The organism is Novosphingobium sp. IK01 (assembly GCF_033242265.1).
In the GTDB taxonomy this organism is placed as follows: domain Bacteria; phylum Pseudomonadota; class Alphaproteobacteria; order Sphingomonadales; family Sphingomonadaceae; genus Novosphingobium; species Novosphingobium pituita.
On record NZ_BTFW01000002.1, the window covers coordinates 1 to 55,993 of the forward strand.

General features: G+C 60.0%; 53 protein-coding genes and 3 pseudogenes (1 of these 56 cut by a window edge). 19 read left to right on the top strand and 37 right to left on the bottom strand.

Annotation, left to right across the window (positions count from 1 at the left end):
• Positions 1–397 precede the first annotated feature (397 nt).
• From SBI20_RS16305 to SBI20_RS16325, 5 genes are read left to right on the top strand one after another with little or no spacing between them, the layout of a single operon-like run.
• A complete protein-coding gene (locus SBI20_RS16305; RefSeq protein ID WP_317976169.1) occupies positions 398–1,075 on the top strand; it encodes a VirB8 family type IV secretion system protein in 678 nt (225 codons plus the stop codon).
• A 1-nt stretch (position 1,076) separates the two neighbouring features.
• Positions 1,077–2,096 (top strand): TrbG/VirB9 family P-type conjugative transfer protein, encoded by a 1,020-nt coding sequence (locus SBI20_RS16310; protein WP_317976170.1) that lies wholly within the window; start codon positions 1,077–1,079, stop codon positions 2,094–2,096.
• Between the two features lies 1 nt (position 2,097).
• Positions 2,098–3,372, top strand: coding sequence for a type IV secretion system protein VirB10 (virB10, locus tag SBI20_RS16315; protein ID WP_317976171.1), 1,275 nt, complete (start codon positions 2,098–2,100; stop codon positions 3,370–3,372).
• Positions 3,373–3,375: 3 nt separating this feature from the next.
• The gene (gene virB11, locus SBI20_RS16320; RefSeq protein ID WP_317976172.1) at positions 3,376–4,395 is read left to right on the top strand and encodes a P-type DNA transfer ATPase VirB11; all 1,020 of its coding nucleotides are present in this window, start codon (positions 3,376–3,378) and stop codon (positions 4,393–4,395) included.
• A 16-nt stretch (positions 4,396–4,411) separates the two neighbouring features.
• Positions 4,412–6,307, top strand: a complete 1,896-nt coding sequence (locus SBI20_RS16325) for a type IV secretory system conjugative DNA transfer family protein (RefSeq protein ID WP_317976173.1) — start codon at positions 4,412–4,414, stop codon at positions 6,305–6,307.
• A gap of 20 nt (positions 6,308–6,327) precedes the next feature.
• Here SBI20_RS16325 and SBI20_RS16330 read toward each other — a convergent pair.
• Positions 6,328–6,477 (bottom strand): annotated as a pseudogene (locus SBI20_RS16330) (transposase); the annotation flags it as partial.
• A gap of 156 nt (positions 6,478–6,633) precedes the next feature.
• Between SBI20_RS16330 and SBI20_RS16335 the strand changes: the two are divergent.
• Genes SBI20_RS16335 through SBI20_RS16355 form a run of 5 tightly spaced genes read left to right on the top strand, consistent with a single transcriptional unit; the run spans position 6,634 to position 16,801 of the window.
• The gene (locus tag SBI20_RS16335) at positions 6,634–7,854 is read left to right on the top strand and encodes an ATP-binding protein (RefSeq protein ID WP_317976174.1); all 1,221 of its coding nucleotides are present in this window, start codon (positions 6,634–6,636) and stop codon (positions 7,852–7,854) included.
• A complete protein-coding gene (locus SBI20_RS16340) occupies positions 7,808–11,128 on the top strand; it encodes a helicase-related protein (RefSeq protein WP_317976175.1) in 3,321 nt (1,106 codons plus the stop codon). Before SBI20_RS16335 ends, SBI20_RS16340 begins: the two co-directional genes overlap by 47 nt.
• Positions 11,125–11,832, top strand: a complete 708-nt coding sequence (locus SBI20_RS16345) for a DUF4391 domain-containing protein (protein WP_317976176.1) — start codon at positions 11,125–11,127, stop codon at positions 11,830–11,832. Before SBI20_RS16340 ends, SBI20_RS16345 begins: the two co-directional genes overlap by 4 nt.
• 12 nt (positions 11,833–11,844) lie before the next feature.
• A complete protein-coding gene (locus SBI20_RS16350) occupies positions 11,845–13,710 on the top strand; it encodes a site-specific DNA-methyltransferase (protein ID WP_317976177.1) in 1,866 nt (621 codons plus the stop codon).
• A 10-nt stretch (positions 13,711–13,720) separates the two neighbouring features.
• Positions 13,721–16,801, top strand: coding sequence for a type III restriction-modification system endonuclease (locus tag SBI20_RS16355; protein WP_317976178.1), 3,081 nt, complete (start codon positions 13,721–13,723; stop codon positions 16,799–16,801).
• Positions 16,802–16,974: 173 nt separating this feature from the next.
• Here the strand turns inward: SBI20_RS16355 and SBI20_RS16360 are convergent, their stop codons facing one another.
• The 4 genes from SBI20_RS16360 to SBI20_RS16375 form a co-directional block, all read right to left on the bottom strand.
• Positions 16,975–18,063 (bottom strand): phospholipase D-like domain-containing protein, encoded by a 1,089-nt coding sequence (locus SBI20_RS16360; RefSeq protein WP_317976179.1) that lies wholly within the window; start codon positions 18,061–18,063, stop codon positions 16,975–16,977.
• Between the two features lie 514 nt (positions 18,064–18,577).
• Positions 18,578–19,444, bottom strand: coding sequence for a hypothetical protein (locus tag SBI20_RS16365; RefSeq protein ID WP_317976180.1), 867 nt, complete (start codon positions 19,442–19,444; stop codon positions 18,578–18,580).
• Positions 19,441–20,721, bottom strand: a complete 1,281-nt coding sequence (locus SBI20_RS16370) for a relaxase/mobilization nuclease domain-containing protein (RefSeq protein ID WP_317976181.1) — start codon at positions 20,719–20,721, stop codon at positions 19,441–19,443. Before SBI20_RS16370 ends, SBI20_RS16365 begins: the two co-directional genes overlap by 4 nt.
• Positions 20,722–20,861: 140 nt before the next feature.
• A complete protein-coding gene (locus SBI20_RS16375) occupies positions 20,862–21,515 on the bottom strand; it encodes a ribbon-helix-helix domain-containing protein (protein WP_317976182.1) in 654 nt (217 codons plus the stop codon).
• Positions 21,516–21,740: 225 nt separating this feature from the next.
• Between SBI20_RS16375 and SBI20_RS16380 the strand changes: the two genes are divergently transcribed.
• Both SBI20_RS16380 and SBI20_RS16385 read left to right on the top strand, forming a co-directional pair.
• Complete coding sequence (locus SBI20_RS16380) at positions 21,741–22,049, top strand: hypothetical protein (protein ID WP_317976183.1); 309 nt, start codon at positions 21,741–21,743, stop codon at positions 22,047–22,049.
• A 216-nt stretch (positions 22,050–22,265) separates the two neighbouring features.
• Positions 22,266–22,970 carry a hypothetical protein gene (locus SBI20_RS16385; RefSeq protein WP_317976184.1) on the top strand — a complete coding sequence of 235 codons (705 nt, stop codon included), beginning with the start codon at positions 22,266–22,268 and terminating at the stop codon, positions 22,968–22,970.
• 71 nt (positions 22,971–23,041) lie between these two features.
• On the opposite strand, the gene SBI20_RS16390 is transcribed toward SBI20_RS16385, so the two are convergent.
• The 6 genes from SBI20_RS16390 to SBI20_RS16415 form a co-directional block, all read right to left on the bottom strand.
• Positions 23,042–23,380, bottom strand: coding sequence for a hypothetical protein (locus tag SBI20_RS16390; protein WP_317976185.1), 339 nt, complete (start codon positions 23,378–23,380; stop codon positions 23,042–23,044).
• Positions 23,377–24,060 (bottom strand): ParA family protein, encoded by a 684-nt coding sequence (locus SBI20_RS16395; RefSeq protein WP_317976186.1) that lies wholly within the window; start codon positions 24,058–24,060, stop codon positions 23,377–23,379. The genes SBI20_RS16390 and SBI20_RS16395 overlap by 4 nt, the downstream gene beginning before the upstream one ends.
• A gap of 247 nt (positions 24,061–24,307) precedes the next feature.
• On the bottom strand, positions 24,308–24,643 hold the full coding sequence (locus SBI20_RS16400; protein ID WP_317976187.1) for a single-stranded DNA-binding protein: 336 nt from the start codon (positions 24,641–24,643) through the stop codon (positions 24,308–24,310).
• Between the two features lie 280 nt (positions 24,644–24,923).
• A complete protein-coding gene (locus SBI20_RS16405) occupies positions 24,924–25,535 on the bottom strand; it encodes a recombinase family protein (RefSeq protein ID WP_317976188.1) in 612 nt (203 codons plus the stop codon).
• Positions 25,532–25,954 (bottom strand): type II toxin-antitoxin system VapC family toxin, encoded by a 423-nt coding sequence (locus SBI20_RS16410; RefSeq protein ID WP_317976244.1) that lies wholly within the window; start codon positions 25,952–25,954, stop codon positions 25,532–25,534. The genes SBI20_RS16405 and SBI20_RS16410 overlap by 4 nt, the downstream gene beginning before the upstream one ends.
• Entirely contained in the window at positions 25,954–26,208 is a 255-nt protein-coding gene (locus tag SBI20_RS16415) for a FitA-like ribbon-helix-helix domain-containing protein (protein ID WP_317976189.1), read from the bottom strand. The genes SBI20_RS16410 and SBI20_RS16415 overlap by 1 nt, the downstream gene beginning before the upstream one ends.
• A 318-nt stretch (positions 26,209–26,526) precedes the next feature.
• Here SBI20_RS16415 and SBI20_RS16420 point away from each other — a divergent pair, with 318 nt between their 5' ends.
• On the top strand, positions 26,527–27,054 hold the full coding sequence (locus SBI20_RS16420) for a hypothetical protein (protein WP_317976190.1): 528 nt from the start codon (positions 26,527–26,529) through the stop codon (positions 27,052–27,054).
• Between the two features lie 449 nt (positions 27,055–27,503).
• On the opposite strand, the gene SBI20_RS16425 is transcribed toward SBI20_RS16420, so the two are convergent.
• The 3 genes from SBI20_RS16425 to SBI20_RS16435 form a co-directional block, all read right to left on the bottom strand.
• Positions 27,504–27,644 carry a hypothetical protein gene (locus SBI20_RS16425; RefSeq protein ID WP_317976191.1) on the bottom strand — a complete coding sequence of 47 codons (141 nt, stop codon included), beginning with the start codon at positions 27,642–27,644 and terminating at the stop codon, positions 27,504–27,506.
• Between the two features lie 353 nt (positions 27,645–27,997).
• Complete coding sequence (locus tag SBI20_RS16430; protein ID WP_317976192.1) at positions 27,998–28,513, bottom strand: hypothetical protein; 516 nt, start codon at positions 28,511–28,513, stop codon at positions 27,998–28,000.
• Between the two features lie 25 nt (positions 28,514–28,538).
• Positions 28,539–28,937 carry a hypothetical protein gene (locus SBI20_RS16435; protein WP_317976193.1) on the bottom strand — a complete coding sequence of 133 codons (399 nt, stop codon included), beginning with the start codon at positions 28,935–28,937 and terminating at the stop codon, positions 28,539–28,541.
• Between the two features lie 74 nt (positions 28,938–29,011).
• Here SBI20_RS16435 and SBI20_RS16440 point away from each other — a divergent pair, with 74 nt between their 5' ends.
• Together SBI20_RS16440 and SBI20_RS16445 are read left to right on the top strand one after the other, a co-directional pair.
• Positions 29,012–29,449, top strand: coding sequence for a LexA family protein (locus SBI20_RS16440; protein ID WP_317976245.1), 438 nt, complete (start codon positions 29,012–29,014; stop codon positions 29,447–29,449).
• 7 nt (positions 29,450–29,456) lie between these two features.
• A complete protein-coding gene (locus SBI20_RS16445) occupies positions 29,457–30,719 on the top strand; it encodes a Y-family DNA polymerase (RefSeq protein WP_317976194.1) in 1,263 nt (420 codons plus the stop codon).
• Positions 30,720–30,779: 60 nt separating this feature from the next.
• Here the strand turns inward: SBI20_RS16445 and SBI20_RS16450 are convergent, their stop codons facing one another.
• Complete coding sequence (locus SBI20_RS16450; RefSeq protein ID WP_317976195.1) at positions 30,780–32,576, bottom strand: ParB/RepB/Spo0J family partition protein; 1,797 nt, start codon at positions 32,574–32,576, stop codon at positions 30,780–30,782.
• Positions 32,577–32,890: 314 nt separating this feature from the next.
• Entirely contained in the window at positions 32,891–34,366 is a 1,476-nt protein-coding gene (locus SBI20_RS16455; RefSeq protein ID WP_317976196.1) for a DUF4942 domain-containing protein, read from the bottom strand.
• A 395-nt stretch (positions 34,367–34,761) separates the two neighbouring features.
• Between SBI20_RS16455 and SBI20_RS16460 the strand changes: the two genes are divergently transcribed.
• From SBI20_RS16460 to SBI20_RS16470, 3 genes are all read left to right on the top strand, one after another.
• The gene (locus SBI20_RS16460) at positions 34,762–34,920 is read left to right on the top strand and encodes a hypothetical protein (RefSeq protein WP_317976197.1); all 159 of its coding nucleotides are present in this window, start codon (positions 34,762–34,764) and stop codon (positions 34,918–34,920) included.
• Between the two features lie 118 nt (positions 34,921–35,038).
• Positions 35,039–36,250 (top strand): IS256 family transposase, encoded by a 1,212-nt coding sequence (locus tag SBI20_RS16465; protein WP_317976198.1) that lies wholly within the window; start codon positions 35,039–35,041, stop codon positions 36,248–36,250.
• Positions 36,251–36,320: 70 nt separating this feature from the next.
• Positions 36,321–36,992, top strand: coding sequence for a hypothetical protein (locus SBI20_RS16470; RefSeq protein WP_317976199.1), 672 nt, complete (start codon positions 36,321–36,323; stop codon positions 36,990–36,992).
• Positions 36,993–37,094: 102 nt separating this feature from the next.
• On the opposite strand, the gene SBI20_RS16475 is transcribed toward SBI20_RS16470, so the two are convergent.
• The 11 genes and pseudogenes from SBI20_RS16475 to SBI20_RS16525 form a co-directional block, all read right to left on the bottom strand.
• Positions 37,095–37,757 carry a hypothetical protein gene (locus SBI20_RS16475; protein WP_317976200.1) on the bottom strand — a complete coding sequence of 221 codons (663 nt, stop codon included), beginning with the start codon at positions 37,755–37,757 and terminating at the stop codon, positions 37,095–37,097.
• 304 nt (positions 37,758–38,061) lie between these two features.
• Positions 38,062–38,298, bottom strand: coding sequence for a hypothetical protein (locus SBI20_RS16480; protein ID WP_317976201.1), 237 nt, complete (start codon positions 38,296–38,298; stop codon positions 38,062–38,064).
• Between the two features lie 13 nt (positions 38,299–38,311).
• The gene (locus tag SBI20_RS16485; RefSeq protein ID WP_317976202.1) at positions 38,312–39,100 is read right to left on the bottom strand and encodes a hypothetical protein; all 789 of its coding nucleotides are present in this window, start codon (positions 39,098–39,100) and stop codon (positions 38,312–38,314) included.
• A complete protein-coding gene (locus SBI20_RS16490) occupies positions 39,097–39,360 on the bottom strand; it encodes a hypothetical protein (protein WP_317976203.1) in 264 nt (87 codons plus the stop codon). Before SBI20_RS16490 ends, SBI20_RS16485 begins: the two co-directional genes overlap by 4 nt.
• Positions 39,357–39,605 carry a hypothetical protein gene (locus SBI20_RS16495; RefSeq protein WP_317976204.1) on the bottom strand — a complete coding sequence of 83 codons (249 nt, stop codon included), beginning with the start codon at positions 39,603–39,605 and terminating at the stop codon, positions 39,357–39,359. Before SBI20_RS16495 ends, SBI20_RS16490 begins: the two co-directional genes overlap by 4 nt.
• Before the next feature lie 453 nt (positions 39,606–40,058).
• Positions 40,059–40,997: an ArdC family protein gene (locus tag SBI20_RS16500; protein WP_317976205.1), complete on the bottom strand. Its 939-nt coding sequence runs from the start codon at positions 40,995–40,997 to the stop codon at positions 40,059–40,061.
• 383 nt (positions 40,998–41,380) lie between these two features.
• Positions 41,381–41,701, bottom strand: a complete 321-nt coding sequence (locus SBI20_RS16505) for a single-stranded DNA-binding protein (protein ID WP_317976206.1) — start codon at positions 41,699–41,701, stop codon at positions 41,381–41,383.
• An 84-nt stretch (positions 41,702–41,785) separates the two neighbouring features.
• Positions 41,786–44,296 (bottom strand): annotated as a pseudogene (locus SBI20_RS16510) (Tn3 family transposase); the annotation flags it as partial.
• A gap of 164 nt (positions 44,297–44,460) precedes the next feature.
• The gene (gene istB, locus SBI20_RS16515) at positions 44,461–45,261 is read right to left on the bottom strand and encodes an IS21-like element helper ATPase IstB (RefSeq protein WP_126066410.1); all 801 of its coding nucleotides are present in this window, start codon (positions 45,259–45,261) and stop codon (positions 44,461–44,463) included.
• A gap of 11 nt (positions 45,262–45,272) precedes the next feature.
• Positions 45,273–46,793: an IS21 family transposase gene (istA, locus tag SBI20_RS16520; RefSeq protein WP_126066408.1), complete on the bottom strand. Its 1,521-nt coding sequence runs from the start codon at positions 46,791–46,793 to the stop codon at positions 45,273–45,275.
• Between the two features lie 166 nt (positions 46,794–46,959).
• A complete protein-coding gene (locus SBI20_RS16525) occupies positions 46,960–47,322 on the bottom strand; it encodes an AbrB/MazE/SpoVT family DNA-binding domain-containing protein (RefSeq protein WP_317976207.1) in 363 nt (120 codons plus the stop codon).
• Between the two features lie 125 nt (positions 47,323–47,447).
• On the opposite strand from SBI20_RS16525, the gene SBI20_RS16530 reads away from it, so the two are divergent.
• Entirely contained in the window at positions 47,448–48,164 is a 717-nt protein-coding gene (locus SBI20_RS16530) for a recombinase family protein (RefSeq protein ID WP_317976208.1), read from the top strand.
• 36 nt (positions 48,165–48,200) lie between these two features.
• Here SBI20_RS16530 and SBI20_RS16535 read toward each other — a convergent pair whose 3' ends face one another.
• From SBI20_RS16535 to SBI20_RS16580, 10 genes and pseudogenes are all read right to left on the bottom strand, one after another.
• Complete coding sequence (locus SBI20_RS16535; protein ID WP_198355612.1) at positions 48,201–50,273, bottom strand: catalase; 2,073 nt, start codon at positions 50,271–50,273, stop codon at positions 48,201–48,203.
• A 299-nt stretch (positions 50,274–50,572) separates the two neighbouring features.
• A complete protein-coding gene (locus SBI20_RS16540; RefSeq protein ID WP_198355611.1) occupies positions 50,573–51,589 on the bottom strand; it encodes a malate dehydrogenase in 1,017 nt (338 codons plus the stop codon).
• Positions 51,590–51,726: 137 nt separating this feature from the next.
• On the bottom strand, positions 51,727–52,407 hold the full coding sequence (locus SBI20_RS16545; protein ID WP_198355610.1) for an HvfX family Cu-binding RiPP maturation protein: 681 nt from the start codon (positions 52,405–52,407) through the stop codon (positions 51,727–51,729).
• On the bottom strand, positions 52,404–53,114 hold the full coding sequence (locus SBI20_RS16550) for an HvfC/BufC family peptide modification chaperone (protein WP_173575247.1): 711 nt from the start codon (positions 53,112–53,114) through the stop codon (positions 52,404–52,406). The genes SBI20_RS16545 and SBI20_RS16550 overlap by 4 nt, the downstream gene beginning before the upstream one ends.
• Positions 53,101–53,940, bottom strand: coding sequence for an MbnB/TglH/ChrH family RiPP precursor modification enzyme (locus SBI20_RS16555; protein ID WP_173575248.1), 840 nt, complete (start codon positions 53,938–53,940; stop codon positions 53,101–53,103). The genes SBI20_RS16550 and SBI20_RS16555 overlap by 14 nt, the downstream gene beginning before the upstream one ends.
• Positions 53,928–54,224, bottom strand: a complete 297-nt coding sequence (locus tag SBI20_RS16560; protein ID WP_317976209.1) for a hypothetical protein — start codon at positions 54,222–54,224, stop codon at positions 53,928–53,930. The genes SBI20_RS16555 and SBI20_RS16560 overlap by 13 nt, the downstream gene beginning before the upstream one ends.
• An 18-nt stretch (positions 54,225–54,242) precedes the next feature.
• A complete protein-coding gene (locus tag SBI20_RS16565; RefSeq protein WP_198355608.1) occupies positions 54,243–55,178 on the bottom strand; it encodes an MBL fold metallo-hydrolase in 936 nt (311 codons plus the stop codon).
• 203 nt (positions 55,179–55,381) lie between these two features.
• Complete coding sequence (locus SBI20_RS16570) at positions 55,382–55,498, bottom strand: DUF2474 family protein (RefSeq protein ID WP_173575250.1); 117 nt, start codon at positions 55,496–55,498, stop codon at positions 55,382–55,384.
• Positions 55,498–55,665, bottom strand: a pseudogene (locus tag SBI20_RS16575) (cytochrome d ubiquinol oxidase subunit II); the annotation flags it as partial. The gene SBI20_RS16570 and the pseudogene SBI20_RS16575, both read right to left, overlap by 1 nt.
• A 29-nt stretch (positions 55,666–55,694) precedes the next feature.
• Positions 55,695–55,993 carry the final stretch of a Tn3 family transposase gene (locus SBI20_RS16580; RefSeq protein WP_012077404.1) on the bottom strand. It continues 2,731 nt past the right edge of the window, so the window shows 299 of its 3,030 coding nt (coding positions 2,732–3,030); its start codon lies beyond the right edge, outside the window; the stop codon is at positions 55,695–55,697.

A 55,993-nucleotide genomic window follows, 5' to 3' on the forward strand; every position in this document is an offset into this window, starting at 1 on the left:
CCCACGGCTTCCAAAGATCTCCGCAGACGCGGACAGTTAGGGACAGAACCGATGAAACGGCTGATTTTCGTGGCGTTGAGCGCATCTGTGCTCAGCGGATGCACCGGGACTCACATAAAGCCGCCGCCCGTCTGCGACGGCAAGCATCGTCGCCCGGCCAATGTTTACGGCTCGATCCTGCCAAGCCTGCCATTGCCTGTTCCGCCATCCCAGAGCGGGGGCCAATCGCTGGTCGCGCCACCTGTCGGCGATCCGCCTGCTGACGCCCCCGCGACAGCCCCGACCGTAAAGGGCGGACATAAGCACGGCGCGATGAACACCCCGCGCCCAACGCCCCGTACCTCCACGCGGGACATTGCGTTGTCCTACTCCCAATGTTGACGAAGGGATTTGAGCCATGAACGTGGTGAAGGCCGAGGACAAGGAACGCTATCTCGAAAGCGCCCGTAGCTGGGAATATGACCGGATGCGCGCGGCGGTCCAGTCGCGGCGCGTCGCCTGGATGGTTGCGGGCGGCGCCTGCCTGCTGGCGGTTGTATCTGTCGGCGCGGTCGCCCTGCTGGCGCCGCTCAAGACCGTGGTGCCCTATGTCATCCGGGTTGATCGAAGCACAGGCGAAACCGAGATCGTCACGGCGCTCAAAGGCCCTCAGCCCCGCTCTTATGACGATGCGGTCAACCGCTACTTCATCGCCCAATATGTCCGCCTGCGCGAAGGCTGGCTCAACAATGCCGCCCGCGAGAACGCCTATACTGTCATGCTCATGAGCGAACAGGCTGAAGCGGGGCGCTATCTGGCCTCGGTGGAATCCGGCAACAAGAACGCGCCATCCAACGTCTATGGCGATGGCGGCTTTGTCTCGATCACAATCCGCTCGATCAGCTATCTGAGCCCGACCGTGGCCCAAGTGCGCTTCAGCAAGATCATCACGATGGGCCAGAACGCAGCCGTAGCGCAGAACTGGAACGCCATCCTCACCTTCAAATACACCACCGCGCCCGAGCACGAGAAGGATCGTGTCATCAATCCGCTCGGCTTTCAGGTGGTGAACTACCGCAGCGATCCGGAGGCCTGACATGAGCAAGCTCCCCGAAACGGCCCCACCTGGCGATCAACCACAAGACACCAAGGTCATCCCTTTCCTCCCCGTCCTGCGCCGAAAACCGGAGCAGCGCCTCTCGCCCCCTGGCACCGCGCTGGCCGTGACCGAAGCCGGGGCCAAGAGCCGCCTGTGGCGTGGGCTGGGCGCGATCTGGCACAGGCTCGTCACCCTTTCTCTGGTCGGGACCATCGCAGTCACCCTGGCGCCGCCCCCTGTCTTTGCGGCACAGACACCCTCCCCCGGCGCCAAGGATGCGCGGGTCCGCAATGTGGATTACGACCCCGATCAGGTCGTGTCGGTCGTCGGCCAGTTTCGCCACGCCATCGAAATTCAGTTCGGGCCGGGAGAAACCGTGACGCAGGCCGCGCTCGGCGACACGATCTCGTGGCAGATCGCCCCTGTCGGCAACATCGTATTTCTGAAGCCGCGCGAGAAGGCGGGAGGCACAAACCTCATCGTCGTCACCAACGCCAACGGAAGCCCGCGCACCTACCATTTCAACCTGGTGCTGGGCGGCGGTGCGGCCATGTATGGCATCCGCTTCCATTACCCCAAGGAAGAGCGGGCAGCCGCCGCGCTTCAGGCCCAAATGGCCACCGCGCAGGCCGCCAAGTCCGTTGAGAGCGGCATTGTCACTGCGGCTCTTGACCATGCCGTCATCGAGGGCGCCCGCAACATGAATTACACGGTGCAGGGCAATGCAGCGCTTCAGCCCACCGAGATTTCGGACAATGGCGAGTTCACGGTCCTGCGCTATCCCGGCCATGCCGACATTCCATCGATCTTTGCCGTGGACGTGGACGGGACAGAGACGATCGTGCCCTATGATGTGCGCGAGGATTTCGTCGTCGTCCATGCCGTCTATCGCCAGCTCCGTCTGCGGCGCGGCAACATGGTCCTTTGCGTCTACAACGAAGGCGCTCCGCGCAACGATCGCGGCGACAGGACCGGCACCGTCTCCAATGTCGTCGAACGCAAAGTAAAGGGGCAATAACATGGCCGAACCTATCCTCGACCGAGGTGGCAATGTCGGCGCCAGTCATGCCGACGGCGATGCGATCCGCTCGGCGCCTCTCGGCAGCGCCAGCGCCAAGGGTGGCGGATGGGGCAACATCGCCCTGCTGGGTGCCGGGGTCGCGCTTGTTGGCGCGATCGGCGGCATCACCATCGGCTACGCGACCTTCCACCACCCGGCCAGCTCGAAAGCGGCCGAGCAACCTGCGAAGGCCAGCGACCGGGCCGTGGCTGATGTCATGGCCTCTCCCAACGCGCAGCGCGCGGCGCTGGCCGGTCAGCTCGGACAACGCGGAGCCCCGGCGACCGACATCTTCGGCAGGCCCGTCGCCGCGACACCCGGCCAGCAGCCAACCGATGTGAATGGCAATCCGATCCCGACGAGCGGCCAGCAGACGCCAGCGCAAACGCGCGCGCAGCAGGCGCGCGCCATGGCGGATGCGGCACGCCGCTCGCCGATCATGGCTTTCGGCGGCAGCGGGATTGCCTCTGGCGCAGCCCCGGTCGGAGCCGGACAGCCAGGAACGCAGCCGCAGGGCCAATCAGCGGTCGCCCCGCAGAATTTTGGCGCCAGCGGCTTCGGGCCGCCAAGCACCGATGCGGACGGCAAGCTGGCAGCAGGCAAAGGCCCCAGCGATTTCAGCGACCAGCTCGGCCACGCCACGATCCAGACTGTCCGCGCCAGCCTCATCCCTGATCGCAGTTTTCTGCTAAGCGCTGGCACAGTGATCCCCTGCACGCTTCAAACCGCGATTAACTCGACCCAGGCCGGTTATGTCTCCTGCGTCGTGAACCATGACGTGTTTTCGGAAAATGGCCGAGTGGTCCTGCTCGACAAGGGGACCAAGGTGCTGGGCCAATATTCGGGCGGCATCACACAGGGCCAAGCGCGCATGTTCGTGCTGTGGACGCGGGCGCTGACGCCGCGCGGGGTAGCCATCGATCTCGGCTCACCCGCCGCCGACAGCCTCGGCCGCGCAGGCGTCACCGGCGGCATCGACACGCAGTTCTGGGCGCGTTTTGGCGCTGCCCTCATGATGTCGGTGCTCGAAGACGCCTCAAACATCGCGGGCCGGGCGGTCGCGGGCCAGGGCACCTATACCACGCAGGTCCCCTCGACCATGGGCCAGACCATCCTTCAGAGCACCATGAGCATTCGCCCGATCCTCAAGAAAAATCAGGGCGACACCGCCGCGATCTTCGTCGCCAAGGACTTCGATTTCCGGTCGGTCTATGATGTGCAGCTCAGGCGGTAGGCCATGTCTAACGCAGGCACGACGATCTATCAGCACAACGCCGCGCCGCTCGCGCCTTTCCTCGCCCGCGACGACGTAACCGAGCTGGTCATCAACGAGCCAGGCTGGATCGGGGTTGAAACGCGCAAGGGTTGGGAATGGCATGAGGCCCCCTCCCTCGATCACGCCTCCTTGATGACGCTTGCCAAACTGATCGCTGGCCTCACCAAACAGGACATCACGACAGAGTACCCCATCTGCTCCTCCGTCCTGCCCGGCGGCGAGCGCGCCCAGATCGTCATCCCGCCCGCCGTCGAGCGTGGTTTCGTGTCGATCACGATCCGCAAGGCTTCCGGTGTCACCATGGATATTGACGATTTTGACCGGGCGGGCCTGTTCAGCGAGGTGCGCGCCTATGGCGCCAGCGAGGAGGTCGATGCTGCGCTTCTGCGCCACCGCGATGCCGGCGACTGGAAAGCCTTCTTCCGCATCGCCGTTGAGGCCCGGAAAAACATTCTGATTTCCGGGGCTACGGGGTCGGGCAAGACGAGCCTTTCCAAGGGGCTCATCAAGCTGATCCCCGACTATGAGCGTATCCTGACGATTGAAGATACCCGCGAACTGGTCGTGCCCCAGCGCAACCACGTCCACATGATGTATGCCAAGGACGGAAAGAGCTTGCAGAAGGCCGGGGCTAAGGAGCTGCTGGAATCCGCTCTGCGTATGCGCCCCGATCGCATTCTGTTGCAGGAACTGCGCGACGGCACGGCCTTCTTCTACCTTCGCAACGTCAACAGCGGTCATCCCGGCTCGATCACCACGGTCCACGCAAACAGCGCCGAGGGCGCGCTCGAACAGCTCACCCTCCTCGTCAAGGAATCCGAGGGCGGCAACGATCTCGACCGTCATGACATCCGCGCCCTGCTGCGCTCGCTGGTCGATATTGTCGTCCAGATGCACCGCCTTCCCCCCGGCGACGGGAAACCCGCCCGCTATCGCATGACCGAAGTGTGGTTCGATCCGGTCGGCAAGCCCCACGATTGACGGAGAAGTTCTCGACATGACCGGCAAGATGGTGCGCAATCCGGCAGCCTCGCAACCAGCAGCACTGGCCTTCCTCCTCCTCGTCGGCCTGATCGTCAGCATGGGCGTCGGCGCCCTTGCGGTGCTGTGGCAAGCGCATCTGCTCTCCGCCCACACGCCATGGGCGCGCGTGCCCGGCGCGCTATGGGCGTTGCGCACGGCGCCGATCGTGTGGAAACCGTTTCTTGGCGGCTTCGCCCTCTCCTTCATGGTCAGCCTGGTCGGCATCACGTCCTCGATGTTCCGACAGCAAAAGCTCCACGGCGAGGCGCGATGGGCGCAGATCGGCGAGGTGCGCAAGGCCAAGCTGATGGAGGATGCCGGCATTCTGCTGGGCCGTATCTCGGGCCAGTTCCTCCGCTTTGGCGGAACCGAGCATGTCCTGCTCGAAGCCCCGACCCGTGCTGGCAAGGGCGTGGGCGTCGTCATCCCGAACCTGCTGCAATGGCCTGATTCAGTGGTCGTGCTCGACGTTAAGCAGGAAAACTGGGACGCCACCGCTGGCTTTCGGCTCAAAAATCTGCGGCAAACCACCCTGCTCTTCAACCCGCTCGACGCCGCCGGGCGCACCTGCCGTTACAACCCGTTCAGCCATATCGACCGCCGGGATGAGGTCGATGTCATCAACGAGCTTCAGAAGATCGGCGCCATGCTGTTTCCCCCGCCCCAGACCGGGGACAGCTTCTGGGCCGAAAGCGCGCGGACAGCATTTCTGGGTGTTGCGGCCTATGTCGCGGCAACCGCTGATGACGGGGATGATGCTCTCCCCTTCACTATGGGCGAGGTCTATCGCCAGTTTGCCGCCGGCGATGCCAAGCGACGATTTCCCCGCATCATCCGTCAGCGTGAGGCAGCGGGAAAACCACTTTCGGGGGCGTGTGTTTCAGCGCTGCGCGACTGGTTCACGGCCTCGGACAACACGTTCACCTCGATCCGACAGTCCGTCACGGCCAAGATCAATCTCTGGCTCAACCCCTATGTCGATGCGGCGACGGCCGAGAGCGACTTTGATCTGCGCTCCTTCCGCGAAGAGCGGATCTCGCTCTATCTGGGCGTCTCCCCGGACGATCTTGATCGCGTCGCCCCGATCTACAACCTCCTGTTCCAACAGCTCATCGACCTCAACGTGCGCGAGCTTCCCTCTGGCGATCGGCACCAGGTCCGCTTGCTGCTCCTGCTCGACGAATTTCCGCGTCTTGGCCGCGCCTCGGTCATTGCCAACGGCTTCAGCTATGTGGCGGGCTACGGCATCCGGCTCCTCCCCGTCATCCAGAACGGTGCGCAGCTCGAAAACGTCTATGGCCCTAAAGTCGCCACCGAAATCGAGGCCAACTGCGGTGTCCAGATGGTGATGCGGCCCGCCACCACTGCCGATGCACGCGAGATTTCCGAAAGGCTCGGCACCTATACCTTTCGCGCAAGATCGCGCTCAATGGGAACTTGGGGGCGCGGCGGCGGATCTGTTTCAGATTCCGACCAGCGGCGCCCTCTCCTGCTGCCGCAGGAACTGATGCAACTGCCGGAAAAGGACATGATCGTCCTGCGCCTCGGGATTCCGCCGGTCTATGGGCGCAAGATCCGCTTCTACGAGGAAAAGGACATGGTGGCGCTGACCCAAATCGCCGCCCCCACCATGCCGACCATCCGTCCCGATCCGACAGCCGCCACGAACAGCCTGCGCGTCATCGCAGCGGCCGAGGGAGAAGATAGTGTCGATAGCGCCCCCGGATCACCGACGACCTCAACAAGCACGACCATCAAACACAGGCTGAACAGGGCGGCGATCGACGCCGCCCTGGCACTGCCCGCCGAACAGAGGGCGGCAACCTTGTTCGGTTACACGGTCGACGCGCATCCGTCGGACGGGAAATAAATCCTATCCGCCTTCCAGCCTACCTCCAGGCCGCCATGCTTGGCCTTCCAGTTATAGATCATCGCTTCCGATACACCGTGGCGCCGAGCCAGGTCGACGGTCTTCGCTCCCGCCTCCTGTTCTTTCAGCACACCGATGATCTGCTCTTCCGTGAAGCTTGCTTGCTTCATTCGTCGGCCCTTCCATTGGGCGGACTCCAATCAAGCTTGGTGGAAAATCAGAGGGCCACGTCACCACCCTTCTATTTGTCTGAGGCAAGAATCCTAATTTTCCGCATATTGACTTCTAATTATCACCCGAGATAGACCTGTGGGATAGGAGCAGGTATGTACGCGCGTTTTGTGGAAAATCGGGTCAAAGAAGCCTTGTCGGATACCCCTGTGGTTTTAGTCACTGGACCTCGACGTGCCGGGAAAACAACTCTCGTCAGAAAAATGGGCGAGGCTGAGCGCACCTACATCACCCTCGATGATCAGACGGCCCTGGAAGCTGCCCGCATCGATCCCAGTGGCTTCATTCGCGGGCTTGATAAAGCGATTATCGATGAGGTCCAGCGCGCACCTGACCTTCTCCTTGCCATCAAAAAATCTATCGACGATGACTACCGTCCCGGCCGCTTCCTGCTCACTGGTTCAGCTAACGTTCTGACCCTTCCGCGAGTCGCCGACAGTTTGGCCGGTCGCATGGAAACTCTGCACATGCTTCCGCTTTCCAGAGCGGAGATCGAACGTACCCAATCGACCTTCCTTGAGCGTTTGTTTGAAGGCAAACTGCAAAGCGATCGACACGCCATTGTGGGCAACGATCTTGTACATCTCGCGCTGCTCGGCGGGTATCCCGAGGCGATTGCGCGCGAGAGCGAACGCCGCCGTCAAGATTGGTCTCGTTCCTATCTGACATCGGTTCTGACCCGGGATTTACGGGACATCGCCGAGATCGAAAAAATCGCGGAGTTGCCGAAATTTGTCCGACTGCTGGCTGAGCATTCAGGGCAGTTGATCAACTTTTCGCAACTCGGTTCCAGCATCAACGTCAGCTACAAAACTGGTCAGCGATATGTCGCCCTGCTCGAGCAGGTGTTCCTCGTTGCGACACTGCAACCTTGGTACACCAATGCCTTGAAGCGCATCGTCAAAACGCCGAAACTGCATTTCCTTGACCCAGGCCTACTGGCAACAGCACGAGGGTTGAATTTTGATCGAGTCAAGGCAAGCCGCGAGGTCTTTGGCTCGCTGCTAGAGAGCTTCGTGTTCGCCGAAGTCATGAAATTGATGACGGTATCGGATCTGAGACTGACACCATACCACTTCCGCGACCAGCAAATGCGGGAGGTGGATATAGTCCTCGAACGCGATGACGGCATGATCGTGGGGATCGAGATCAAAGCCTCGGCCACGGTCAAGGCGACTGATTTTGGTGGCCTGCGGACACTGGCAGAAGCGTGCAAGGATCGTTTTGCCTATGGAGTCGTGCTTTATGATAGCACCGACGTAGTACCGTTTGGCGACCGACTTGCCGCTGCACCGCTTTCTTGTTTGTGGGGCTGAGATGAAAATTATAGACAATACATCGCAGCTGCTCGGTGACGATCTCAAGGCAACGCTTGGGAAAGGTGCACGGCTCAAGATCGCCGCGTCCTGCTTTTCGATTTACGCATTTGAGGCCTTGCGATCAGAGCTCTCCAAGGTAGACAGCATCCAGTTCATTTTCACCTCGCCGACGTTTGTGCCAACAGAGGTCACCGACCGGTTGCGCAAGGAGCGCCGAGAGTTTTTCATCCCGAAGGCGACCGGTGAGGCCAGCCTGTACGGGACGGAATTCGAGATTCAGCTCCGCAACAAGCTGACCCAGCGCGCCATAGCGCGGGAATGTGCGGATTGGATCAGGAAGAAGGCACGATTCAAGTCGAATTCGACCAGCGCCGCCATGCAGCAGTTCGTGCATGCTAGCGTCGACGGCGGTGGGGTCGCCTACATGCCAATCAGTGGCTTCACGGCCGTCGACCTCGGCTATCAAAAGGGCAGCGCGGTTTCCAACCTGGTTACCCGAGTTGACGATCCCAGTCACACGGATGTCTATCTCCAGCTCTTCAACCAAATCTGGAATGACGCGGAAAAGGTGAAGGACGTCACGTCCGCAATCTGCGACCATATCGAGTCCGTCTATCAGGAAAACTCGCCTGAGCGCTTGTATTTTCAGATACTGTATAACATTTTCAATGACTTCCTTGAGGATTTAGATCAGGATGCGCTGCCGAATGATCTGACTGGCTACAAGGACAGCCAAGTCTGGAATAAGCTATTCAACTACCAGCGCGATGCCGTGACTGGCATCATCAACAAGCTGGAAACGCACAATGGCTGCATTCTCGCCGACAGCGTCGGATTGGGCAAAACCTTCACCGCTCTTGCAGTCATAAAATACTACGAACTGCGCAATCGATCTGTCCTGGTGCTATGTCCCAAGAAGCTGGCAGACAACTGGCGCAACTACAACACTAACCTCAAGACCAATATTTTTGCAAAGGACCGGCTCAACTACGATGTACTTTGCCACACCGATCTCTCCCGAACCTCAGGAGAGTCGTTCGGCATCCCGCTCAATCGGGTGAATTGGGGCAACTATGATTTGGTCGTGATCGACGAATCCCATAATTTCCGGAACAACGACGTCTATAAGGATCGGGAAACCCGCTATCAGAAGCTGATGAACAAGGTGATCCGTGATGGCGTGAAAACCAAGGTTCTCATGCTGTCTGCGACCCCGGTCAACAACCGCTTCAACGACCTGCGTAATCAGCTTGCCCTTGCCTACGAGGGGGAATCGGAATCGCTCAGCCGCAATCTGAAATCGAACACGGGGGTCGAGGAGATTTTTCGGCGCGCGCAAAAGGCCTTCAACGCCTGGAGTGAGTTGCCGGCCGAGGAGCGGACAGCGGCCGCCATCCTCAAGGCGCTGGATTTTGACTTTTTCGAGTTGCTTGATGCGGTGACGATCGCCCGCTCACGCAAGCATATCGAGACCTTCTACGACACCAAAGACATCGGCAAGTTTCCGCAGCGGCGCAAGCCGGATTCGTACCAGTGCCCGATCACCCATCGATCAGATGTGCTGGGCCTCAATGACATCTTTGCTCGGCTTTCGGTGCTTAAGCTCGCCGTGTACGCGCCGATCGGTTACATTTTGCCGAGCCGCCTCGCGAAATACGAAGAGATATACGACACCCAGGTCGAAGGTGGCCGCGGCAAGCTCCGTCAGGCCGACCGCGAGCGCAGCTTGCAGGCACTGATGACGACCAACCTGCTGAAGCGGCTTGAAAGCTCCGTCGAGGCGTTCCGCCTCACGCTGCGCGCCCTCAGCAGCAACATCATCCGAACCCTGGATGCCATTGCCGAATTTGAGCGATCTGGCGGCTCTCAAACGGTCAGCGACTATCTGGCCGATGTTTCAATGGACGACGAGGACGATGACATCGGCGGTGTCGGCGAGTTCACGGTCGGCAAAAAGGTGCAAATCAGCTTGGCAGACATGGACGTGCCTTCATGGAAGCACGACCTGGAAGCCGACCTGTTCCTCATCCGTGAACTCACCGCTTCGATGGAACTAGTCGGTCCCGGCGATGACGCCAAGCTCCAGCATTTGAAGGGCATCATCGCCAAGAAACTCGCCGAGCCGCTCAATCCAGGTAACCGGAAGGTCATCATTTTCACGGCCTTCGCCGACACGGCCAACTACCTCTATGCCAATTTGGCGCCAGCTCTGTTGAAGTCCAACGGCATCCACACGGGCAAGGTAACCGGGTCAGACGCACCGAAAACTACGTTGAAGAAGGCCTATGACTTCCAGTCCGTGCTCACGCTGTTTTCGCCAAGGTCCAAGGAGAAGCACCTGATCCTGCCGGAAGAACCGGAAGAACTCGACATCTTGATCGGCACAGACTGCATTTCGGAAGGCCAGAACCTTCAGGATTGCGACTACTTGGTAAATTACGACATTCACTGGAACCCGGTGCGGATCATCCAGCGCTTTGGTCGCATCGACCGCATCGGCTCGCCAAACAGCCAGATTCAGTTGGTCAATTATTGGCCGGACATTTCGCTGGATGAATACATCAATCTGAAAGAGCGTGTTGAAAATCGCATGATGATCGCTGATGTCACCGCCACCGGCGACGACAACGTCTTGACGGCCAAAAGCAGCGACATCGCATATCGCAAAGAGCAGCTTCAGCGCCTTCAGGACGAAGTGATCGAGCTCGAGGATGTGCGGACCGGCATCTCCATCACCGACCTCGGGCTCAATGATTTCCGGATGGATTTGCTGAACTACATCAAAGTCAATGGCGATCTGGATAACTTACCGAATGGCATGCACGCCGTCGTGCCGGCCAATGCCAAACTTGGCCTGATCCCAGGCGTGATGTTTGCACTGCGGAACATCCATGACAGCGTGAACGTCAATCAGCAGAACCGGCTGCACCCCTACTATCTCGTCTATATCGGCAACGATGGCGAGATTGTCGTCGACCACACGCAGGTGAAACGCCTGCTCGATCTGATCCGGATGAGCTGCAAGGGCCTTTCTGAACCAGTGGCCAAGGTATGCCGACTGTTCAACGAACGGACGCAGGATGGTCGCAAGATGGACCAGCATTCAAACCTGTTGAGTACCGCAATCCGATCCATGATCGACGTGAAAGAGGAAAAAGACCTCGACAGCCTGTTCAGCGGCGGTCGGACCTCCGCCCTGGTCCACACCATCGCGGGCCTTGATGACTTTGAGCTGATCTCCTTCCTTGTGATCGAAGAGGCCACCGAATGACGGCCCTCTTCGATTACCCCAAGGGGGCGGCATTCGGCCGTGTTGTACCCAAAAACAAGATCTACGAACACGCGGGCGCTAGCACTGCTCTGAAAGACCTGTTCATCACGCAGGTCGACCAGATCGTGTGGAAGTTCAAGCTCGCACCCGAGACCATCAATCTAGCCGCCAATCGCTCGGTGTCGGAAATCCAGGTCTTCAGCATCAGCTTGCGAAAAGCCGAGCTGGATTTGGACGTTCTGCGCGCCATTGATCGTGCCATTCCGTTCCCCCTGATTTTTGAGCTGAGTTGGTCTGGTAGGAGCAAAGTGGTCGCGGCGTTCAAGCGGCCAAGCGAGGCAGACTCCACCAAATGGGTGCTAAGCGAGTATTTCGAGACCGTGTGGATGGATGATGGGCCCCTTCGCCAGCCTCTGCCGATCGCACTGAATCTCGCCAGCCTTTATGAGCAAATCCTTACCTCACTGATGCCGGCTCAGGTCGCCTCTGACGAGGGCATTCAGGCCCGAGTGGCTAGGATGGAGGCGATCCGCGCGAAGACGCGCGAGGTCGAGCGCATCACCCTTCGCCTCAATCGGGAGAAGCAGTTTAACAAGCGCGTGGCGATCAACGCCGAGCTGCGCGCGGCCAGACTACAACTGGCCGAACTCAAGCAGGAAAAGCTCGCTGTCGCGGACGACCGCCAATCGGCTGCGAGCGAGTAAGAGGAAGTAACGATGGATAAGCTGAAGATGCACAGCCCTGACCTGAGCCAAGAGAACATTGCAAAACTACGCGACCTGTTTCCTGGGTGCGTCACTGAGACGCGCAATGAAACTACTGGACATGTGCGTCTACAAGTGGACTTCGATCAGTTACGCCAAGAGTTGAGCGATCATGTCGTTGATGGGCCGCAAGAACGATATCGGTTGGAGTGGCCAGGAAAGAGAGAGGCATTGGCGCTGGTAAACGCACCAATCGCTAGAACCCTACGTCCCTCAAGGGGGGAGAGTGTCAATTTTGATGACACGAAGAATTTATTTATCGAAGGCGATAATTTAGATGCATTGAAGCTTCTTCAAGAAAATTATCTCGGCGGCATCAAGATGATTTACATTGACCCTCCATACAACACGGGAAATGATTTCATCTATGAAGACAATTTTTCACAAACTTCTATAGAATATTTAGAAAAATCCAATCAGCACGACAGTTATGGCAATCGTCTTGTAGCAAATACCTCAGTAAATGGAAGATTTCATTCAGATTGGCTGACTCTAATGTATCCTAGGCTTAGGATTGCTAGAAATCTTCTGTCTGAGGATGGAGCCATTTTTATAAATATTGATGATTCCGAGTTGGGAAATCTCAAGAAAATTTGCGATGAAATTTTCGGAGAATCAAATTTCATTGCTAATGTTGCATGGAAACATACGCAACAAAGCAAGAATGACGAGAGGTACTTCGCTAGGGTTTATAATTCTTTGCTTATTTACCGCAAATCAGACGCTCTATTGAAATTTCGCTTCCCCCGAACTGAGGAAGATAACAAAAATTATTCGAATCAAGACAATGATCCGAAGGGACGTTGGCGCGCCGGTGATGTTCGAAGTCCAAACTACCGAAAAACGCTTTGCTTTGACATTGTCACGCCGTCAGGGAAAAAAATTCCTCCACCCGAAAATGGCTGGCGCTGGTCAGAAGAGACGGTGAGGGAAAAAATTAAATCTGGGGAGATCGTATTTAACTCTGATGAAACAAAAATTGTCCGGAAAATTTATCTCCAGAATCAAGAGGGACGAACACCTGAAAATCTTTGGGATGGCGATGCTGCGGGGACATCTAGGCAAGCAAATGCTGAATTGAAGGAGCTTTTCGATGGAACCGCAACATTTGACACACCAAAGCCGACAGCGCTAATTAAGCGTATTGCTCAGCTTTTTTACAATGAGGACAATTATATAGCATTAGACTTTTTTGCAGGTTCCGGGACTACGGCCGCGGCCTTGATGCAACTGAATGCTGAAGATGGCGGAAGCCGTAAAGCGATCGTAGTTCAGATACCAGAACCTTGTGGCGAGGGTTCGGATGCACTCAAGGCAGGCTACAAGACCATTGCAGACATCGCAAAGGAACGCATCCGGCGCGCCGGCAAAAAGATTATCGAAGGCAAATGCCACGAGGGTTGGAATCGTGATGTTGGCTTTCGGGTTCTGAAGGTCGACACGTCGAATATGCAGGATGTTTACTACAGGCCTGACCAGATAGGTCAGAAGGATCTGCTGCATGCTGTCGACAATATCAAGCCCGGTCGATCAGCTGAGGATCTTCTGTTTCAGGTGCTGGTGGACTGGGGCGTTGATCTGACCTTGCCCATCCGACACGAGACGGTGAGAGGAAAGACGGTGTTCTTCGTGGATAAAAACGCCTTAATCGCCTGCTTCGAGTCCGGTGTCACAGAGGAATTGGTCAAGGAACTGGCTGGCCGTGAGCCATTGCGCGTGGTCTTCCGTGACAATGGTTTTGTGTCCGACGCCGTAAAGATCAATGTTGATCAGATCTTTCGGCAGCTGTCGCCAGGAACTGATGTGAAAGCGATCTGAGGAAATGGCCATGAAGCTCAAATTCAAGGTTCAGCCTTATCAGACCCGGGCGGTAGAGTCGGTTGTCGATTGCTTCGCAGGCCAACCTTTGGTGACCGGCATCAGCTATCGGATCGATCCCGGCCGGAAGGCTCAGGTCAGCGCCTTCGAGGATGGTTTCAAAAATTCTGATCTTGTATTGTCGGACGCGCAGGTGCTTGCAAACATTCGTGACGTGCAAAAGTGCCAGAACCTGCCGCTGTCAGAAAAACTAGCAGTGAGTGCTGGATGCAAGTTCAATCTCGACGTCGAGATGGAGACCGGCACAGGCAAAACCTACTGCTACATCAAGACGATTTTCGAAATGAACAAGCGGTTTGGCTGGTCGAAGTTTATCATCATGGTACCATCGATCGCAATTCGTGAAGGGGTTTACAAATCCCTAGAGATAACTGCTGATCACTTCACAGAAACCTATGGAAAAAAAGCGCGATTCTTCATTTACAACTCAAAGCGCCTTCACGATCTTGAGAGCTTTTCCTCGGACGCTGGCATCAACGTTATGGTGATCAATATCCAGGCGTTCAATGCCAAGGGGGCCGACAACCGCAGAATCTATGGCATGGCAAGGACTCTCGCCAACGGGCAAGTTGTTTACGAAGGCTTGGATGACTTCCAATCTCGTAAACCCATTGACATCATTTCGTCCAACCGGCCGATTCTGATCCTTGACGAGCCTCAGAAGATGGAAGGCAAGGCCACGATGGAGGCCCTGCCGAAGTTCAAGCCGCTGATGATCCTGCGCTATTCAGCCACGCACAAAACGCAGCACAACCGCGTTCACCGGCTGGACGCGCTCGATGCCTACAACCAGAAGCTAGTCAAGAAAATCGCTGTGCGCGGGATCCAGACTCGTGGCTTGGCGGGCACCAATGCCTACCTGTACCTAGAAAGCATCGAGATTTCGAAGAAGGCACCTGTCGCCCGCCTTGAGCTGGAGGTGCGCTTGAAATCCGGCGAGATCAAGCGGCAGATTCAGCGTCGCGAGTTCGGGGATGATCTGTTCTCAAAGTCCGGCGAGCTAGACCAGTACCGCGATGGCTTTACCATTTCCCAGATCGACTACAACACTGACACAGTCGAGTTTACCAACGGCATCGTACTGAAGGCCGGCGAGGCCGTTGGTGATGTGTCCGAACGCGATATTCGCCGCATCCAGATCCGTGAGACGATTAAGGCCCATCTCGACAAGGAAAGGCAGCTTTTCGCTCAAGGCATCAAGGTGCTCTCGCTGTTTTTCATCGATGAGGTCGTCAAATATCGAGACTACGGCCAAGCTGACGAAAAGGGCGAATATGCTCGGATATTCGAGGAGGAATATGACCTCCTCAAGGCCGAATATCTGCTGGAACTGCCGCTTGAGAACAACAAGTATCGGGCGTTCCTGGAGCGCGACCTAGTAACTAGGGTCCACGAAGGCTATTTCGCGATCGACAAGCAGAAGAGGCTGGTCGATCCGGATATCAAGAAGACCGGCGAGGACAAAGGCCTATCGGATGACGCCGATGCCTATGACCTCATTTTGAAAAACAAGGAGCGCTTGCTCTCGCAGGCCGAGCCGGTGCGTTTCATCTTCTCCCACTCGGCACTTCGGGAGGGGTGGGACAACCCCAATGTGTTTGTCATGTGCATGCTCAAACACAGTGAGAATTCGATCTCGCGCCGTCAGGAGGTGGGGCGTGGGTTGCGCCTGTCCGTCAACCAGCAGGGCGACCGGATGGATCAGCCTGCTATTGTGCACGATATCAACGTGCTGACAGTGGTGGCCAGCGAAAGCTACAAGGACTTTGTCGCCGGCCTGCAGAAGGAGATCGCGGAAACGCTGTCGTCCAGGCCGAGGAAAGCGACCGAAGCCTTCTTTGCGGGCAAGACCATGGCGACCGACACCGGGCCGATCGAGGTTACCCCGGCGCTGGCCAAGCAGATCTATCGCTATCTAGTGAAGAACGATTACACGGATGACAGCGATCAAGTCGCGTCAGCCTATCACGAGGCCAAGTCGGCGGGAACGCTTGCGCCCCTGCCAGATGACCTGAAACCCTATACCGATCAGGTTTTTCAGCTCATCGACAGTGTGTTCAGCGATGCCCAACTGCCCAAGATTGACGACGGGCGTAAGCCGAAAACCAATCCCCTGAACGCGAACTTTGAAAAGAAGGAGTTTCAGGCGCTGTGGTCCAGGATCAACCAGAAAGCTGTCTACCGAGTTGAGTTCGAGGCAGACGAACTGGTTCGCAAATGCGTCAGCGCGTTGGACAGCCAGCTCAGGGTCACACCGCTCCAGTACACGGTACAAATTGGCATTCAGGCCGATGAAATCGACGATGAGCAGCTCAAGGCGGGCGATGGTTTTGCAGTCACCGGCACCTCGACCGAACGCGGTGGCTCGGTCTATTCGCTTGTGAAATATGACCTGCTTGGAAAGCTCGGTGAGCTGGTTCAGCTTACACGCGCAACGGTCGCGGAGATCCTTACCGGGATTGAGCCCTCCGTGTTCGGGCAATTCAAGGAAAACCCGGAACACTTCATCTCTGAGGCCTCCAGGATCATCGCTGAGCAGAAGGCAACGATGGTAATAGAGCGCCTGACCTATGACGGTCTGACCGAACGGTACGATGTCGACATTTTCACGGCCAACCAGACAGGTCAGGATTTTTCAAAGGCCAGCGGGAAGCTGAAGAACCATATCTACGACTATGTGGTGACAGATTCCGATGTAGAGAGACGCTTTGTGGCGGAACTGGACACTAGCGATGAGGTGATCGTCTATGCCAAGCTCCCCCGCGGATTCCTGATCCCGACCCCGGTCGGAGATTACAACCCGGACTGGGCCATCTCCTTCAAAGAAGGAAGCGTCCGCCACATCTATTTTGTGGCGGAAACCAAGGGCACCATGTCATCCATGAAGCTGCGCGAGATCGAGAATACAAAGATTGCCTGCGCGCGAAAATTCTTCGATGAGATCGGCCGCAAGGTAGCGGATGACAGGGTCAAATATGACGTCGTGACCGATTATGCGAAGCTCATGGACATTGTGAGCCGAGCAGCCTGAGAATGCGCGCGGCTGCCATCCCCAGGCTCCAGCCAGGGGATGGCAGCACCGTTATTCCAAACCCGTTGATTAGAACCCATGCGCCCATTGGCAGAAGTCGATGGACATGATGCGCCATGATTCATCGATGTGTCTGTTCGAGGCGGGGCAGCAATGGTCGACATCCGGGTTTCTCAGACGTACATCCCCCATCGCCGTGACCCTTTCCGAGTCTGCTGCGTACATTTGCTGGTCAGGGTCGCTTCGTACATGTTTGGCGGGATGAACCGGGTCTTGAACACGTCCTTGTCCGTTCGCTCGAAATGGATGATTGCTGGCCTCGTGACCGAGAAGATTGGATCGAGGCGGACCTGATGGGTACTGTTGGAGTTATGAATCACGTTGGCGGTGATGGTCTCATCAAGAAATTTAAAAGTCATGGTCCTGCTCTCCCCAGAGCTCAAGCCGAAGTAGGCACCTAGTGTCGCCGTCGGGAGCTGAATGGCGGAGCCTGGCTTGCCCTTCTGCCCTCCGGTCTCGCGCTCGAAGATCTGGAGATAGAGGTGCTTTGGCAGCTCGGTGATTGAGCCCATAGCACCGAGGAGTTGTCCCTTGATCCAACCGCTCGCTCCGGAAAGGCCTAGTACTTTGACAAAAAGCGGCTTTGGCGCCACCTTCGCTGGCACTTTCAGGTAGGGTTTGTGGGACTTCGGCAATTCCGACTCGCGTTCCCGCCCTGATCCTTCAGACCGAGCCAAACGTTCGACCTCTTCGGCAGTAACCTTGACTGCGGTCGTTTGAACCCAGCTCCAAAGCTTGGCAAAATCCGCAGCCAACTGGCTCCCTCGCGGCACGACAAGCTCGATCATCGTCTCACCGTTCCGCGCGAGACCGCCGCCAGTCAAATTAGCTGACCCGACAAGCGCCACCTCGCAGTCCGGAAAGCGGAACATACATACCTTGGGATGAAAAAGCGCATTGGCGTATTCGTTTTCGATGAAACCGGCATATGTGCGCCCAGGATAGCGTGCTTCCAGTATCAATCCGTAAAGCAGGGCATCAGGGCTTGTCACCCCGTTTCCGGCACCATAGACGGATTCGAATTGACCACCTCGCCCTAAGAAATCTTCTAGGTGATGCGATATCAAGCCCAGCCCATCCCACCGGGCGAACGCGAAAGAAAAGCGGACTCTGCTAAGGCCTTCGGCCTGGAGCAGCTCGCTCAGCCTATGGTGCAGCTGCTTCTGACCACCGCTTATCTGGTGATGGAGGCTAGCGGTCATCGCGAGCGCTTAGCCTATGAAGCCAAACTGATTGGCTGCCATAATATTTATTTTCGGCGATTATGACGCTCGTCCCCAATGCCCTCATCCCCCTGATATTCCCATGCGATTAGTACTTTGCTCGTCAGTTTACCAGTGGGAACAAAAGTGAAAAATCGGTTTGCGATTGCGCCAGAGCTGAGGTGCTTGGGAAGCAATTTACATATTCAACGACGAGCGCACCCAAGATAAAGTGTAAGCGTCCGTCCTTTGCCGTGGAGGAATCAAAGGAGGTGGCAAACGTCCCTATAGTGGGCGTACTCATTATTTCTGGGTATCTCGGTTGTTTGCTGCTGCTGAGGGTTTGACAATGTAACCCGTGGGCGTGGAGATAAGGTTTTCTGCGGGCGGGATCCCCCACAGTTACACCACCAATGCGATTAGGGAAGCCGAGGGACACGACCCCAGCAGAGACAAACTGAGCCCGGAGGAGACTTTCCCGCTTACCCAACCTTACCAGCCCAGTTCGCCCCGCTCAACGTGACTTTCCCAAAACAGGGTCCTTCGCCCTCACCGCAACGTTCCGCATGCCACCGATCCGAGAAACAACTTCCCCTCTCTCGATCGCATCACCAATCTGCCAGTGAAGCTGGGCCAATTTTGCCGGCAATGCGCCTTCCTCCCCGCTGTCTTGCGCCTGGGTAAACAGATCAACCGCACCAGCCAGTTCGGCCTCAGCAAACAATGCAGGGCCAGCACCCGCCCGCCAAAGATCGGCAAGCTCACCAGCACGACGCTGCCGAGCTTCAGCAGATTGATCTTCCACGTCGGTACGGCGCGGCACGGGCGGCAGATCCGCGCCCCTCTGTGCCAACTCGTCACGCGTGATCGCGGCCAAGCGATATCTCAAGACGCGGGTTTCCGGGGTATCGGTAGGGGATGGCTGGTACTGGCGCGCCAGGATCATCACCAACTCGGCCGTGCCCGCACTGGCCACGGTTTCCCGCCATGCGATCAAGGCCCTGTCCGGCGTCACCATATCGGCAGGTTGGTTGACCGAGAAGCGCTCAAGCAACGGGTCATCGGCCACATTCACGGGAAGAGGCGCGCCATTTCCGATAGCCGCTGCATGAGCTAACGCCGCGACCTCTGCAACCCGTTCGATGCCGTCGCGCTGGATGGCCCGATCATCGATCATACGCGCGAGCATCGTCTCAAGGATGGGCACCAGATCAGTCACCCCCCCCTGTCCGGCATCGATCGTGTCGAGCCGATGGAGGATTTCGGCGTGCGACTGCTCGATCCTGGCGTTGCTCTTCGCAAGCCTATCAAGCTGCCCCTGCATCAGGGTCAGGGAATCCAGAATGGCTGCCAGGGCGACATGCGATGGATCATCTGTCATCGTTCTGGCCCATCCCGATTTCGCGAGCGGTCACGCTGCTCTCTGTCACGCTCCTGCACCCGGCGAAGCATTTCCTCTGCCGGTTTGCCGGCCACTTGATCGGGCGGCTGATTGGCCTGCTCCATCAAAGCCCGCAGCCTTTCAAGATCGGGTCCGGCGTGGCGCTTACGATCCGCCGGGTTTGGATCATCTGCCGAGGCCGAGGCTTCCTCTGATCTGATTCCCGCCCGCATGTCACGCGAACGAGCCAGCGCCGCCGACAACGGGTCAAGCGTATCGACTTCAGAACCTGATCGCGATAGCGCCAGCGATCGGACGTGTGGATCTGCCCCCATATCTCCAAGCCGCGCCGCTCGCGCCGAATTTGCTTCAGGCGCCGGCATCGTCGAGATGAACTTTTCCAGACTTCGTGCGATCACCTGATCGGCAAGCGACGGAGAGGCAGACAGCTCCTCGATCGAGCGCTCATAGGCCCGACGAACAATGGCCTGCTGGGACGCCAGCACGGCATCGACAGGATCGCCAACACCGCTTTCGTGCAGCCGCTGGGCACGCTCGGCGCGGCTCTTGTCAACGCGGGGAACCTGGCCCTTCCCGCGAACCTTGATCGCCGCGATGGGCTCATGCTTGGGGTCAATCCCCCTTGCCCGAGCTGGCGTGGCATTCGCCTCAATGCCACGGTCACGCAGCTTTTCCGCGAAGCGCTGCCGGTAACGAAAAAAGTCGTCCCGGTTCGGGTGGAAGCGCCGGCCGTCATGGTCGCGCCGTGCGATGGTGAGGTGAACATGGGGGTGATCGCGATCGACATGCAGCGCCGCCACCCACGACCGATTGGCAAATTCTTCGCGCGCGAAATCCAAGGCAGAATCACGCAACCGCTCAGGGTCCGTCCCCGCAGGCATCGAAAGGATCATCGAAATGGAAGTGGCCCCCTTGCGACGGGCATCGCCACCCATCTCCCATTCCTGCCAGTCCTGCGCGAGGATCTGCATGTCTCGGGCATCATGCAGCACCTCCTCATCGCTGGTGTAGAGCGCGACCTGTTTGCCCTCCCCATGCCCCAGACGGCTGATGTAGGAAAAGTTAGCAAGGACATGACCGCCACCATGCTGGCGCCCAGTCGCCCGCACTATCACCTCCGGCACACGCCGCGCTGTTCGCTCCATTGCCGCGATGGCGTGCCCGCTGACGACAGCATGAGAGCCCCCTCCAAATGCGTGCTTCACCTGCCGGTCGGAGCGAAGCCTGACGGCAATGGGCGCCGTTCTCGGGGCCATCGCTGCCGCCATGACTGACACAATAGCGCCGCTCGATTGGGGACGTTTCCCCTTCCCTCCCCCCGTCCCAGGCCGATACCGCTTAGGGGGCGCAAAGACCCCTGCCATGGAGTCAAGCGTGCCGGATGAAAGGCGGAAACTCATCGCGGACGATCCCTGAATGCGTCCACCCAATAACCGACCTCACCACCGACATAGGACGAGATAGCCCGCCGCGTCTCCATCAACAGCGCCTTCAGATCTCCGCAGGTTTCGAGGAATGGCGCCGCGATACGCGCGACCTCAAGCGTACTGCCCGGTTGATTGGCGGCATTCATCGCATGAACCGCCTGGTTGATGTTTCGACCGATGGCGAGCACCTGCTTGCGCAACTTCCCCAACTCGACTTGGCTGACGGGGGCTAGGCGCAACGCGCCCGCTCGATCCCAAAGCTGCCACCGTAAGGTGCGCTTAATCCACTCATTCCGCGACAGCCCCAAAGGGGCGCCGGCGGCGTCAATCGCATCCACTTCACTGCGATGAAGGCGGACAGTGACGCGAACTTGATCGTCAGGATGTCCCCTGCCCTGCTGCTCGGGGATCGGCAGGCTATCATTCGCTGGCTCCAATACGGAACGAGCCAACGTGCGCGCGATCCAAGCGCTGCGCGTCTGACCATGCGCCGACGCTACCCGATCGATCTCGGCGATCAGCTCATCTTTCAGTCGCAGGCTTACCATCATCTCAACAGCCCCGAGCAGCGGCGCCGATTGGATCAATGTATTACATTGGTGCCAATTGGCATATCCTGCCATACCTTCACATCTCACATTTCCTACTCCATAAACCCTCCCCATTCAAGCAGGTCACGACAATAACGTGGAAGAGGGGGATGATCGTAATGGGCCTCAAACGGCGAAACGGCACCGCTTGGCTGTGCCGCTGATGAGCATCAACAGAGCCAAATTGCGGTCGAACGTTTTTGCGACACGATCAATGATCTGGCGCGCAGATGGCCACGCCACAATCATGGTAGCATCATGCCAACACGTAGCAGCGATCATTTACGGGGAGGCATTATGCGTCGGAAAGCCATTGCTGGAGATGATTTGGCGGCCATCCACGCCAGGCGCGAAGCACTCCGGTCAGAATTGGCTGAACTCGATCAGCGGGCGAAGGAAGCCGAACTGGCTGCACGCGACGCTGGCCGCCCCACTCTCACCGCTGCGCTGGATAAAGTCCGCATTCCCGCAATGGATAAGACCGATGCGAAGGCTATAGCCGCTGCAATCGCACATCATGGTGGCAAGATTGTTGCCAACCATCTTGCCACCATGCCAGCCACCTAACTGACAGAGTATCCCAGCGCAGTTTCCTCCAGCCCATCTCAATGTTAGGCTTGAGGCGTGAGGCCAAGCTGGCGTTGAGCATAACATTCGACGTTAAATGCCATTCGGCACATGACGGCTTCAAATTGCAAAAGGGGCGCTATGCCGGATCTCGAAAGGCGGATAGTCAGGCTCAAATCACAGCGCGCTTTGGGTCATATCAAAGAGAACCCGCACATGGCTGTCTCGGTCGGCCTGTTCTGCTGCGGCGGCGTATCCCTGTGGCTGAAGATTGCGCCGCTGGCAGGCTCCCTGTTTGGGGCCGGCGGTGCGCTCCTAGGCGCCTGGATCACTGAACTGAACAAACGGCGGGCGGATGCTGTGGATAAGAAGAACAGGGAAGCGAACGCTGTCGCCGCTCTCGCACCGGAGCTACAGCGCACGATCGAGCGGGTACGTTTTATCCTCGATCGCAGCGTGGTGAACTTCGCCTGTGAATCAGCGCTCGACGAAACGAAGCCCAATGACCTTCAAACAGACTTCCGACCTTACTTGCCGACACTCTATCCAAACGCACCGCAGGTGAGAGACTTACCCGGCGCGAAAGCCCTCGCTCTCATCCGCTACTATGATTCCTTGAACGAGATTTCCCAACACGTCGATGACTGGTGGGAACGAGAGGGTCAACTCGCCGTCAACATCTTCAACGGGATCAAGCACGCCGCCGAGAAGAGCCTACGGCTAGCCATGATCTGCATCAGTGAGTTCGATCTGGAAGAGCGTTTCCCACCACCTTACGAATCCTGGGGCTCGCTGACATCGAGGATCGAACGGTCTCTCGACAGTTCAGGCAGGGCATCACAGTACCATTTGGACCGGGCGGAAAAGCACCGCTTAGACCCAGTGAAGTCGCAGCAGCCGACGCCCTACCGTCAATACTAGGAAGAGGCGCCAGCGCGCAGGGCCACAAAAATCAATAGCGATCGCTAGAGCTTGCCCGATCGAATCCCTGCCTATCGCCCCTCGACCATCGCCCGGAAGTCCTCAATCGCCTTCCAGTATGCCGAATGCCCCTTGCTCTCGGTATAGTGAATGAACCACTCGATCAGTTCCTCCGGCCCCTTCACGTAAACGGTTGCTGTGGGCTGGGCGACGCGCTTGCGGCGAACGATCCCCCTCCCTTGCCCCCGGTCGGTAAAGCCGACACGCTCTGCACGTTCCATCGCGTCGCGCTCGCGCATCCGGTCGTTTTCAATGGGGCCATTCGGCATTCCCCCAAGATCCAGCTTAGTGGGCGCCGCCGCCTCTGCTTTGGGCTTAGCTCCACCCTTCCCGAAACCGAAGTCCGTCATCCCGGATACTCCTCCCGCATGGCATTCACGACAGCCTGCGCAAGCTCGGCCGCATTGGTGATGGCATTTTGCACGCCGGATGTTGTCGCGTTGTCCAGCTCGGACAGCAGCATCCCAAACTCAAAAATATCCCGGTAGGCAGCGCGTTCGACCAATGCCGTGTTCAGAAGCGGCAACTCTGCCGCCTTGATCGCGTCAACGATGCGCTTTGCCGTCTTCGTTTCGATCGCCGCGTTGGTCCTGCTCCTGACAAGCCGGAAGGGAATGCGGCGCTCAAGCGCCTCCTCTTCCTCCTGGATCGCCCTCACCGCTTGAGCTGCCAATTCAGCGTCGATGGGAGATAGATTGAAAGGGACGAGGACCATGTGCGAGCGCGCCAAGGCGCGCGATGTCATGCGCGATGCCGACCCCTCCAGATCGATGATGACAAACTGATCTTCCTTCGAAATGCGGTCGATGGTGCCGATCATCTCGGATTCCGTTGGCCTCGGAATCACGCGATAAGGCAACTCTTTGCCCGCCGCCACTCGCTTCGCCGCCCACTTTTCGATGATCGCATTAGGGTCGGCATCGACAACACTGACACGAGCGCCGTTTGAAGCAAGTGTATCCGCCAGGACGAGTGCCAGCGTCGTTTTTCCGGCCCCACCCTTTGGGTTGCCTATCGAGATTACCGCCATTTCAGCCCCTTCGCCTCACTGTGAATTATCAAGCAATCCGCCCGCAATCCAAAGGCTTTCGATATAATTGCGAATCTCTTTCTATAGGCAATTGCAATCCATGTCCATTGCCTTTCGCTAGACTTGCGATTGCGCAAGCCTTTCGCAAGTCTAGCTAGTGGCTGTCGATTGCCTTGCGATTGCTAAATGGCAATCCTTTTAGAAATCCGAAAGCGAGCGGGGCGACCAAAGTCGCCCCACAACAAGCTTAATCATCGCGGCCGAAATCAGCCGGATCGCCATGCTGTGAAAGCGTCGCGAAACCATCAGCAATCAGGTCCACGCTATAGACCGTCTGCCCCTCGCGCTCATACTGCGTCTGGCGGACTCGGCCTACGATATGAATGAGGTCGCCACGCCCCAATGCCTCAACACGCTCCATAGCCTTACCGAAAACAGTCACACGGTTCCAATGGGTGTCGCCCTCCCACTGCCCACCGATCTTGCGGCCATAGTTGGCGGCGACGTTGATGTAAGCCACCTTTTCCAGCACTTCTGTCCGGCCCACCCGACCAATGATGCGAAACTCTGCGAAATTCCTCATGGCTCATCCCTTCATGCGTCGTTGCTGACGCACATCACCGGAACGGCCACCTGGCGCAGGCAAGCTGAAAAACGGAGGGTCCGTTTACGGAAACCGTAGTCGCACAGCGACGGTTATCCGCTTGGGGCGAAGCGCAAACACGCAAGGGCAGGGGAGGCGTTCAAGTGCGTCAGACAGCAACACGCCCATGAAGGAACGGGACAATGCCAGATCAGCATCACTCAGACGGATGCGAGCCTGAACAGTAGGGCGCGAATAGACCGCGGAGACCTTTGCGCAACTAACCGACCGGGCAGGGCAGGGGGCCTGTCTCGGAAGCGGATGCCTCTGTGGCCTGCTCGCGGCGGAGCCGCTTGTAGATAGCTTGGCGGCTCACCCCCAAAAGATCGGCGACGGACGCCACACTCATTTCAGCAGAGCCAGACATCAGCGCCTTAACCTGCTGCCATTGTGAATCGCTGATCGACGGAGGCCGCCCCAAACGTTTGCCAGCGCGCCGCGCCGCCTGGAGCCCGGCATTGGTACGCTCTCGGATCACATCCCGCTCAAACTGAGCAAAGGCTCCAACCATATGAAAGAACAGCCGGCCACCGGGCGTCACCGTTTCGATCTGCTCGGTCAAGGACCGAAAACCAAGATCAAGTTTGGCCAGCAACTCCAACTCGGTGATGAGGGAGGTAAGGGACCGGCCCAGTCGATCTAGCCGCCATACAATGATCTCATCGCCAGCCCTGGCGTGCCGCAGCATGTCCGCAAAGGCCGGTTTGAGAACCATCGAGCCGCTGACCCCCTTATCCTCGAAGATGCGCTCCACGCCCGCCGCGCGAAGTGCGTCAATTTGCAGAGCGAGGTTCTGCTCCCCCGTGCTGACGCGCGCATATCCAAGCTTCATTCCCCAGCCTCCCAAGGATTGATGACAGCCACACCGCCAGCCTCGAAGGGGACAACATCGCGCGTGGCAACAGCAAACCCCCTCGATGCAGCTATGGCGGCAATGTAGCCATCTGGTGTCGGAAAGCCCTTGCCGTTGCTCCGGGCCTCTACCGCCAGATCGGCATAATGCTGCGCGGCATCGCTATCGAAAGGCAAAATGCGCCCGGCAAACAGAGGCTCAAGTCCGGTGAGCAAGGAAGCAAGGTTTTCCTTACGACGACCGGCCGGAAGCATGGCAATACCAAACAGCAGCTCGGCCTGGCTAACCGATGTGAGAAACAGAACCTCCGCTGGCTGATCGTCAAGCCAACGCCGCACACTCTCTGCGGGCTCAGGCTTCATCATTTCCGAAATGACGTTCGTACCCAGGACAATCATCAATCGAAGCTCAGCGGCTCAGCGGGCTTGCTGTCGCGGCAGGCTTCCATTGCAGCGATGTCGTCGTTGGTCAGCCCGACCTCACGACCAAGCTCCCAAAGAGCTTGCCCCATCTTCAGGCGCGACGCTGGCTTAACGGCTGCCGCGAGAATGGCACGCACTTCCGCTTCGGTGCTCTGGCCGTGGCTTGCAGCGAGGGCCTTGAGCCCCCGATGGACGTCCTCGGGTATATTGCGGATCGTCAAAGCTGGCATAACGCCATCACTCCTGCTATCAGAATGGTCAAAGTGATAGCATTGATCAAAAATGTCAACTTAATTTGAATTTTTTCTGATTAAGTTGACAGCGCCAAATTAGGCCACTTTGCTGCACTGCACAATCCGAAGAAACCTCGGCCATTCCCAAGGTCCGCACCGCGCGAGGTTGTCAGTCAACAAAACCACCCTTTTATTTACAAACAAAGGGGTGCCGGGATATGACAGGGCAGGTTCCCGCCACATGACAACCCGACCGCGCTAGCGTAGGGCTGGCGGCTACGTGTGTGCTGTATCGCAAAGGTCGTTCTGCCGATTATGGATGAGATTGAGGTAGAAGGCGTTCTCAGGGACTTGCGGCACCTGCACAGCTTTGTCGTCACCGTGCCCGGCAAAGGACTGGGCAATGGCGACCTTCGCGTCCGCATATCGCTGGGCCTTCATACCATCTCGAAGAGTTGCGCTCGCGGCGAACATCATCTGGAGGACGAGAACGGCAAGCCGCGCGCGTTTTGCGAAGACCGCTATGCCTTTTCGCTTGGCCTTCCGGAATTAGCCCGGCGAATGATCGAGCAGAATTATTTCTGCTGGCAGTCGCTGGATCGAAACCGGGCCATGAACTATGCCGTCATCGATATCGCGCCAGGTCGGATCCGAGAGCTGGTTGATGGCGAACATCAGGTGATCTTCTTCTACCTCTATCCGTGCAGCCAGGACGTAGCTGACGTTAATCTGGTCGTGACGAGTTGCCATGCCCGCGAAGTTGCGTTCGGCCGGATCAAACGGCGTTTCAACATGCTCACAGTGCTGCGCACCTGCCTATTCCAGCAGAAAAGGGTGCCCTAACGGAAAAGGGCCTCCGCTTTAGGCGGAAGCCCTTTAAAGAAGCGGGTGTGCCTTACCGTGGAGTACCGGCCTTAGAGGCGCACATGCTGCGGCGACCGTTTTACCGGAAGCCCCGCTGTCCGTAGCTGATTCTCTAATGCCCTAAAGTGGTAAAAGTTTCAATAAAAACTTGAACCGAGGGGTACGCGGGGGGGGCTACACACAGCGAAGCTTCCGACACTCATCTATCGCGATCCTGATCGTGGCGCGATGGGGCAACGGCGCGACGCTCATCCCGTTTTCATTCGGCCATAGAAGCACTGCCGCGAATACGGCAACCGCCATGATCCCGATGCCCAGTTAGGGCCAGAGCGGCGATCTTTTTTCTGAAAGCGCAGCGGGATGATATTCGAAGGCGGTCGTTTGGCTCGCCTCATAAGCGATTGCCTCGATGACAGCGCAGCACGCCTCTATTTATCCGACTTCGATTTACCCGGTGCCGGTTGGCTCTGCGGCTGCGGAGGCATCACTTTGGGCATAGGTGGTTTGATCTGGGTGATGGGCAGGACAAAGCTTTCCTGCCCAACAAAATCACGGTCTTTATCAGCCATGCTGTTCCTACTTCTTGATATCTGGCGCCGGTTTTGGCGGGGACACCGCTGGCATGGGAGGCTTCACTTGCGCTGTCGGAAGAACCTTGCCGTCCTGGGCCAAGATCCGGGGCGTGTTCGGTCGTTTGTCACTCGTCATCGTCAGTCCCTTACTTTTTGGGCGGGGTATCCGGTTTAGGCGGGGATACCTTGGGCATGGGCGGCTTGAGTTGCGTAGTAGGCAGAACCCTGCCTTCGTTAAGGCTGGTTCTACCTTCGTCTTTTTGCGGTCGCTTGTCGGTCACAGGAAACTCCCATTCATTGATCCCGCGCAGATCGCCAGTGGCACGCGCATATAAATAGGCACTTTTGGCCTAAGTAGCATCGTCATCGCCAGCTATGGTTGCCATATAATCCGTGCTTTCAGACTGAGCGATGGACAACAATTTTACGTCTTCAGGTAGAGACATGCCTTTGAATGATTTTTTCTGAGCTAAGTTAACTTTCTTTTTCAGAGCCATTGTCTGAGTGTGGATTTCCTGATCGGTGAGGCGACCATGGCTGACAGCGAACCACACCTCTTCGGCAGCAAGAGCCAGTCCATCCAATTCCGGTCCGAACAATGAAAGTGCGCGCAATCGTGCCTTATATGGAAGATACGGCTTTATGACAGAAAGCACCTGCGATGCAGCTATGATAAGTGTCCATACAAACCATAAATCTTTCCAAATCAACCAACCCGCAATTGAAGAGCTAGATGCAAGCGCCGAAAATATATTTATATTTCTGTCAATAATTTCAACCTTGGCATGATAGCGGTTTATGTAGATGGCATTACGATTGATTGTCGCGAAGTTATACCAAAATTGTTTTTGCGCTTTACTCGCCATCAACCCTAGCCCTCCCGTCCGGTCATCAGACCGAATAATGGGTGCGTTTTATCAGATATAAGACATAGGCGACAGCGGCCGCGCCGTGAGCGTGGAAAACATTCTTCACGATCTCCAGACCGATCGTGATAACCTCTGACATGGACGCCTTCATCAAGTGGTGCTTAAACAACCCCACTATGGCACATTGATGCCCCCGGGGGAGGGCATCTACTCCATCAGGTATGTTCGAAACCCCGTCTTTCCGCAGCGCTACAGCCAACGTGAATTTACGGTGGGTTCGATCGCCGTACCGGACGCCCTGAACGTCTGGAGAGGCGGCGTGAGCCGACATTCCCAGCACCGCATCGGAACGGCTTAAGTTGCTCGGGTGCGAACGGTGGCCGACAGGACGGAGGGAAACGCCGCTGTGCAAAATCAGCATACGTCTCCGCGCCCACATGTTCACAATATGTTCTTTTTGTGGTACGAGCCGGGAACGAGATGGGGAATATGATCATGAAGCTGCCAGTCGCGCAGCCGGTCCCGCTCGCCGACCTAGCGCCGGGCTTCCGGCTCCGGGCGATCGGCGTTGCAGGCGCCGGCTTTCCAAGCCCCGCCCAGGATTGGGAAGAGGATGCCATCAATCTATCGGAATTGCTGCGTCTCGATAGGGCTGGCAGCTTCGTGTTCCGCATTGATGGCAACAGCATGGTCGATGCCGGTATTTCTGACGGCGATGTCGTCGTCGTTGATCGCGATGTCACCCCGCGCAGTGGCCATATCGTCATCGCGGTGATCGGCGGCGGCTTTGTATGCCGCCAGCTTACGCGGCGAGGGGGCGTACCTTACCTAGAGGCGCGCAACAGCCGACAGCGCTATCCAGAACAGATCGCCGACGATACGACCGAGGTGTGGGGCGTCGTCCGTGCTGGCGTGCGCGATTTCCAGCGGTAGCCGCTCTATGACGTGGGCGATCGTGGACATCGCTAATTTCTATGTCAGCGCCGAGCGGGTCTTTGATCCACGGCTGCGGCGGGTGCCCGTCATCGTCCTATCGAACAACGATGGTTGCGCGATTGCCCGCAGCGAGGAGGCCAAAGCGCTGCATATCAAGATGGGCGATCCGGTGTTCAAAATCCGTGATGTCATCAAGCGCCACGGGATCGAACTGCGATCGTCGAATTACGAACTCTATGCAGACATGAATCGCCGGTTCAACGCGGTCATTGCCGAGCATAGCGACGTGGTGGAAATCTACTCGATCGATGAGAGCTTTTTCCGCCTCCCCGTCCTTGCCTGCGGCAACGGCGATGTCGGGACGGCCGAGAAAGTAAGGGCAGCAATCGCCCGCGTGACCGGCCTGCCCACCCGTATAGGGTTGGGGCCGACCCGCACCCTTTCCAAGGTAGCCAACGCGCTGGCAAAGGCGACCGAAAAGGTCTGGGGCGGCGTGGTGGACCTGCACGACATTGCCCTGCGGACACGAATGCTGGCTCAATGGCCGGTGCAGGAAACCTGGGGTGTGGGGCCAGCACTGGCCGCGCGGCTGCGCCCGCTTGGTGTCCGCACCACAGGGGATCTGGCGGCCTTGCCGCCAGCAGTGGCCCGCGATGTGGGAACGGTCATCCTCGAACGCTTGGTCCGCGAGTTGAACGGGATCGAGTGCGAGGATTTCAAACCAGAGCCGGATGTGCGCAAGGCAACCGCTGTGACGCGGCAGTTTGGTGGCCCGGTTACGGATCTGGCCGAGCTGCGCGAGGCCATGGTGCGGCGCGCTGTGCGCGCCGCCGAAAAAATCCGCCATCAGGGCCTCGATGCCACGCGGCTCATCGCCTTTGCCCATGGCTCACGGTTCAAGGCCAACGCACCATCGGCAAGCCGCCAGACCCGCCTATCGCCACCCAGTAACGATCCGCGCGTGATCGCGAGCCTCGCAGGCAATATGATGGAGGCGATGTTTCAGCCTGGCGCGGTCTATACGAAATGCGGGGTGCTGCTGGAGGAGCTGATCCCAACGGGGACGGGGCAGAGAGATTTCTTTGCCGCAGAAGATCCGCGCGCGCCCTCGTTACTGGCGGCGATGGATGATCTCAATGGCCGGTACGGGCGCGGCACAATCCAACTCGCGGCGCAGGGCTTTGGCAGTCGGACCATCGACACGAAGCGGAGCCAGAAAAGCCCTTCGTGGACCACGAATTTCGCCGAAATTCCCGTAGCCCGGTGACAGTGGCAATCCATGCCAGAAATGCGCCGGTGAGGCCGCAAGACCCCACCGGCAGCACCATTATGCAGCCTTGGACATTTCGCCTTCGTCGTCGGGCTGCTCGGGAACGGAAGGCAGGGGATTGACCGGGGCAGGCATCCAACCTGCGGGCAGACGCTCGGCCACCGCCACCGCCAGATCGTTGCGCTTCATCTTAGCGCAGTTCTCAGCCGCATTCGGACCGCAAGCCTCGGTGAGGATAGCCAGCAAGGCTCCCTTCTTCATGCGGGTGAACACCTCACATCCCGGCGCCCAGACATCGGCCATATTGAGCCCGGCGGCTTCGGCATAAAGGTCAGCGGTGCGCAACCGGGTTTCATCCGCGTCCCCATTGTGCTGGGTCGCATCGATGGTGATCGCCACCAGTCCGGCAAGAAGCTCCATTTTCTCGGCAGGAGCCATATTCCGAATGGCTGTAAACCGCCCCTCTTCTGGTACAGCCGCAAAGCGCTGCGCCATGGCCGTTTCCACGCGCACGATGCTGCTACCACCCATCAGTTCGTCATCCACCTCCGGGGCGTGGCGAATGGGCGAAACCGATGCCGCGAGCCGATAGCTGTAAGTTCCATGCAGAAGCTGGGCCGCCATCGTGTCGAGAAGAATATCGAGGGCAAGGGCAGGATCGAAGGCAACGGCCTGCTGCAACGCCAGCGTCCGAATGCCGCTCAACTGTTCGATAAGCGCCTTGGAATAGGGGCCTTCCGCCGCCTTCGGCCTATCGCCCCGGTCACTATCGTCATCCGAACGCAGCCGGATATAGCGAACATCCAGAGCGCCGCGATAATCGATATAGGCAACGACACCGTGCTGCGCGCGAAGTTCGGGCGGATAGCTCTGCAAGGCGGTTTCCAGCGCGTCGAGGCGATCATGCAGGTCTGCAAGTTCCTCGCTCTCAGGGTCGCTTTCCGTGATTTCATCGATGCGCGCGGAAAGCTGTTCGATTTCAGCCGCCTCGGCCTCACTCGCCTCCCGCTTCACCGGATGGAGCATAGGACGGCAATAGATGTCATCGGGGCGCGTGGTCGATGCCTCCACCGTCTTCCACCCCATATCGCGCAGTTCCGCGCCGATCTGCGCCATCTTGGCCTCGGCAAGCTGCTCAAGCAATTCGGGATCGTCGGCGTAACCCGATCCGTCCTTGCCGAACAAATCAGCGGTGATAGTTCCGCCCGCGGCCTCGTAAGCCTCGCGGCCCACAAAAATAAAGGTGCCGCAATCGGTGGCCACCTTCTCACTGGTAAGAGCCTGCCGAATGCGGTGGGCGTTGTCGCCATGCCGGTTGAACAATTCAACCTGCTGGGCTGGGTCGCTGGTGATGGTGAGCGCACGGGCCGTCTCGATGCTCAACCGGTCCTCACCCATTTCGTCGAGCAGCACCGAGGCCAGGCTGCCAAGGCTCAACAGCTTTTTCACATGGGCTTCGGAATAGCCGAAACGCACCGCGATGTCCGCCGCGCTCAATCCGCCCTGATCGCGCAAAGCGGCATAGGCCCTGACGGCATCAGCCGGATGCATTTCTTCCCTCTGGGCATTCTCGGCAAGCGACAGCTCGACCGCTTCCTCCTTGCTCCGCACCACCACGGCGACGGGATAGGTGCCGGTAATGGCTTTGCGCTTTTTCAGCAGTTCGAGCGCACGAAAACGGCGCCCCCCGGCGAAGACATGATAGGCCCCATCTTCTTCGTAAGTGGCGAGGTTCTGGATCAGGCCATGGGCGGCGATGTCATCGGCCATGCTTTCGATGGCGCTGGGCTTCACGCGGCGCACGTTGAGCGGGGAAAGGCGAAGCTGCGAGAATTTCACGGTCTGGATGGTCATGTTTCTGTTTCCCTTGTTCTGAATAGAGCCGAAGGCGATGGGCTCACCATCGACTTCTGGCCCTCGCCGAGAGCAGGGGTGAATGTGCGGGGACTGGTCGCGGGGGAGGGGGATCACCCGGCCTGCACCGGAGCGCAGCGCAGGGAAGGTTGGGGACACCCCCGCGACCACCAAGCACCGCCAAAGGCGGTGACGGCCTGGTCCTTGCACAGAGGGGGCAGCGCCCCTTCAAGACGGGCAACGACACGCCGCGCAGCGGCTCACTTTGTTGGATTGGCGCGCGGAGAAAACGAGCCCCCCCGCGCGCGCCCCACCTATCCCGGCTTGCGGATCGCCAGAACAACCGTGTTGACGTTGGTGCCAGCGTGAGCGAATGAACCGGGAGGCAGGTCAAACCACTTATCTTTGCGTCCCCAGCGGCAAACCGGTGCGGCCTGCTCGACAAGCCGGTGCAAGGCCAGATGGCGCTTGTCCTCGGCAAATTCGGCGCGCGCGGACATAATCGCCACCAGTACGCCCCCCGGCTTCAAAAACTGGTAGGCGTGGCGTACATGGTCGCAGTCGCGGCCGCGATCAAAGGGCGGGTTCATCACCACGCGGTCAAAAGGCGCAAAGTCTGCCGGGTTGAGGGCCAGAAAGTCGCCTTCTATCACGTCCGCAAAGCCGTGGAGAACGCCCAATTCGTGCGCGAGGCCGGGCTGAATTTCAACGCATGTGACCTCGGCGCCTGCATCACGGGCAGGCTTAGCCAGCGCCGCGCTTCCGGCGCTCGGCTCAAGGATGCGCTCGCCGGGCTGAATCTCGGCGCGCTCGATCACCATTTTCGCGATGTCCTCACAGGTGAAGAAGGCCCCAAAGTTCTTGGCCGGGGTAAGGTGGAAGCTGGGGGCATCCTCAGCCTCGGTGGTGTCGTAGCCGTCCCCGATCACCTCGCCGTAATACTCGGCCAGGAGGAGATTCACGGCATTGAGAAGGTCTTTGTTTTCGAACCAGATATGCAGGTTGCCGTTCTTGAAAATCCGCACCCGCCAGTAATCGCCGTGAATGACGGTCGGCAGGCTGGCACGGTAGCGGCCCGCGTCGGTGACAAGGCCCGCGATGCTCTGGCTTTCGGAAACAGGCGGCTTGCCGTCCAGTTCGCGAAAGACACGCTCAACATCGCGCAAGGTGTCGCGGCGCTCATAGCGATCCCATGAACCCCACTCGTTCAAGGCCCTGTCGATGATGAGGCGCGATCCGATTTTGAAACCGTCGTGCGAGCGAAAGCGGCGGTCCAGCTTGGCAAAAACGTTCGCGATCCCGCGCAGATATAGTTCGCGCCGCTGGCCCCAGATATTGCCGAAAGTGGCCGAACAGTTTTCGGCGGTGAAGGCGGCGGGCGCATCGCGCAAACCGTCATGAAATTCCCGGCGCGCCTGCTCGTCCAGCAACTGATCGAAGCCGAGTTGATCCATCAGCGCGCGCCAGCATCGCCGGTCAACGGTCTGGGTCAGAACGGTTGTGAAGTTCTCACGCGCGGGAATCTCGGTGATCTTGCGGGTTTCCCGGTCGGCCTTCTGAAGCGGCTCGGCGGTGATGAAAGCCTTGGTCAGCTTGTCCTCGTAGCGGTCGCCGCTGGTCGAGAGCGCCAGCGTTCCGGCAATGGAGAGCCGCCCGGCGGCATCGCGGGTGGCGTGATAGTGGTCATAAAGATCAAGCCACATGGCAATGGTATGGTCGCGCCCCTTGCAAATGTCGGTGATCTGCTGCGGGGTCATGAGATCCTGACCTGTCGTCGGCTGCTCGAACATGAACTTCGCTCCTCTTGGGCTGTGCCGTCTGCCTGTGGCTGCGGCTCTGACCTGCTGGCGAAGCGCGGGATGGGGAGGGAGAAGCGAAATCGACAGGAGTTGGTGCGGGCCGCAAGCCTAGAGAGGCCCGACGCGCCAGGCGCGCCGTCCTGGCCGATCTTGGCGGCAACCCGGTCATGTCTATTTTGCTTCGGGGAACGAAAGGGCAGGAGCCTTTGGTGTTCCCCCTTCACTAGAAGGTGGCGGCCGTGCCGCCTCGAAATTGAGCGAGGATCGTCACCCCATGGGACGAAACCGCATAGCGGGTTCGGTCGGAGCCTAGCGGAGATAGAGCCGTGCCGTTAGGTCGCTCCCCTGTTACCGACATTTCCATAGTGCAAATTGCATTTGGCTTCGTGGACGATATCCAGGACACATTGTATATTCACGGCATGACAGAGCCTGCTTACCGCGAGAAATATGTCGCCTTCATCGACCTGCTCGGATTTTCAAACTTGGTCCAGCAATCGGCCGTTAGCGTCCGCGCTCGTGGTGTAATTTCCGGTTTAGATTGAGGCGATCGCATGGGGTGGGGCATGCCCCACCCCATGCGATTTCGATCTCGGTGGCCACCGGGCTCATCGGTAAGGTGGAGTTACCACACTTCACACGCCCACCGAGGAGTTGATCTCGATGACCGACGACAGACTACCGCTTGCCGAACTGATGGCGAAGACCGGGGATGGAGATTTTCTGCGCACAATCGCAGAGAGTGTTTTGCAGATCATCATGGAAGCCGACGTTGACGGCTTGGTCGGTGCTGGCCGCCATGAACGATCCGGCGACCGGACGACCTGGCGCAATGGCTACCGCGACCGCAGCCTCGATACCCGGCTCGGCACGCTCAACCTCAAGATCCCCAAGCTGCGGACCGGCGCTTACTTTCCGGGCTTTCTGGAACCGAGGAAGACCGTTGAGAAAGCGCTGGTCGCGGTGATCCAAGAGGCGTGGATTGCTGGCGTCAGCACCCGGCGCGTGGATGAACTGGTCCAGGCCATGGGTATGAGCGGCATCTCCAAGTCCTCGGTGTCCAAGCTGTGCAAGGACATCGATGAGCGCGTCCATGCCTTCCTGAAGCGCCCGCTCACCGGCGATTGGCCCTACCTCTGGCTCGACGCTACCTACCTCAAGGTGCGCGAGGGCGGGCGGATCGTCAGCGTCGCCGCGATAATCGCCGTAGCCGTCAACACCGAGGGCAAGCGCGAGATTGTCGGCCTCCACATCGGCCCTTCCGAGGCTGAGGTGTTCTGGTCCGATTTCCTCAAGGACCTCGCACGGAGGGGGCTGACTGGCGTGAAGCTGGTGATCTCCGACGCCCACGAGGGCCTCAAGGCGGCGATCACCCGAGTGCTCAGCGCCACCTGGCAGCGTTGCCGCGTCCACTTCATGCGCAATGCCCTGGCCTATGTGCCCAAGGGCCAGAACACTGTTGTTGCCGCCGCCATCCGCCAGGTCTTCCTCCAGCCCGATCACGCTGCCGCAACACAGGTCTGGCGCCAGGTCGCCGACCAGTTGCGCGCCCGCTGGCCGAAGCTCGGCGCCTGCATGGACGACGCCGAGCATGACGTGCTCGCCTACATGGCCTTCCCCGAGCAGCACCGGGTGAAGTTGCACAGCACCAACCCGCTGGAACGCCTGAACAAGGAAGTGAAGCGCCGTGCCGATGTCGTCGGCATCTTCCCGAACGAGGACAGCATCATCCGCCTCGTCGGCGCCGTTCTGCTCGAGCAGAACGACGAATACCAACTCCAACACCGCTACATGCAGATTGAGGGCATGGCAGCCCTCGCCACACCAATCATCGAGGAGGTTCAGCCGCTACAGATTACACCCAAGGCCGCCTGAAAATGCAGCCCGATGGCCACACCCGAATTTACACCACATTGACGGACGCGACCAATCGGCCGATGACAAAATGGCTCTGAAGGCTGTTGTCGATGCCATCGACCGCCTCAAAAACACCGCCTGCGAAAATCCAGCAACGAACACTCTCATCACTTATTTCAGCGATTGTCTGGTGCTTTCATGCGAACGCAGTCCTCGTGCATTAATGGGCATGTTGCAGAATCTAGTGACGATCGCGGAAAACCTGCTTGTCGTCGATGTGATGGTGCGTGGCGCCCTGACAGTCGGTCAAATTCATCACGACCGCCATTTCATGTTCGGGCCAGCCATGATCGAAGCTTATCGAATGGAGTGCAAAGAGGTCAGTCACCCGGCGATCATGTTCAGCCCCGCAATCAGCGCGGACATTGAGGCGTCTGATCTTCAGCCTTTGATGATGCACGACAACGCCGATCCAGAGCGAAAATATCTGCACTACCTGATCAATTTTGAAGCGTATGATCCTACGCCGCTAGCGGGAACCGTGATCCTCGATGGTCCCGCGCGGTTGGTACGGCACTACCTCGCCAAGAGAATTGCAGAACACAAAGACGAACGCCTACTTGCGAAGGCGATCTGGTTAGAACGCTATTGGAATGACACGGTGGGAACTCGTGGAATTTTGGGAATGGTAGATCGGGACGCCGATCGCATTCCGCCAGATGCACGGCCATTCCGTAGTCAGCGCTTCATTGCGGGCTGAGAGCCAGACCCAAAATCTCGGGGCTGAAACCGCAAAGCAGGTTCGGTCGAAGCGGAGCGGAGATAGAGCCGTGCCGCAAGGCCGCTCCCGGAAATACGAATGTCAGGGCTTTTGAGCGATCAGGGCCATGACGGTTTGCTTGCCATCCATCCAGGCCGCGGCGGTAGGGCTTCGCCAGGCAATCATGTCATGGATGCGCTGATAGTCGTCGGCCAGATTTCGGGTAAAGACTGGCTCATGATGGGCAATCCGGTTGCGCAGGTGCCGGATGGCCTGAAGATCGGCATAGGCTTGCGCCCGGCATAGGGGAATGGCCTGTGCGAGCGGATCCCAAGAAAAGAACGTCCGGAAATGCGCGTTCCAAAGTCGGCTATCCTGGCCGGCTGTGAAGATGTTTTCCCAGAAGGCAAATTTGAGTTCAGCAATGATCTTGCCGGTTGTGGGCAGCCTGTGCGCGCAGACCTGAAGATCATCGGCCGGATTGTAGCGAAATTTGCTCTTCGGGCGTGGCAAGCTGCGGATAAAACCGTTGTTCCACGGCCAGTTTGCACCATGGACAGCCTCGATCGCTTCAGCGATCCCGTTGCGCACCGCCACTTCGCAGACCTGGAGCGGCACGATCAGGGCCGAGGATATATCCAGATTCCACGCATAGAGTTCGAGCGCCATTTCCCGGTCATTGCCCATGGCCTGAAGGTAGGTGGCGAAACGCGGGGCGGAGATGACGCCTGGCAGATCCTGAAGCTCGGCGGGAGAGAAAGGCAACGTCGCTATCCTGTCTGCGCACGGTATTGACGAACCCGTCAACACCACCATATAAGAGGCTCTCGGCTTTGAGAACGCGGGCTAACGCCCCCCCTCATCGTCTAAGGAAATAAAAGGCCCGCCGAAAGGCGGGCCTTTTATTTTTCTGCGCAAACACCGCAAATTTCCACCATCATGGGCAAACCGATAGAGCGCCGCGCAGCGGCTCCCTCTTCATTCTGTCCTTGTGGCGGCGCGCGTAACGCGCGCCGCCACAAGGACGCGCCGCGCCCAGCGGCACAGCATGGGCGCGGCGTCTCCATCATTATGGCGAAATCACTTCTATGATGCCGCGCCCCTCGCGGATGACGGGCCGCCCGAAATCATCGGTTTCCGGCTTGCGCCAGTGATAGGCAAAGCGGCCCGCCTCGCCCGCGATCGGCGTCACCGTGTAGGCGATCCGTTTGGATTGACCGGAAGTCCAGCCCTTGCCGATGATCTCGGCAAGGTGGCGCTTGTTGGTCGCGGTCAGGTGAAGGCCCTCGATCAGACAGATTTGCATGGGTCCACCTCGATCAAAACGCGAAAGCGGCTTGGCCGCTCACCTCGGTATAACTGGTGGCCGGTCCAGCGGTGAAGCGATCCCGGCCAAGCTGGGTCCATTGCAGGAATCCGGCCCGATCATGGGAAAACCAACCGTCCTCGATGCCGTGAATGATGGCCCAAGCCTGCTCTTCAGCGACGATTCCGGGGCCGATATTGATGGGCCAAAATTCAGAGCCGCTGTCCTGCCTGCACAGGCTGGGCGCAGAAAACTGGCGGATGATGACCGCCCGGTCATCGGGTTCGCACGCGCCCAGCTCGCGCATGATATGGCGGGCTTGGCCAATGGTGATATAGCCCTTGCCCGCCCTGCTTTCGTGGTGCGAATGACGGCACCCATAAACGACAGCGCGAAAGATCGAAGCCGGATCGGTAAAGTGCTGCGTCTCGATCAGTTCGCCCACCAAGCCTTCGCAGATAAGATCCACGGCGTGAAACCATGCCCCTTTGCCCCGCTCGGTGTAACCGTATGCGTTGGTGATCCCTTCGTGCGCCACCTCGATCCCCAGCGCCTCGACGTGCTGCACGAAAGGATGCGCGGCAAGGCCGGGGTGCATCAAACCAATTTTACGCGGCTCGCCCTTCTCCGGCCGGATGACTTCGAGCGGCCCCCGGAACAAGCGCGAAGGCAGATTCCACGGGGAAGGAAGGGGGAAGCCTTGGGGCACATGAAGCGCCCCGTTGATGTCCAAAAGAAAGCTGTTGGCGGCAAGGCCAGCGGCAACGATCTGGTCGCCCAGCGTGTCGGTCGCGGCGCTCATTGGCCTACCCCCGAAATGATCGCGCCGAAACCAAAACCCTCGGCAGCGTCCTCAATGGTGGTCTCAAGGCCGTCAAAATCTTCCTCCGGCCCCAAAAGGTCTGCAATCTCGATGACGGTGGCAAGATCCGCGCCGTGGTTCTCTGCCAAGTCTTTGATGTAACCGAAGCGGTCAAAATTGCCCTCCTCCTCATAGCGCGAAAGGTCGATGGTCCGTGCAGCGTTGAGCCGGAGAATGGTTGCGAGCGGGGTGCCGGTCATGCGCTCAACTCCGCATAAGTGGCGCTGCATTCATAGCGGATCGCATCGCCATCCCACATGGGGCCGATCAAGCCTGTGAATTTGGGCGCGCCTTGAAGCTCTTGTCGCTGGCTCGCATTGCTGTTGAAGCCCCGGCACCGAAAACCCTCGACGGCGGCGCGGGCGGCCACGATCTGCGCGCTGGCTCCCTCGATTTCGATCGTGCGGAAACCTTGCTGAGCGGTCTGATAAATGCGGATTTTCATACGCTTGTTTCCCTTTCTCTTTTGATGGAGCCGAAGGCGATGGCGTCCATCGACTTCTGCCCGCTGGCGAAGTGGGTCGGGGAATGGCGCAAACACGGGCTGGTCGCGGGGGAGGGGGATCACCCATCCTGCACGGAGCGTAGCGAAGGAAGGATGGGGAAACCCCTGCGACCACCAAGCGGAGCGCGGCACGCGCGCAGACGGCTTGGCCCTTGCGCCAGGGGGCCGGAACAGGCCCCGGAGCTTCACAAACAACGCGACGGAATAGCCGTCTCCGCTTGCGCTGGAGCCAAGGCGACGATTTACCATAGAGGCGGAATACGGCGGCGGGGGCAACGCTACCGCCGCCGTATTACGCCGGCAAATCACGATCTATGGGGCAATTGTGGTCATGGTTTTTGTCTTTCCCTCCTGATGAAAGGAGGGCGACAGGGGCCGCCCTCCGGGATGACGTCAGGCGGCAATGGCCTGCGCGGGCGTGTCTACGTGTGAAAGGATCAGCTCGCTTGCGGCTTGCGCAGCGGTTGCGGCGCGGAAAATGGCCCGCTTGTCGTTACGCAAGGCGGTCAACCAAGAGGCAACATAAGCGGCGTGATCCTCACGCTCAGTCGGTTCCATCCCAAGTTGCGCGCAAAGCATGGCTGCGCCGACTTCGGCAATAAGCTCTTCCTCCGCCCTGATTTCTCGCGATTTCCCGTAATCGCGCAGGGTTTCGCGGGCGAGGCGCTTGGCGTGGCCGGTGCTATGCACGGCTTCGTGCGCAAGGGTCGCATAGAAGGCATTGCCGCTTTCAAAGTCAGCAAAGGCGGGCATCTGGATGTGGTCGGCAGCGGGGCTGTAATAGGCGCTCGATCCGCCCTCGGCGTAGGGCACGGGCCAGCGGGCAAATGCCGCATCAAGATCAGCGTCCCGCTGATCGCGGTTCTTGATCTCGATCCGGGGCACGGGGTACTTGCTCATATCGAGACCATCGATTTGCTCGACGTTGAAAACGACATACTTTTTCAGGAATTTACGGGTTGCTTCCTCGCCCTCGCTGGTGGTGACAGGCTCGCCGGTTTCCCCATCCTTGGGGGTGAAAGTTCCGGCATGAACGACAAGATTGCCCTTCTCCCCCTTGCGAACCTGCCCGCCCAGCTCGGCGGCTTGGCGGTAGGTCATCCAATAGGGGTTAATGAAACCGCGCGTCATAGCGGCGGTCCAGAGCAAAAGGATATTGATACCGCGATAGGCGGTGCCCTCATGCCGCAAGGGCAGGGTTGCAGCGCCGGAAGCCCAACGGGGCGACCACGGGCGCGTGCCAGCTTCCAGCATGGCGATAATCTGGGCGGTGACTTCCTCGTAAACATCGGCGCGGGGGGCAGTGTTCTGGCGGGTGGTCTTGCGGGTCATGTGCTTGTTTCCCTTCCTCGATGGAGCCCAAGGCGATGGCGTCCATCGGCTTCTGCCCGCTGGCGAAGCCGGGGGGGTTGAACCGGCATGAGGGCTGGTCGCGGGGGAGGGGGATCACCCGTCCTGCACGAAGCGCAGCAAAGGAAGGGTGGGGACACCCCCGCGACCACCAAGCGAAGCGCGGCACGCGCGCAGACGGCCTGGCCCTTGCCGGGAAGGGGGGAGGCCGCCCCCCTTGATCTGGAAAAGGAAATGTGGCCGCCCTGGCGGCCTCAGCTTCGAGCGAGGATCGTTGCCCGCATGGGACGAAACCGCTCGGCGGGTTCGGTCGGAACGCAGTGGAGATAGAGCCGTGCTGCCAAGCCGCTCCCGCTTGGGAAAAATTACTGCTCGCCGCCTGCCTTTGCCAGGACAGAGAAGGTGTCAGCAATCAATTCCGTCCGATAGGCAATCTCGTTGCCCTCCCCGTGGCTGGTTTCGCGCATTCGTCCAGTGATGTGAACCAGATCGCCTTTGTCAGCACCCTCAATCTGCTCACGGACATTCGAGAAGCCGACCACGCTGTTCCAATGAGGGTCGCTCTTCCACCCGTCGCCATCACGGCGGTTGTAATTGGCCGCGACGGTGACATAGATCACCTTGTCGCGCGGCGTGATCTTGCCGATCCGGCCGATGATCCGAAACTCAGCGATGTTCTGCGGCATGGTCCACTCCCTTGGCTAATCCACGATGGGGTGACTACACGAAAGTGACGTATCTGCACGGTAAGGGCGAACGGATAGCGAACGTCACGCGGCGAGCAGGGATCGGACGGCGCGCAGCGGCCGCAAGGCATCCGGATCGGGCCGGTCTTCTACATTCCAGCTATAGTCGCCGGTCAGCGAGATATGCTCCCAGCCCAACGGCGCGACGTGGCGCGCGATTTCGTCGGGCGTGCCGATGTCCGCCAGCGCCACTTCAAGATAGCGGGTGTTCCACAAGATGATGGCGGCGACGAGCAGGTTGAGGCCGGATGCGCGATAGGTCTGGTTCTCGAACCGCCGATCACGCAGCTCGCCGAGCTGGTTGAAGAAGATCGCGCGGGCGAGCGCGTTGCGGGCTTCGCCCTTATTGAGGCCCGCCTGGGTGCGCCGGCGCAGGTCGATGTCGCGCAACCAGTCGAGCATGAAGATCGAGCGTTCGAGACGGCCAAGCTCGCGCAACGCGAGGGCTAGTCCATTCTGTCGCGGATAGGCGGACAGGCGGCGTAGCATCGCTGAAGCGGTGCCGGTGCCGGTGCGGATCGATGTGGCGAACCGCAGCAGTTCGTCCCAATGCGCTGCGACATGACCCAATGCGATCGGTTCGCCCGTCATGCCGGCGAGCAAGGGGCCTGCTTCCTGGCCGGGAAGCAGGTGCAAACGACGTTCCTTGATGTCGCGCAGGCGTGGCGCGAAACGGTAGCCGAAGAAGGGCATGAGGCCGAACACATGGTCCGATGCCCCGCCTGTATCGGTGTAGTGCTCCTCGATTGTCAGGCCGGTCTGCTGATATAGCAAGCCATCCAGCACATAGGGAGCTTCGCCGGCGGTCGCCGCGATTACCCGGGTCGCGAAGGGGCCATATCGATCCGAGACATGGGTGTAGAAGGCAACGCCCGGTTCGTTGCCGCTGCGCGCGTTGATGTCGCCGATCGCGGCCCCGCGACCACCGGCATGAAATTGCTGTCCGTCGCTCGACGAGGTGGTGCCGTCTCCCCACAGCGCGGCGAGCGGCATGGCACGATGGGCGTCGATCAGCCTTCCCAGCGCTTCGCCATAGGCGGCCTCGCTGATGTGCCAGTCGTGGAGATGGGCGAGCTGACGCAGGCTTGCGCCCCGGCAGGTTTCCGCCATGCGCGTGAGGCCGAGATTGATGCCATCGGCAAGGATGACGGTGAGCAGCGCATTGCGGTCGTCGGCCTCCCGGCCCGAACGCCGATGGATGAAGCATTCGCTGAACCCGGTCCAGGCATCGACCTCAAGCAGGAGATCGGTGATCTTCACGCGCGGCAGTCGGTCGTAGGCAGCGCGACGGGCAATCTCGGTGGCGGGTGGCGTTGCCGCCTTCAGCGGCGAGATGATAAGGCCGCTTTCGTTAAGCCTGACCTGGGGCAGCTCGCCCTGTCGGGCGAGGACCGTCACCTGTTCGATCGCCGTGTCGAGCCTGGCGCGCCTTTCCTCGATATGACGATCGAAGTCCGTTTCGATGGCGAGCGGCAACGGCCCCTTCTCGCGAAGCGCGTCGAAGGTGGCCGACGGGATGAGGTAGCTATCGAAATCGCGGAACTGGCGGCTTCCCGAGACCCATATGTCTCCCGCTCGCAACCGCTCCCGTAGCTGGGCCAAGGCGCATAGTTCATAGGCGGCGCGATCGACGATGCCGTCCCGCAGGACGAACGGCCGCCATGCGGAGGGCACAAAGCGCAGCGGCACGCGATCAGGCAAGCGCCGTTTGCCGGTCCGGTATAGCTCCGCGATGATGGTAAGCGCCGACAGGAGTCCCTGCACCGCACCGGCGCCGCGAAATTCGAAGGTGTTGAGAAAGGCACCGGCAAAGAGCTTCACCGTGCGATGCCGCTCGATCAATTCGGAGGTGCGATCGACGGTTTCCGGTCGCCCGAGCACTTCGGCCTGCTCGACGGCCACGGCGAAGCGCTGCCAGTCCAGCGCCTCGATCTGCGCCAGAGAATCCACGCCCTTGCTGCGCGCGTCGATGAGGAGGCGGCAAGACCCCGTGAGCGTCCGGAGGTGGCCTTGCAACTCGCGCACCGTCTTGACGGCTTTGTCGCGGGTCCGGTTCTCGGCGCGGCGCGCCATGCTGCCCAACAGCTTGTCGAACATCGTCAGGGTGGCGTCGGTCAGGCTTTCCTCAAGGCGGATGCCGGTTGCCGCCAGCGTCGCATGGCGGCGCAGGGCATTGAGTTCGCCAAGGTGCTGGGGTGTGATGCGACTGCCTTCGTCCGCCAGCCTGTCAAAAGTCAAAGCCGGGATCATGTCGGCACGGGCGCGATCGAGGCCCAGCGCGCGGATATAGGCGAGCCGTTCGATCAGGCGCAGGATGTTGCGCGCTGCCGGCGATTGTGGCGCATTGCGCAGCCAGGATAGCCATGTCGCGGCCTGCCCCGTCCGTCGCGCCAGCAAATCGTCCAGACCCTGTAGCGTGTCGGGCCGCAGGCCGTTCGTCAGCACTTCATAGGTGAGCTGTTCGGCCTGTTGACGCGCCCGTCGCAGCACCGCTTCGAGAATCAATGGAGAAGGCAGGAAGATCTGCCGGCGCCGGTGTCAACACCGGGATAAAAACGGGCCAGGCACCGGTTTAAAAAGGGGCCAGTTGGGTTGAATAAAAAGCCCCATGGTTGAGGCTGGACAGCATCGGCAGCGGGGAAGCGGCTGTAGCGGAGCGGAAGCCGATTTCCCGCTGCCGATGGCCGCCTTTTGTCAGATCATTTTGCCTCCCCCTTGTCCTTCTGGCGCTTGCGGCTGCTGGTGAGGCGGAAGCTGTCACCATTCATCTCGAGGATGTGCACGTGGTGGGTCAGGCGGTCGAGCAGGGCGCCAGTCAAGCGCTCGGACCCGAACACCGATGTCCATTCATCGAAGGGCAGATTGCTGGTGATCAGCGTGCTGCCGCGTTCATACCGCTGGCTGAGCACCTCGAACAGCAATTCACCGCCCACTGCGGTGAAGGGCACATAGCCCAGCTCGTCGAGGATCAGCAGTTTCACCGAGGCCAGATGCTTTTGCAGGCTGCGCAGTCGCCGTTCGTCGCGCGCCTCCATCAAGTCATGGACCAGCGCCGCAGCGGTGGTGAAGGCCACGCTGTGCCCCTTCTGGCAAGCGGCCAGTCCCAGCGCGAGGGCGGTGTGGGTCTTGCCGGTACCGCTGGGGCCCAGCGCAATGACATTGCGCTGCCGCTCGATCCATTCTCCGCGCGCCAGTTCCAGCACCAGCGCCTTGTTCAGTGATGGCTGGGCTGCAAAGTCGAAGGTGTCAAAACTCTTGGTATGCGGGAACCTGGCCATGCGGATGCGACGCTCGACCATCCGGCGTTCACGGTCGATGCGCTCCAGTTCGCACAGGCGCAGCAGATAGCGCGGGTAATCGGCCCGATCCTGCGCGGCCTCAAACGCGACCTTCTCATATTCGCGCGCGAAGGATGGCAGCTTGAGTGCTTTGAGGTGGTTTGCCAGCAGCACGGCGGGCGGCACGCTGGTTGGTTCTGCCTCGATGACCGGCAGCGGCATCATGGGATCGCTCATGCCGCCACTCCTGTCGCCGGGGTGCCGGACTGCGAGAGCAGGCCCATATAACTGCGCGGGTCAGTGCGCCCAACATGGGCGCGTGGCAAGTGCGGGTAAAATTGCAGATCGAGGCGTGGCACGCGCTGCTCAAGTCGGGCCAGCGCGATCATCTTGACTGCATCAAAGCTGATCGCCCCCATCTCCAGCGCGCGGGCCACCGCCCATTCCACCAAGGGTTGCTCAAAGCGCTCGCATAGCCGCAGCACCTGGATGAACTCGCGCCGTCCTTCCTTGCCACTGCGGGCCTCCATCAACCGGCGAATGCGATGCATCGGTTCGGCCAGCACCCAGCCATCGAGCGGCGCCGCCTGATCAAGGGCACGCGGCTTTTGCTCCAACAGCGCCAGATAATGCAGCGGGTTGGCGATGAAGTCCTCACGCTCATAACTGCGCGGGTGCACCGCGATCTGCTCCCCGCCGCAGATGATGGAAACCCGGTCGACATAGCCTTTGATCACAACCTCTTGGTGGGCATAGGCCGTTGGCACCGAGTAATCATTAGTGCGATAGCGCACCAGCGCCATCGACGAGGCCCGCCCCGTCACCATATGGCAGGGATCAAATGGCACCGTAGGCAGTGGCATGAAGGCCGTCAGATCAGCCACCAGCCTGTCCCCGATGCTGTGCTCATGCCCACGCAAGATGGCCTGCCTGCGCTCCACGCATTGTTCGAGGAAGCGCGCGTTCAGCGCATCAAAGCTGGGCGCCTCCGGCCTTGGCACCATGAAATGGCGCCGGGAGTAGCCGACCAGCCCCTCAACCTTGCCTTTGTCATTGCCCTTTCCCGGGCGGCCAAACTTGTCCGCAAACAGGTAATGGCTTTGCAGCGTGGCGAACATCCGGCTGCGCTCGCGCGTCCCGTCGCCCAGGATCTGCGCCACCGCAAGCTTGGTGTTATCATACAGGATCGACTGCGGGACGCCGCCAAAGAAGGCGAAGGCGGCCACATGTCCTTCACAAAAGGCCTCGGCCACCTCGGCAGGATAGGCCTTGATGAACGGCGCATCGCTGTGCGGCAGATCCATGCAGAAATAGTGGAACCGCACCAGCTTGCCGTCGATGATCCCGTCCGCCTCGCCGAAATCTACCTGTGCGTGCCCCGGCTTGTGGCTCAGGGGTATGAACACCTCGCGGCTGCGCAGCTTGGCCCCCGCCACATAATCGCGGACAATGGTGATGCCACCGGTGAAACCATGCTCATCGCGCAAACGCTCGAAAATGCGGGCGGCAGTGTGTCGCTGCTTGCTGTGCACCTTGCGGTCATCCACCAGGATCTGGTCGATGATCTCGGTATATTCCGCCAGCTTGCGGCTGTAGGTTTGCCCACTCCGGCCATGCGCCCCCGGTTCCGGGAAGCACAGCATCTTGTCTACGGTCTTGCGGTTGATCCCAAAATACCGGGCAGCAGCGCGACGGCTCATCCCGTCAATCAGCACGGCGCGGCGGACCTTCTGATAAAGCTCCACTCTCTTCATCCTCCACCCCCGCACAAAAGCAGGGGTCTAGCAGGACTGGCCCATTTTTAATCCGGTGCTACCGGCCGATCCGTGGCCCCTTTTATTCCCGGTGTTCTCAACCCGATCCGCCCCGGGTTCATCGTTTAGAAGGCAGAGCAGGGCGGAGGCGTCGAGTACGACTTTGCTACTCACGCTCCGCCTCACGCCGACGCTCCGCGATAAGCTCGTCAGCCAAGCCGACGCCTTCGGGCACATACTTGCGCAGGATCGCGCGAGCACGCTCAAGTGCTTTAGGTACGGAACGTACTCGCAACTCGCCATCGTCCACATCGACGAGAACGGTGTCTCCCGTGGTGATCCCGAGCTCACGGCGCATTGCTGCCGGGATCACGAGCTTACCACCATCCACGATCTTGACCCTCTGTGCTTCCATCTGCACCAAACCCGCTGCTCTGACCTGTCCAACGGCCTTATACCGGAGAGCAAAGTCGGACGCCAGCGTGGAGGCAGGGAGCGATGAGCAGCCGATCACCGAAATAGCGTTCATCGACGATCGAGCAGCTACTTAGACCCGGATCGCTTAGCCAGGCTACGTAGGATCGGTAGTTGCCGCTCTGAGCCGATTACTGCATGATTGGCTCACAAGGGTATACTCATGGGAGCCGGGGAACGATGAGCGGCACCTCAAGACCGAACGTGATCCAGGCGGCACGCATCTACCTCCGGGTCAGCACCGAACAGCAGGACCTAGCCCGCCAGGAGGCGATCGTTGCCGGCGCCCGCGCCTCGGGCTTCTATGTGGCGGCGGTCTACCGGGAGAAGGCGTCGGGCGCGCGACCCGACCGACCGGAACTGCTACGCATGGTCGCCGACCTCCAGCCGGGCGAAGTGGTGATCGCGGAGAAAATTGACCGGATCAGCCGTCTGCCGCTCGCCGAAGCGGAGCTGTTAGTCGACGCAATAAGAGGGAAGGGGGCGCGGCTCGCCGTGCCGGGAATCGTGGACTTAACCGATCTCGTGGCTGACAGTGCCGGGGTCGCCCGGATTGTGCTCGAAGCGGTGCAGGACATGCTACTGCGTTTAGCGCTGCAATCCGCACGCGACGATTACGAGACGCGCCGGGAGCGGCAGCGTGAAGGGATCGAGATCGCGAAGCGGGCAGGGCGGTACACCGGGCGAAAGCCAGACCTTGCGCATCACCGTCGCATTATCGCTCTTCGAGATGCTGGCATGAGCATCACTCGTACTGCCGAGCTAGCGGGATGTAGTATTGCTCAGGTTAAACGCGTGACAGCTTTGCACCGGGCGAAGTCTTCTATTCACGCGCCGTCAAAGGACAAACTGACCACTAATCAATTTGATCAACGGCAGAGAATCGTTGAAGGCTAAGCGGCCCCACGCCGCGAGACGTGGGGCCGTAATATTTCAGGCGAGAAGACGCACGTCCGGTTCACGGTCGTAGAAGCGCTTTGCCGCCGCGTTCAGGAAGGCGTGATCGATGTCGACGACGCCATCGTCCGGCTCGACCCCCGCCTTCTCGAGCAACGGCCTCGCAGCCCCCGTCATGCCGATCGCCTTCAGATGCCCGAAGGCATCCATGACGAACTGAATGGCCGGCCCCTGCTTCAGTAGCGAAGCGCATCCCTCCTCGTTCACCAGGATTGCGACAGCATCGAATATCTGGCTTGGGGTGCCGGCCAGCTGGCCATCCGCCTTGCGCTTGCTGCCGTCGGACAAAGTGGTGCCGATCTTCGGCGCGACGATCACCGCCTTACCCTTCTCGGCCTCGATCGCAGCGACGAGCTTGGCCAGCGCGTCAGCATCCGTACCATCGGCGATCAGGATGCCGACGGCACGACCTTCGAGGAGCGGCTTCATGTTCTTGTGGATCGACAGCGCATTCGAAGGCGCCATATCGATCGTCGGCCGGGCAGCCGGCGTGGGCTCGGGAAGATCGATTCCCAGCCCATCAGCGACCCGGCGCGCCAGGTCCTCGTCGACGTTGCGCAGATTGGCGACCATCCGCACAGGCACCTTGTCGAGCAGACCCACCTTCGACAGCTCGAAGACATAGGCCGACGCGATATGCGCCTGCTCGCTTTCTGTTTGCGAGCGATAGAACAGACGCGCCTGGCTATAGTGGTCCGCGAACAACTCGGCACGAACCCGAAGCTTGTCGCCCTCCTCGTCCGCGCCGGTCGCCGCGTTGGTCGTGACGAACCCACGCTCCATGCTCGCGCGCGGGCCGCCCTCCTCGCCATGCTCCGCCAGACTGTTCGGCTCGTAATTCGCACGTCCCTTGGGCACCTGCGTCTGCATCAGGCCGTCGCGCTGGAAGTTCGCAAAGGGACACCGCGGCGCATTGATCGGGATCTGATGGAAGTTGGTCGTGCCGAGCCGCGACTTCTGCGTATCCAGATAGCTGAACAAACGCCCCTGCAGCAGCGGATCGTTGGTGAAGTCGATCCCCGGCACGATGTTCGTCGGCAGGAATGCGACCTGTTCGGTCTCGGCGAAGAAATTGTCAGGATTGCGGTTCAGGGTCAGCGTACCGATGACCCGGACGGGCACGTCCTCCTCGGGAATCAGCTTGGTCGCATCCAGCACGTCGTAGGGCTGGGCCTCGGCGAACGCCTGATCGAACACCTGGATGCCCAGATCCCACTGCGGAAAGGCGCCGGTGTCGATCGCTTCCCATAGGTCGCGCCTCTGAAAATCATTGTCCGCCGCCTGGAGCTTGTTTGCCTCGTCCCAGATCGTCGACTGAAGGCCCAGCCGTGGTTTCCAATGAAACTTGACGAAGCTCGATTGCCCTTCCGCGTTGACGAGCCGGAAGGTATGGACGCCGAACCCCTCCATCATGCGGAACGAACGCGGCAGCACGCGATCCGACATCGCCCACATCAACATGTGGGTCGTCTCGGGCATCAGCGACGCCCAGTCCCAGAAGGTGTCATGAGCAGTCGCCGCCTGCGGATAGGCGCGATCGGCTTCCATCTTCACCGAATGGATCAGGTCGGGAAACTTGATCGCGTCTTGGATGAAGAACACCGGAATGTTGTTGCCGACAAGGTCCCAATTGCCTTCGCGGGTGTAGAACTTGACCGCGAAGCCGCGAACGTCGCGAGGCGTGTCCACCGAACCGGCTCCACCCGTCACCGTCGAGAAGCGGACGAACACCTCGGTCTTCTCACCCTTGGTGAATACCGCAGCCCGTGAGAGGTCACTGATGTCGTCCGTCGCTTCGAACACTCCATGGGCACCCGACCCTCGCGCGTGGACGATCCGCTCCGGAATACGCTCGTGATCGAAATGAAAGATCTTCTCGCGCAGCACGAAATCCTCGAGCAGCGTCGGACCCCGCTTTCCGGCTTTCAGGCTGTTCTGATTGTCGCTCACGGGAACGCCGTGGTTGGTAGTCAGCACGTCATCCGCACCGAGCGGCTGCTGGTGCGGCTCGCCGCCGTTGCCGAATTTAGTCTGATGGACGTCCGTCATGAGAAACCTCGAATAGCTTGTTAGAGGGTAACGATATCAAATCCTTAGGGTTGCTCGCGAAGCCAGATAACGGCCGCGCTTTGCATGAGCATCGATTTGTTCACGCGTCCATGCGGACAGGACCTATCTGATCCGACTGTCCCCGACGGGCGCTGTTGGGCGGAAGAATGCTCAGCTTGCCGCGGCGAATAACAGCACGAGAAGCGAACTCTGCCCTATAAAGCGTAGCCAACTGGAGATGCTCCGCGCGTTCGCGTCGTGGAGGACGTGCCCGCTCATCCTCGATGTCTTGCATGCGCCTACCTCCGATCAGCGCTGGAAACCGACTGTTCCTTGAGGAGAAGTGAAACCGCGTCGCGCTCCTGCACGAGTTCGGCGACGCTGCGCTGGATCATCATATGCTGGAAGTCGTCGAGCCGAAGCCCGGACACTCGCTCGACCGATCCGGGCGAGCAGATCGCAGGCACACCGCACATCAGCCCCTCCGGAATATCGTACTCGCCGGTCGAGGACAGGCCCATCGACACCCATCGTCCGTCCGACCCAAGCAGCCAGTCCCGCATATGATCGAGCGCGGCATTGGCGGCGGACGCGGCCGAGGATGCGCCGCGCGCCTCGATGATCGCGGTGCCGCGCTGCGCCACCTGCGGGATCAACGTGTCGGTGCACCAGTCGGGGTCGCCGATCAGGCGGGGCAGGGGCTCGCCGCCGACGACGGCGTTCGTCCAGTCGGCATACATGGTGGGCGAATGGTTGCCCCAGACCGCGAGCCGCTCGATCTCGCCCACGTTGACGTTCGCCTGTGTCGCCAGCTGGCTGGCGGCGCGATTGTGGTCGAGCCGGATCATCGAAGTGATGTTGTCGCGGGCGAAGCCGGGCGCGTGCTCGGCCAGCACCCAGGCGTTGGTATTGGCCGGGTTGCCGACAACCAGCACCCTGGCTTCCCGCTTCGCGGCCCGGTCCAGAGCCTGGCCTTGCGTACGGAAGATGGCGGCATTGGCGGCGAGGAGGTCGCGGCGTTCCATGCCCTTCGAGCGAGGCCGGGATCCGACCAGGAACGCGGCGTCGATGTCGGCGAACGCGACGTGCGGATCGGCGGTGACGTCCACCCCTTCGAGCAGCGGGAAAGCGCAGTCCTCAAGCTCCATCACCACGCCCCAGACTGCCGGCAGCGCCTGCTCGAGGTCGAGGAGCTGAAGCCGGACCGGCTGGTCGGGGCCAAGTAGGTCGCCACACGCGATCCGGAATAGGAGCGCGTAGCAGATCTGGCCGGCGGCGCCGCTGATGGCGATGTGGACGGGAGGCTTGGCTGACATGGCGGAGGTCCTTGGGTGAAGCTTGGCTAGGAAGAGGGCGGGGGGAGCGGAGCGAGGATGGCGGCCCGCTCTCCGCCGTCAGGTTGTCTTGTCTCGGGAGGGGGCGCGTCGACCTATGTAGACGGCTCTTCTCCCGCTTAGATCGCCGGAGCCGGATAGCCCGTCGGTTGTGGCATCGGCGGCGAACCGGTCGGACGCACAAGCGCCGCATCATGGTAGGCAGGCAGCAACCAACCGAACAGCAGTGGTCGCCCACGTGCGATCCAATAGTCCAGGCTGAGAAACCGACCAGCGCCATAGAAGAGCAGGACGGCCAGCATGATGACATAGGTCACGGTGAACTCGATCCCATTATTCAGGATGATCGGATCGCCAAGCTTGGTGATATAGTTGAAGCGGCCAGGGAAGTTCTGCGCAAGCCACTCCATGAAAGCCTGGAAGCGCAGGGTCGACTCCGCCGTCTTGCCCGCGATCGCAGCCCAGCCATGCGACCAATGAACCGACAGCCCGGCAACCGTCATGGTCACCATCAGCGGGATCGAGATCAGCCGCGTGAAGAGGCCAAGCGCGAGACAGATGCACCCGGCCGTTTCCGTCGCGGTGGCCAGCGTCGCCATGAGCAGCGGAGCCGGCATGTTGAGCCCGCCCTGGGCTGCGGGTGCCCCGAACCATTGTACCAGCGCGGAGAAGCCCGTCAGCTTGGCATGGGCACCTTCGTAGAAGATCGGCAGCAGATAGATCCGGATCGCAAGCAGCGGCAGGAAATCGAGCAGCTGGACACGGCGGAACGCGGTATCCAGCCAGCGGAAAATCATCATCGGAAAGTGTCCTTCTGATCGGCGAGAACAAGAAGCTGGTCGGCAAGGCCTTGTTCGACCCAGTCGGACACCAGCGGTGAGAGGGAGGGTTCGACGGCTTCGGCCAGCGCTCGCGATGTCATCGTCTCTTCCTGCTCCAGGCGATCCAGCAGCAGGCAGTCGCTGACGGTCAGCGGGCGGGTAAGGACATGATGCTCGCGCGTCCGGTACACCCCGTGCGGACGCAGTCGCGCGGGTGTGAGGCTGTCGTTCGCATCGATGAGCGCGGGATCGAACGGCAGCATGACCACGCGCAGCGTAGGATTGGCCGTGACCGGCCCAGCCGCGTCGGTGCTCCCTGCGGCATCGCCCGACAGCGCCGCCGGGTCGATTTCCACCTGGAGCAACACCCATTCATATTCGACAAGGGGCATCAGCGCGGGCGGCAGCACCGGCTGCCCTTGCGCGAACAGCACGAATTCGGTGGCGATCTGGTGGAATTGCGGCCGGCTCGCGGGATGCGCGGCGACGAAGGCATCCGCCGCCGCGGCCACCACGACCTCGCCCGCCATGCGTGCCACGGCGGGGAAACTGCAACGGATGGCGTCGGCGACGTTCTCGCGCAACAATTGCCCGTACAGGTCGCGGGGATCACGCCGCGCCCGGCCGGCAAGATCGGCGATCTCGATAAGCAGCCGGTCGGGCGCCGCCACGTCAGGCGAGCGCATGAGCCGGCTCCGCCATCGCGGCCTGCACCGCCGCCACCTCCTCCGCCAGCTCGTCGAGCGAGGGTACGAAATTATCGCGCTCCAGCAGCAGCGGCCGCGCCCCGTGATGCTGCCACACCGCCCGGCCAAGCGCGGTCACCGCATCGGCGACCGGCGTGCCGTGGGTGTCGAGCAACGTGCCGTCCTCCAGCTCCAGATGCCCGGCGATATGGTAATAAACGATCGCATCGGACGGCAGCGCGGTGACGAACGCCAGCGCATCCTCGTGATGGTTGTGCGCGTTCACATAAGCGTTGTTGATGTCCAGCAGGAGGCCACAGCCCGACCGTTCGACCAGCGCAGAGACGAACTCGGCCTCCGGCATCTGGTCCGGGAAGCCGTGATAATAGGAAATGTTCTCCAGCACGAGCCGGCGCCCGGTCGCATCCTGCACCTGGTCGATGCGATCGGCCAGGTAATCGAGGTTGGACGCCCGCCGGGGCACCGGCAGCAGATCGTAGAGATAGCCGGTCTCGTCGCGCGACAGGCTGAGGTGATCGCTGTACAGGGCGATGCCGTAATCGTCGAGGAAACGCCGGACATCGGCGAGGAAATCCCGGTTCAGCTGTCGCGGATCCGCGATCGACAGGCTCAGCCCGTGCGCCACCAGCGGATAAAGGTCGGCGAGGCGGTCCAACTGGTCGCGCTTGCGCCCGCCGATCCCCAGCCAGTTCTCCGGCGCGATCTCCAGGAAATCGATGTCCCGCCGCCGGGGCTGGTCGCACAAGGGCGCGACCAGTTCCGGACGAAGGCCCACGCCGCGGGCGGTGGCACTCAGCGGCCGCATACGCCCTCGGCCAGCCGGTCCTGGCTGGTCTGGGCGACCTTGTATCCCTTGCCGCTCAGGCCGCACTGGCCGTCGCGGGCGCGGACCAGCTGGCCGCTGGGATCCTGCTTCAGCTTGGTCTGGGCATAGATCTTTTCCGTGCCGCACTTGCCGCTGGCGCATTTGCCGCCGCCGTGCGCCGCCGGGCTGGCGGTGGTGGTCGCGGCGGATGCGGCTTCTGCCGCCTGCGCCGCGCTGGCTGCCAGCGATGTGACGGCGATGCCGAGGATCAGTTCACGCTTCATGACAACAACTCCTTGGGGTCAGCGGGACAAGGGAAAACAGGACAGGTCGCGTCCCGCGGCGACCGGGCCGTGGTAGAAGCCGCGGATGATCTGGATGTTGTGATCCTTGTCGCGCAGCGACCGGCCCATGAAGTGGTCCAGCACCAGCATCCTGGGGTGCGTTGCCGCGGCGATCTTGCCCACCACGGTCGGCGGGGCGTGCAGGAAGCGCGAGGCGGCATCGGCATCGTCGTCGATCGCCGCCGGCATCATCAGGATGTCGGCACCGCGCGCGAAATCGAGGAACTCGCGCCGGCTGCCGTTCTGGTCGGCGGACAGCACGATCACCCCCTTGGGCGTGGCGATGCGAAAGGCCAGCGCGGGGACGTCGCCGTGGGGAATGCCCAGGGCAGTGATGGTCACGCCATCACCCCGCCATACCAGCGTCGGCACCGGCTTGGCGACATTGACGTCAAATGCATGGACGTCGAGCTTCAATCCCTCGCTGGCCGAGGACAGGCCCGACAGATAGGCGAACGAGCCATGACCCTTACCGAACTCGCGCTGGAAGAAGCCGGTCATGCTGGGGAAATTGGCGTTGCCCGTCGGGCCGACCAGCCTCACCGCATGGCTGTTCGCAAGGAAATAGCCGCCCTTCAGGATCGCGGGCAGATCGGCGCTGTGATCCGTGTGGAAATGCGAGATGCCGATGAAGTCGAGGTCCTCCAGCCGCGCGCCCGACTGGCCGTAGCGCAGATAGGTACCGCCGCCGGCATCGATCAGGATGCGCGCCTTGCCGTTGATCCAGATGATCGCCCCGGACGAAGCGCGCGCATCGTCGGAGATCGGCCCGCCCGAGCCGAGCAGTTGCAGCGCAACACCGCTTGTGCCGCATTGCGGGACCTCCTGCGCCATCGACGGCGATGCCATGGCAAAGGCGGCAGCCATGGGCAGGCTACGCAAGAGCTTTTTCATCAGAGGGATCCTTGATGCTCCGGGATTGGCATCGCCGAGCCGGGTTTTCACACCGGATACGGAGAGTTGCGCGGTCACGGCTGAGAGGGTTGAAACCATGACAAGGAGATGCCTCGGCCTATCAAATCAATCCAACCGTTTGGTCTGATAGTTTTGATCTCGTATTGGGATCGATTGGAGCGCTTGGAGCGCTTGGCCACCGTTTAGGCTGAACCCATCAGCCACCACCGTAGCAGTCCGGCCACCAAGCCGAGTGCGGCGACGCTCGCCAGCCAGATCGCGCCCAGCCACGCGAGACGCTGCCAGAGCGGCGCCTGCATCAGTGATACCCCTCGGCGGCAACCTTGCCGCGGAACACCCAATAGGCCCAGCCAGTATAGGCCAAAATCGTGGGAATGATGACGGCGGCGCCGACGAGCATGAACACTTGGCTCTGCGCGGGCGCGGCGGCCTGCCAGATCGTCAGGCTCTGCGGCACGATGTAGGGGTTCTAAGCCAGAACCGCCGAAATTTCCGTCATCCCAGCTCCAGCCCCGCCACGAGCGCATCCAGGTCGATCATCTTGCCGTCGCTCTGGAAGGTGTAATGCCCGTTCAGCAGGATGTGCCGCCAGGCCGCCGGCGATATCTGGGTCAGGAGAGCGTGCGCCTTGGCGTTGCCGCTCGCCTCGTACTTCATCAGCAGCCGCGAGAGGATGGCCGAGTTGTAGAAGATGACCGCGTTGGCGATCAGCCTGGCGCACTGGTTGCTGATCTCAATTTCGATGTCGGTGCGCCCGGTCAATTCCTTCTTGCCGCCGACCTGGGCGATGGTTG

What these genes read in the sequence shown, in the direction of transcription:
- SBI20_RS16425 (WP_317976191.1), bottom strand. Translation starts at nt 27,644, where the DNA reads ATGGCTGATAAAGACCGTGATTTTGTTGGGCAGGAAAGCTTTGTCCTG.
- SBI20_RS16345 (WP_317976176.1), top strand. Translation starts at nt 11,125, where the DNA reads ATGACGGCCCTCTTCGATTACCCCAAGGGGGCGGCATTCGGCCGTGTT.
- SBI20_RS16310 (WP_317976170.1), top strand. Translation starts at nt 1,077, where the DNA reads ATGAGCAAGCTCCCCGAAACGGCCCCACCTGGCGATCAACCACAAGAC.
- SBI20_RS16525 (WP_317976207.1), bottom strand. Translation starts at nt 47,322, where the DNA reads ATGAACGCTATTTCGGTGATCGGCTGCTCATCGCTCCCTGCCTCCACG.
- SBI20_RS16560 (WP_317976209.1), bottom strand. Translation starts at nt 54,224, where the DNA reads ATGAAGCGTGAACTGATCCTCGGCATCGCCGTCACATCGCTGGCAGCC.
- virB10 (WP_317976171.1), top strand. Translation starts at nt 2,098, where the DNA reads ATGGCCGAACCTATCCTCGACCGAGGTGGCAATGTCGGCGCCAGTCAT.
- SBI20_RS16435 (WP_317976193.1), bottom strand. Translation starts at nt 28,937, where the DNA reads ATGCTGATTTTGCACAGCGGCGTTTCCCTCCGTCCTGTCGGCCACCGT.
- SBI20_RS16305 (WP_317976169.1), top strand. Translation starts at nt 398, where the DNA reads ATGAACGTGGTGAAGGCCGAGGACAAGGAACGCTATCTCGAAAGCGCC.
- SBI20_RS16365 (WP_317976180.1), bottom strand. Translation starts at nt 19,444, where the DNA reads ATGACAGATGATCCATCGCATGTCGCCCTGGCAGCCATTCTGGATTCC.
- SBI20_RS16350 (WP_317976177.1), top strand. Translation starts at nt 11,845, where the DNA reads ATGGATAAGCTGAAGATGCACAGCCCTGACCTGAGCCAAGAGAACATT.
- SBI20_RS16445 (WP_317976194.1), top strand. Translation starts at nt 29,457, where the DNA reads ATGACGTGGGCGATCGTGGACATCGCTAATTTCTATGTCAGCGCCGAG.
- SBI20_RS16470 (WP_317976199.1), top strand. Translation starts at nt 36,321, where the DNA reads ATGGCTCTGAAGGCTGTTGTCGATGCCATCGACCGCCTCAAAAACACC.
- SBI20_RS16465 (WP_317976198.1), top strand. Translation starts at nt 35,039, where the DNA reads ATGACCGACGACAGACTACCGCTTGCCGAACTGATGGCGAAGACCGGG.
- SBI20_RS16545 (WP_198355610.1), bottom strand. Translation starts at nt 52,407, where the DNA reads ATGATGATTTTCCGCTGGCTGGATACCGCGTTCCGCCGTGTCCAGCTG.
- SBI20_RS16355 (WP_317976178.1), top strand. Translation starts at nt 13,721, where the DNA reads ATGAAGCTCAAATTCAAGGTTCAGCCTTATCAGACCCGGGCGGTAGAG.
- SBI20_RS16430 (WP_317976192.1), bottom strand. Translation starts at nt 28,513, where the DNA reads ATGGCGAGTAAAGCGCAAAAACAATTTTGGTATAACTTCGCGACAATC.
- virB11 (WP_317976172.1), top strand. Translation starts at nt 3,376, where the DNA reads ATGTCTAACGCAGGCACGACGATCTATCAGCACAACGCCGCGCCGCTC.
- SBI20_RS16375 (WP_317976182.1), bottom strand. Translation starts at nt 21,515, where the DNA reads ATGGCAGGATATGCCAATTGGCACCAATGTAATACATTGATCCAATCG.
- SBI20_RS16385 (WP_317976184.1), top strand. Translation starts at nt 22,266, where the DNA reads ATGGCTGTCTCGGTCGGCCTGTTCTGCTGCGGCGGCGTATCCCTGTGG.
- SBI20_RS16400 (WP_317976187.1), bottom strand. Translation starts at nt 24,643, where the DNA reads ATGAGGAATTTCGCAGAGTTTCGCATCATTGGTCGGGTGGGCCGGACA.
- SBI20_RS16390 (WP_317976185.1), bottom strand. Translation starts at nt 23,380, where the DNA reads ATGACGGACTTCGGTTTCGGGAAGGGTGGAGCTAAGCCCAAAGCAGAG.
- SBI20_RS16535 (WP_198355612.1), bottom strand. Translation starts at nt 50,273, where the DNA reads ATGACGGACGTCCATCAGACTAAATTCGGCAACGGCGGCGAGCCGCAC.
- SBI20_RS16440 (WP_317976245.1), top strand. Translation starts at nt 29,012, where the DNA reads ATGAAGCTGCCAGTCGCGCAGCCGGTCCCGCTCGCCGACCTAGCGCCG.
- SBI20_RS16380 (WP_317976183.1), top strand. Translation starts at nt 21,741, where the DNA reads ATGCCAACACGTAGCAGCGATCATTTACGGGGAGGCATTATGCGTCGG.
- SBI20_RS16490 (WP_317976203.1), bottom strand. Translation starts at nt 39,360, where the DNA reads ATGACCGGCACCCCGCTCGCAACCATTCTCCGGCTCAACGCTGCACGG.
- SBI20_RS16550 (WP_173575247.1), bottom strand. Translation starts at nt 53,114, where the DNA reads ATGCGCTCGCCTGACGTGGCGGCGCCCGACCGGCTGCTTATCGAGATC.
- SBI20_RS16480 (WP_317976201.1), bottom strand. Translation starts at nt 38,298, where the DNA reads ATGCAAATCTGTCTGATCGAGGGCCTTCACCTGACCGCGACCAACAAG.
- SBI20_RS16495 (WP_317976204.1), bottom strand. Translation starts at nt 39,605, where the DNA reads ATGAAAATCCGCATTTATCAGACCGCTCAGCAAGGTTTCCGCACGATC.
- SBI20_RS16555 (WP_173575248.1), bottom strand. Translation starts at nt 53,940, where the DNA reads ATGCGGCCGCTGAGTGCCACCGCCCGCGGCGTGGGCCTTCGTCCGGAA.
- SBI20_RS16370 (WP_317976181.1), bottom strand. Translation starts at nt 20,721, where the DNA reads ATGGCCCCGAGAACGGCGCCCATTGCCGTCAGGCTTCGCTCCGACCGG.
- SBI20_RS16485 (WP_317976202.1), bottom strand. Translation starts at nt 39,100, where the DNA reads ATGAGCGCCGCGACCGACACGCTGGGCGACCAGATCGTTGCCGCTGGC.
- SBI20_RS16505 (WP_317976206.1), bottom strand. Translation starts at nt 41,701, where the DNA reads ATGCCGCAGAACATCGCTGAGTTTCGGATCATCGGCCGGATCGGCAAG.
- SBI20_RS16420 (WP_317976190.1), top strand. Translation starts at nt 26,527, where the DNA reads ATGGATGAGATTGAGGTAGAAGGCGTTCTCAGGGACTTGCGGCACCTG.
- SBI20_RS16335 (WP_317976174.1), top strand. Translation starts at nt 6,634, where the DNA reads ATGTACGCGCGTTTTGTGGAAAATCGGGTCAAAGAAGCCTTGTCGGAT.
- SBI20_RS16360 (WP_317976179.1), bottom strand. Translation starts at nt 18,063, where the DNA reads ATGACCGCTAGCCTCCATCACCAGATAAGCGGTGGTCAGAAGCAGCTG.
- SBI20_RS16410 (WP_317976244.1), bottom strand. Translation starts at nt 25,954, where the DNA reads ATGATTGTCCTGGGTACGAACGTCATTTCGGAAATGATGAAGCCTGAG.
- istA (WP_126066408.1), bottom strand. Translation starts at nt 46,793, where the DNA reads ATGAAGAGAGTGGAGCTTTATCAGAAGGTCCGCCGCGCCGTGCTGATT.
- SBI20_RS16565 (WP_198355608.1), bottom strand. Translation starts at nt 55,178, where the DNA reads ATGAAAAAGCTCTTGCGTAGCCTGCCCATGGCTGCCGCCTTTGCCATG.
- SBI20_RS16540 (WP_198355611.1), bottom strand. Translation starts at nt 51,589, where the DNA reads ATGTCAGCCAAGCCTCCCGTCCACATCGCCATCAGCGGCGCCGCCGGC.
- SBI20_RS16500 (WP_317976205.1), bottom strand. Translation starts at nt 40,997, where the DNA reads ATGACCCGCAAGACCACCCGCCAGAACACTGCCCCCCGCGCCGATGTT.
- SBI20_RS16325 (WP_317976173.1), top strand. Translation starts at nt 4,412, where the DNA reads ATGACCGGCAAGATGGTGCGCAATCCGGCAGCCTCGCAACCAGCAGCA.
- istB (WP_126066410.1), bottom strand. Translation starts at nt 45,261, where the DNA reads ATGCCGCTGCCGGTCATCGAGGCAGAACCAACCAGCGTGCCGCCCGCC.
- SBI20_RS16395 (WP_317976186.1), bottom strand. Translation starts at nt 24,060, where the DNA reads ATGGCGGTAATCTCGATAGGCAACCCAAAGGGTGGGGCCGGAAAAACG.
- SBI20_RS16570 (WP_173575250.1), bottom strand. Translation starts at nt 55,498, where the DNA reads ATGCAGGCGCCGCTCTGGCAGCGTCTCGCGTGGCTGGGCGCGATCTGG.
- SBI20_RS16450 (WP_317976195.1), bottom strand. Translation starts at nt 32,576, where the DNA reads ATGACCATCCAGACCGTGAAATTCTCGCAGCTTCGCCTTTCCCCGCTC.
- SBI20_RS16415 (WP_317976189.1), bottom strand. Translation starts at nt 26,208, where the DNA reads ATGCCAGCTTTGACGATCCGCAATATACCCGAGGACGTCCATCGGGGG.
- SBI20_RS16530 (WP_317976208.1), top strand. Translation starts at nt 47,448, where the DNA reads ATGAGCGGCACCTCAAGACCGAACGTGATCCAGGCGGCACGCATCTAC.
- SBI20_RS16455 (WP_317976196.1), bottom strand. Translation starts at nt 34,366, where the DNA reads ATGTTCGAGCAGCCGACGACAGGTCAGGATCTCATGACCCCGCAGCAG.
- SBI20_RS16405 (WP_317976188.1), bottom strand. Translation starts at nt 25,535, where the DNA reads ATGAAGCTTGGATATGCGCGCGTCAGCACGGGGGAGCAGAACCTCGCT.